The 57,671-nt window shown below is 47.4% G+C and carries 53 protein-coding genes and 1 pseudogene (2 of these 54 running past the window's edge); 19 read left to right on the top strand and 35 right to left on the bottom strand.

Going from position 1 to position 57,671, the window contains the following annotated elements; translation table 11 throughout:
• Positions 1-2,569, top strand: the 3' portion of a protein-coding gene (locus LG272_RS07600) for a M14 family metallopeptidase (protein ID WP_404407728.1). It extends 89 nt beyond the left edge of the window; 2,569 of the gene's 2,658 nt are visible here — the last part of the coding sequence; its start codon lies beyond the left edge, outside the window; the stop codon is at positions 2,567-2,569.
• Here the strand turns inward: LG272_RS07600 and dcd are convergent, their stop codons facing one another.
• Positions 2,570-3,160, bottom strand: a complete 591-nt coding sequence (dcd, locus tag LG272_RS07595; protein WP_126758749.1) for a dCTP deaminase — start codon at positions 3,158-3,160, stop codon at positions 2,570-2,572. It abuts the gene before it with no gap.
• Positions 3,161-3,182: 22 nt separating this feature from the next.
• The gene (gene apbC / locus LG272_RS07590) at positions 3,183-4,247 is read right to left on the bottom strand and encodes an iron-sulfur cluster carrier protein ApbC (RefSeq protein WP_404407725.1); all 1,065 of its coding nucleotides are present in this window, start codon (positions 4,245-4,247) and stop codon (positions 3,183-3,185) included.
• A gap of 116 nt (positions 4,248-4,363) precedes the next feature.
• On the opposite strand from apbC, the gene metG reads away from it, so the two are divergent.
• The 4 genes and pseudogenes from metG to msrB form a co-directional block, all read left to right on the top strand.
• Entirely contained in the window at positions 4,364-6,397 is a 2,034-nt protein-coding gene (gene metG, locus LG272_RS07585) for a methionine--tRNA ligase (protein ID WP_404407723.1), read from the top strand.
• Entirely contained in the window at positions 6,397-7,587 is a 1,191-nt protein-coding gene (locus tag LG272_RS07580; protein WP_404407721.1) for a class I SAM-dependent rRNA methyltransferase, read from the top strand. The genes metG and LG272_RS07580 overlap by 1 nt, the downstream gene beginning before the upstream one ends.
• Before the next feature lie 44 nt (positions 7,588-7,631).
• The gene (locus LG272_RS07575) at positions 7,632-8,003 is read left to right on the top strand and encodes a histidine triad nucleotide-binding protein (RefSeq protein ID WP_156266254.1); all 372 of its coding nucleotides are present in this window, start codon (positions 7,632-7,634) and stop codon (positions 8,001-8,003) included.
• Positions 8,004-8,021: 18 nt separating this feature from the next.
• Positions 8,022-8,453, top strand: a pseudogene (gene msrB, locus LG272_RS07570) (peptide-methionine (R)-S-oxide reductase MsrB); the annotation flags it as partial.
• A 46-nt stretch (positions 8,454-8,499) separates the two neighbouring features.
• On the opposite strand, the gene ggt reads toward msrB, so the two are convergent.
• The gene (gene ggt, locus LG272_RS07565; protein ID WP_404407718.1) at positions 8,500-10,251 is read right to left on the bottom strand and encodes a gamma-glutamyltransferase; all 1,752 of its coding nucleotides are present in this window, start codon (positions 10,249-10,251) and stop codon (positions 8,500-8,502) included.
• Between the two features lie 111 nt (positions 10,252-10,362).
• On the opposite strand from ggt, the gene LG272_RS07560 reads away from it, so the two are divergent.
• Entirely contained in the window at positions 10,363-10,986 is a 624-nt protein-coding gene (locus tag LG272_RS07560) for a rhomboid family intramembrane serine protease (protein WP_404407716.1), read from the top strand.
• Positions 10,987-11,032: 46 nt separating this feature from the next.
• On the opposite strand, the gene LG272_RS07555 is transcribed toward LG272_RS07560, so the two are convergent.
• The 11 genes from LG272_RS07555 to gyrA all read right to left on the bottom strand — a co-directional run bounded on the left by LG272_RS07555 (position 11,033) and on the right by gyrA (position 22,848).
• The gene (locus LG272_RS07555; RefSeq protein ID WP_126758742.1) at positions 11,033-11,335 is read right to left on the bottom strand and encodes a helix-hairpin-helix domain-containing protein; all 303 of its coding nucleotides are present in this window, start codon (positions 11,333-11,335) and stop codon (positions 11,033-11,035) included.
• A 124-nt stretch (positions 11,336-11,459) separates the two neighbouring features.
• Positions 11,460-12,158 carry an orotidine-5'-phosphate decarboxylase gene (gene pyrF, locus LG272_RS07550; protein ID WP_404407713.1) on the bottom strand — a complete coding sequence of 233 codons (699 nt, stop codon included), beginning with the start codon at positions 12,156-12,158 and terminating at the stop codon, positions 11,460-11,462.
• Positions 12,159-13,316: a lipopolysaccharide assembly protein LapB gene (lapB, locus tag LG272_RS07545; RefSeq protein WP_404407711.1), complete on the bottom strand. Its 1,158-nt coding sequence runs from the start codon at positions 13,314-13,316 to the stop codon at positions 12,159-12,161.
• Positions 13,316-13,576: a lipopolysaccharide assembly protein LapA domain-containing protein gene (locus LG272_RS07540; RefSeq protein WP_157980796.1), complete on the bottom strand. Its 261-nt coding sequence runs from the start codon at positions 13,574-13,576 to the stop codon at positions 13,316-13,318. The genes lapB and LG272_RS07540 overlap by 1 nt, the downstream gene beginning before the upstream one ends.
• Before the next feature lie 76 nt (positions 13,577-13,652).
• Positions 13,653-13,937 carry an integration host factor subunit beta gene (locus tag LG272_RS07535; protein WP_126758738.1) on the bottom strand — a complete coding sequence of 95 codons (285 nt, stop codon included), beginning with the start codon at positions 13,935-13,937 and terminating at the stop codon, positions 13,653-13,655.
• A 52-nt stretch (positions 13,938-13,989) separates the two neighbouring features.
• Entirely contained in the window at positions 13,990-15,666 is a 1,677-nt protein-coding gene (gene rpsA / locus LG272_RS07530) for a 30S ribosomal protein S1 (protein ID WP_126758737.1), read from the bottom strand.
• 112 nt (positions 15,667-15,778) lie between these two features.
• Positions 15,779-16,480: a (d)CMP kinase gene (gene cmk, locus LG272_RS07525; RefSeq protein WP_092854813.1), complete on the bottom strand. Its 702-nt coding sequence runs from the start codon at positions 16,478-16,480 to the stop codon at positions 15,779-15,781.
• Positions 16,481-16,566: 86 nt separating this feature from the next.
• Complete coding sequence (gene aroA / locus LG272_RS07520; protein WP_126758736.1) at positions 16,567-17,874, bottom strand: 3-phosphoshikimate 1-carboxyvinyltransferase; 1,308 nt, start codon at positions 17,872-17,874, stop codon at positions 16,567-16,569.
• Between the two features lie 9 nt (positions 17,875-17,883).
• A complete protein-coding gene (gene hisC / locus LG272_RS07515; protein ID WP_404407707.1) occupies positions 17,884-18,984 on the bottom strand; it encodes a histidinol-phosphate transaminase in 1,101 nt (366 codons plus the stop codon).
• A gap of 122 nt (positions 18,985-19,106) precedes the next feature.
• Positions 19,107-20,189 carry a 3-phosphoserine/phosphohydroxythreonine transaminase gene (gene serC / locus LG272_RS07510; RefSeq protein WP_404407705.1) on the bottom strand — a complete coding sequence of 361 codons (1,083 nt, stop codon included), beginning with the start codon at positions 20,187-20,189 and terminating at the stop codon, positions 19,107-19,109.
• A 4-nt stretch (positions 20,190-20,193) separates the two neighbouring features.
• Complete coding sequence (gyrA, locus tag LG272_RS07505) at positions 20,194-22,848, bottom strand: DNA topoisomerase (ATP-hydrolyzing) subunit A (RefSeq protein WP_404407703.1); 2,655 nt, start codon at positions 22,846-22,848, stop codon at positions 20,194-20,196.
• A 142-nt stretch (positions 22,849-22,990) separates the two neighbouring features.
• On the opposite strand from gyrA, the gene ubiG reads away from it, so the two are divergent.
• The 6 genes from ubiG to LG272_RS07475 all read left to right on the top strand — a co-directional run bounded on the left by ubiG (position 22,991) and on the right by LG272_RS07475 (position 28,882).
• On the top strand, positions 22,991-23,701 hold the full coding sequence (gene ubiG, locus LG272_RS07500; RefSeq protein ID WP_404407701.1) for a bifunctional 2-polyprenyl-6-hydroxyphenol methylase/3-demethylubiquinol 3-O-methyltransferase UbiG: 711 nt from the start codon (positions 22,991-22,993) through the stop codon (positions 23,699-23,701).
• The gene (locus LG272_RS07495) at positions 23,680-24,354 is read left to right on the top strand and encodes an HAD family hydrolase (protein WP_404407699.1); all 675 of its coding nucleotides are present in this window, start codon (positions 23,680-23,682) and stop codon (positions 24,352-24,354) included. Before ubiG ends, LG272_RS07495 begins: the two co-directional genes overlap by 22 nt.
• Positions 24,355-24,732: 378 nt before the next feature.
• Positions 24,733-27,072, top strand: a complete 2,340-nt coding sequence (gene nrdA / locus LG272_RS07490) for a class 1a ribonucleoside-diphosphate reductase subunit alpha (protein WP_126758730.1) — start codon at positions 24,733-24,735, stop codon at positions 27,070-27,072.
• A 37-nt stretch (positions 27,073-27,109) separates the two neighbouring features.
• A complete protein-coding gene (gene nrdB / locus LG272_RS07485) occupies positions 27,110-28,240 on the top strand; it encodes a class Ia ribonucleoside-diphosphate reductase subunit beta (RefSeq protein WP_126758729.1) in 1,131 nt (376 codons plus the stop codon).
• Between the two features lie 7 nt (positions 28,241-28,247).
• Complete coding sequence (gene yfaE / locus LG272_RS07480; RefSeq protein ID WP_126758728.1) at positions 28,248-28,511, top strand: class I ribonucleotide reductase maintenance protein YfaE; 264 nt, start codon at positions 28,248-28,250, stop codon at positions 28,509-28,511.
• 104 nt (positions 28,512-28,615) lie between these two features.
• The gene (locus LG272_RS07475; RefSeq protein ID WP_404407696.1) at positions 28,616-28,882 is read left to right on the top strand and encodes a GrxA family glutaredoxin; all 267 of its coding nucleotides are present in this window, start codon (positions 28,616-28,618) and stop codon (positions 28,880-28,882) included.
• Here LG272_RS07475 and hrpA read toward each other — a convergent pair.
• From hrpA to LG272_RS07460, 3 genes are read right to left on the bottom strand one after another with little or no spacing between them, the layout of a single operon-like run.
• Entirely contained in the window at positions 28,868-32,608 is a 3,741-nt protein-coding gene (hrpA, locus tag LG272_RS07470) for an ATP-dependent RNA helicase HrpA (protein ID WP_404407693.1), read from the bottom strand. The genes LG272_RS07475 and hrpA overlap by 15 nt on opposite strands.
• Positions 32,609-32,664: 56 nt before the next feature.
• Positions 32,665-33,084: a CBS domain-containing protein gene (locus tag LG272_RS07465; RefSeq protein ID WP_126758725.1), complete on the bottom strand. Its 420-nt coding sequence runs from the start codon at positions 33,082-33,084 to the stop codon at positions 32,665-32,667.
• 54 nt (positions 33,085-33,138) lie between these two features.
• A complete protein-coding gene (locus LG272_RS07460; RefSeq protein ID WP_126758724.1) occupies positions 33,139-34,173 on the bottom strand; it encodes an isoaspartyl peptidase/L-asparaginase family protein in 1,035 nt (344 codons plus the stop codon).
• Positions 34,174-34,439: 266 nt separating this feature from the next.
• On the opposite strand from LG272_RS07460, the gene sbcB reads away from it, so the two are divergent.
• Both sbcB and LG272_RS07450 read left to right on the top strand, forming a co-directional pair.
• Positions 34,440-35,873, top strand: a complete 1,434-nt coding sequence (gene sbcB / locus LG272_RS07455) for an exodeoxyribonuclease I (protein ID WP_404407690.1) — start codon at positions 34,440-34,442, stop codon at positions 35,871-35,873.
• Positions 35,874-35,899: 26 nt separating this feature from the next.
• On the top strand, positions 35,900-37,537 hold the full coding sequence (locus LG272_RS07450; RefSeq protein WP_404407688.1) for a GMC family oxidoreductase: 1,638 nt from the start codon (positions 35,900-35,902) through the stop codon (positions 37,535-37,537).
• A gap of 5 nt (positions 37,538-37,542) precedes the next feature.
• Here LG272_RS07450 and LG272_RS07445 read toward each other — a convergent pair whose 3' ends face one another.
• Positions 37,543-39,876: an RND family transporter gene (locus LG272_RS07445; RefSeq protein ID WP_126758721.1), complete on the bottom strand. Its 2,334-nt coding sequence runs from the start codon at positions 39,874-39,876 to the stop codon at positions 37,543-37,545.
• A gap of 18 nt (positions 39,877-39,894) precedes the next feature.
• Entirely contained in the window at positions 39,895-41,055 is a 1,161-nt protein-coding gene (locus LG272_RS07440) for a YCF48-related protein (RefSeq protein WP_198678547.1), read from the bottom strand.
• A 222-nt stretch (positions 41,056-41,277) separates the two neighbouring features.
• On the opposite strand from LG272_RS07440, the gene LG272_RS07435 reads away from it, so the two are divergent.
• Positions 41,278-42,633, top strand: a complete 1,356-nt coding sequence (locus tag LG272_RS07435; RefSeq protein ID WP_404407685.1) for a DUF1329 domain-containing protein — start codon at positions 41,278-41,280, stop codon at positions 42,631-42,633.
• Positions 42,634-42,717: 84 nt separating this feature from the next.
• Here the strand turns inward: LG272_RS07435 and LG272_RS07430 are convergent, their stop codons facing one another.
• From LG272_RS07430 to LG272_RS07415, 4 genes are read right to left on the bottom strand one after another with little or no spacing between them, the layout of a single operon-like run.
• Positions 42,718-43,587 carry an NAD(P)-dependent oxidoreductase gene (locus tag LG272_RS07430; protein WP_404407683.1) on the bottom strand — a complete coding sequence of 290 codons (870 nt, stop codon included), beginning with the start codon at positions 43,585-43,587 and terminating at the stop codon, positions 42,718-42,720.
• A complete protein-coding gene (locus LG272_RS07425; protein ID WP_404407681.1) occupies positions 43,584-44,519 on the bottom strand; it encodes a diacylglycerol/lipid kinase family protein in 936 nt (311 codons plus the stop codon). The genes LG272_RS07430 and LG272_RS07425 overlap by 4 nt, the downstream gene beginning before the upstream one ends.
• Complete coding sequence (locus LG272_RS07420; protein WP_404407679.1) at positions 44,512-45,285, bottom strand: methyltransferase domain-containing protein; 774 nt, start codon at positions 45,283-45,285, stop codon at positions 44,512-44,514. Before LG272_RS07420 ends, LG272_RS07425 begins: the two co-directional genes overlap by 8 nt.
• Positions 45,285-46,040: a Nif3-like dinuclear metal center hexameric protein gene (locus LG272_RS07415; protein WP_126758715.1), complete on the bottom strand. Its 756-nt coding sequence runs from the start codon at positions 46,038-46,040 to the stop codon at positions 45,285-45,287. The genes LG272_RS07420 and LG272_RS07415 overlap by 1 nt, the downstream gene beginning before the upstream one ends.
• A gap of 146 nt (positions 46,041-46,186) precedes the next feature.
• Here LG272_RS07415 and LG272_RS07410 point away from each other — a divergent pair, with 146 nt between their 5' ends.
• The gene (locus LG272_RS07410) at positions 46,187-46,600 is read left to right on the top strand and encodes a hypothetical protein (protein WP_404407676.1); all 414 of its coding nucleotides are present in this window, start codon (positions 46,187-46,189) and stop codon (positions 46,598-46,600) included.
• A gap of 51 nt (positions 46,601-46,651) precedes the next feature.
• Here the strand turns inward: LG272_RS07410 and LG272_RS07405 are convergent, their stop codons facing one another.
• The 10 genes from LG272_RS07405 to LG272_RS07360 are packed head-to-tail and all read right to left on the bottom strand — an operon-like array spanning position 46,652 to position 55,097.
• Complete coding sequence (locus LG272_RS07405; RefSeq protein ID WP_404407674.1) at positions 46,652-47,182, bottom strand: DUF3833 domain-containing protein; 531 nt, start codon at positions 47,180-47,182, stop codon at positions 46,652-46,654.
• Complete coding sequence (locus LG272_RS07400; protein WP_404407672.1) at positions 47,179-47,721, bottom strand: chalcone isomerase family protein; 543 nt, start codon at positions 47,719-47,721, stop codon at positions 47,179-47,181. The genes LG272_RS07405 and LG272_RS07400 overlap by 4 nt, the downstream gene beginning before the upstream one ends.
• Positions 47,722-47,739: 18 nt before the next feature.
• Positions 47,740-48,273, bottom strand: coding sequence for a DUF2878 domain-containing protein (locus LG272_RS07395; RefSeq protein WP_404407670.1), 534 nt, complete (start codon positions 48,271-48,273; stop codon positions 47,740-47,742).
• Positions 48,264-49,502, bottom strand: a complete 1,239-nt coding sequence (locus LG272_RS07390) for a class I SAM-dependent methyltransferase (RefSeq protein ID WP_404407668.1) — start codon at positions 49,500-49,502, stop codon at positions 48,264-48,266. Before LG272_RS07390 ends, LG272_RS07395 begins: the two co-directional genes overlap by 10 nt.
• A gap of 12 nt (positions 49,503-49,514) precedes the next feature.
• A complete protein-coding gene (locus LG272_RS07385; protein ID WP_404407666.1) occupies positions 49,515-50,264 on the bottom strand; it encodes a DUF1365 domain-containing protein in 750 nt (249 codons plus the stop codon).
• Entirely contained in the window at positions 50,254-51,534 is a 1,281-nt protein-coding gene (locus LG272_RS07380; protein WP_126758710.1) for an NAD(P)/FAD-dependent oxidoreductase, read from the bottom strand. Before LG272_RS07380 ends, LG272_RS07385 begins: the two co-directional genes overlap by 11 nt.
• A 52-nt stretch (positions 51,535-51,586) precedes the next feature.
• Entirely contained in the window at positions 51,587-52,303 is a 717-nt protein-coding gene (locus tag LG272_RS07375) for an SDR family NAD(P)-dependent oxidoreductase (protein ID WP_126758709.1), read from the bottom strand.
• Positions 52,300-52,737, bottom strand: coding sequence for a nuclear transport factor 2 family protein (locus LG272_RS07370; protein WP_126758708.1), 438 nt, complete (start codon positions 52,735-52,737; stop codon positions 52,300-52,302). Before LG272_RS07370 ends, LG272_RS07375 begins: the two co-directional genes overlap by 4 nt.
• 21 nt (positions 52,738-52,758) lie before the next feature.
• A complete protein-coding gene (gene phrB / locus LG272_RS07365) occupies positions 52,759-54,165 on the bottom strand; it encodes a deoxyribodipyrimidine photo-lyase (protein ID WP_404407663.1) in 1,407 nt (468 codons plus the stop codon).
• Positions 54,162-55,097 (bottom strand): DUF523 and DUF1722 domain-containing protein, encoded by a 936-nt coding sequence (locus tag LG272_RS07360; protein WP_126758706.1) that lies wholly within the window; start codon positions 55,095-55,097, stop codon positions 54,162-54,164. Before LG272_RS07360 ends, phrB begins: the two co-directional genes overlap by 4 nt.
• Positions 55,098-55,234: 137 nt before the next feature.
• Between LG272_RS07360 and LG272_RS07355 the strand changes: the two genes are divergently transcribed.
• The 3 genes from LG272_RS07355 to LG272_RS07345 all read left to right on the top strand — a co-directional run bounded on the left by LG272_RS07355 (position 55,235) and on the right by LG272_RS07345 (position 57,229).
• Positions 55,235-55,858: an LON peptidase substrate-binding domain-containing protein gene (locus LG272_RS07355; RefSeq protein WP_126758705.1), complete on the top strand. Its 624-nt coding sequence runs from the start codon at positions 55,235-55,237 to the stop codon at positions 55,856-55,858.
• Positions 55,859-55,983: 125 nt separating this feature from the next.
• The gene (locus LG272_RS07350; protein ID WP_241967930.1) at positions 55,984-56,565 is read left to right on the top strand and encodes a sigma-70 family RNA polymerase sigma factor; all 582 of its coding nucleotides are present in this window, start codon (positions 55,984-55,986) and stop codon (positions 56,563-56,565) included.
• Positions 56,558-57,229 carry a ChrR family anti-sigma-E factor gene (locus LG272_RS07345; protein ID WP_404407660.1) on the top strand — a complete coding sequence of 224 codons (672 nt, stop codon included), beginning with the start codon at positions 56,558-56,560 and terminating at the stop codon, positions 57,227-57,229. Before LG272_RS07350 ends, LG272_RS07345 begins: the two co-directional genes overlap by 8 nt.
• A 55-nt stretch (positions 57,230-57,284) precedes the next feature.
• On the opposite strand, the gene LG272_RS07340 is transcribed toward LG272_RS07345, so the two are convergent.
• Complete coding sequence (locus LG272_RS07340) at positions 57,285-57,575, bottom strand: integration host factor subunit alpha (protein WP_126758702.1); 291 nt, start codon at positions 57,573-57,575, stop codon at positions 57,285-57,287.
• A gap of 3 nt (positions 57,576-57,578) precedes the next feature.
• A protein-coding gene (gene pheT / locus LG272_RS07335) for a phenylalanine--tRNA ligase subunit beta (RefSeq protein WP_404407658.1) crosses the window boundary here: on the bottom strand, positions 57,579-57,671 show its 3' end. It continues 2,295 nt past the right edge of the window; the window shows 93 of its 2,388 coding nt (coding positions 2,296-2,388); its start codon lies off the right edge, out of view — the gene reads right to left on this strand; its stop codon occupies positions 57,579-57,581.

Below are 57,671 nucleotides of genomic sequence, written 5' to 3'. Positions count from 1 at the left end.
TGTAAATTATGATCCGGCGGTACCAACTCTTGACGAATTGCTCGGCTATCCGGCTGGATCTCGCATCAGTAGCCCTGATGCTATTCAAAGTTATTTTGAACAAATCGCCGAGAAATACCCAAGTCAGGTCAAACTGATTAATTACGGCAAAACGTGGGAAGGTCGCGATTTATTTTTCGTCGTGCTTTCAAGTGCCAAGAACATGCAAGGCTTTGAACAGTACCAACAAGGTATTCAGAAACTCAGCAATGCAAATAAAACAAGTGCTTCAGAAGCACAGCAATTGATTAAGTCACTACCAGCCAGTGTTTGGCTCTCTTATGGCGTACACGGAAATGAAATTTCTTCGCCTGAAGCGGCCATGCTAACGGCGTATCATTTATTGGCAGCTACCGATACCAAGACCAAAAGCTACCTTGATAACACCTTGGTGTTTATTGACCCAATGCAAAACCCTGATGGTCGCGCACGCTTTGTTGCGCGCTATTACATGACCACCGGTATTCAACATAGTGCCGACCGTAACTCTGCTGAGCATAATGAGCCTTGGCCAAGCGGTCGTTCAAACCACTATCTATTCGACTTGAACCGCGATTGGTTAGCTTTAACGCAACCGGAAATTGCTGGTCAGGTTGATGCCCTGCTCGAAAATATGCCATTGGTATTTGTTGACTTGCACGAAATGGGCGGTGATACCAGTTATTACTTCACACCAGAAGCTGATCCATATAATCCGCTAATCACCCCAAAACAGCGTGAAACGCTTTGGGCAATTGGCGAAAACAATGGTCGTTGGTTCGATGAGCGCGGCTATGATTACTTTACCCGCGAAATTTTTGATGCGTTCTATCCAGGTTACGGCGCCAGTTGGCCGCTTTACCATGGTTCTATTTCGATGACCTATGAAATGGCATCAGCCCGTGGTCACGTATTCCGTACCAAAGATGGCGAGATTCTTACCTACGGTGACGGTGTTCAACGTCACTTCGTAGCCTCAATGTCGACGATTGAAAGTGTTTCACAACAGCGTGAGAAACTACTTGCTAACTTCTGGAACTACCGCAAACAAGGCATTGAAATTGGTAAGGACAGCAAACAACGTACCTACCTGTTCTCCGGCAAAGATGATGCTGCTGCAGCGCAAAAGTTAGCGGGCTTATTAACCCGTCACGGCGTGGAAGTACAGCAAGCACAAGAAAGTTTTAGTGTATGTGGCGTCAACTATCCAGCTGGCAGTTTCTGGGTCGATTCATCGCAGCCCGCACATTACATGGTGCGTACCATGCTGGATAAAAGCATCGCTATGGACGACGACTTTTTAGAAGAACAAGAACGTCGTCGTGCCAATAACTTACCGGACGAAATCTACGACGTCACCGCATGGTCATTACCATTGATGTTCAACGTGGATTATCAAACCTGTAACCGCGTACCAAATGCGGATAGCCAAGTTGCCTCACGTGACTTAATTAAGCCTGGTAAAGTCGTCAATAAAGACGCTAAAGTTGCATTCATTGTGCCTTGGGGTGACATGAACGCAGGTCGCTTCCTCACCACTGCGGTGCAAGCTGGTTATACGGTTAAGCGTGCAGATATGGCATTTAAGCACAAGAATGGCACCACCTATCCAGCGGGTAGTTTAATTTTGACAACCGCGGAGAACCCAGATATTCACGCCGCAGTAGAACACCTCGCTGAAGCAACTGGTGCAACCGTTTATGGTGTTGATAGCAGTTGGGTAACCGAAGGACCAAGCTTCGGTTCAAATAACACCAAACGTATCCATGCACCGAACGTTTTAATGCTATGGGATGAACCAGTATCGAGCCTAAACGCTGGCCATACACGTTTTGTTCTTGAGCAACAGTTTGGCTATCCAGTAACGGCAATGCGTGCAGAAAACATGGCGCGTGCCGACTTATCACATTATCAAGTGCTGATTATTCCTGCGGTATACGGCAATCTTGCCAACAGCTTAGGCGATGCTGGCAAAGCCAATCTTACCAATTGGGTCGAGCGCGGCGGCGTGTTGATTACCTTAGGTAATTCAACTCAGTGGGCGGTTGATTCCGAATTACTAAGTAGCGCGTTAGAACGAGTTATTACTGACGATCCAAAAGGTCACGGTAAAGAAAAGCGCGTTGACGGCATGGTTCTTGAATCAAAAGCGCAATTGATGCACTACATTACGCCTGATTCGGCCGATCCTTACTGGACCTCAGGTGTTCTAACGAACCTCGATGTCGATCAAGAGCATTGGTTAAGCGCTGGCGTCAAACCAAACTTAGTCAGCATCACCGTCGGTAACCAAATTTACCGTCCGCTGAGTATTGAAAATGGTCGCAACATTGTCAGTTATTCTGAAGATGTATTAGCAAGCGGTTACTTGTGGGCTGAGAACCAAAAGCAATTGCAATATAAGCCGTATTTGATGTGGCAACCGCGTCAGAAAGGTATGGTGATTAGCTTTACCCAAGAGCCGACTTACCGTGCTTATCTTGATGGTTTGAATGTGTTGTTATTAAACGCGATTTTCGGTGGTGCCGCGCACGCGACACCACTACGTTAATTAAGCGTTTTTATCGGCGCCAATGCGCGATGCAACGGCGCCGCGTTGATCTTTATATTTTGCGTCTTTACGACTACTGTAAGGGCGCAAACAATCTTCCTCGAGCAACTCAAAACTTAGCGCACCAATTTTCATCAATGGTCTTAGCGCTAGCGGTAACTTTCCGCTATTAAAGAATTCAAGCACCACCTGCCCTGACCAACCTGGGTCAATTCGATGTGCAGTTACGTGTACCATTAAACCCAAGCGCGCTAATGACGAGCGACCGTCGAGCCAACCCACCATATTCGCCGGCAGCGTTACCGATTCGTGAGTTACCGCTAATGCAAATTCGCCTGGATGAATAAAGAATGCTTGATCGGGCGTTAACACAATCGCCTCACTCATCACTGACTTGATTGCTCGGTCTATTTCGTCGCGCGGTCCACTAATATCAATAAATGGTGCGGCATGGTCTTGTAACACTCGAAATTCGTTACCTAAATGAATATCAACCGTCACGCCGCTGATATCTTCAGGCACTGGGCGCGGATCAAGCACAATGCGGCCATCATCTAGATATTGCTCAATTTGTCCATCAGTTAAACGCATCCGAAGAAAGTCCTCATCATTATTATTGTGTGCGACCTGGCTTGGTCTGGGCTTGCTGATAAAGCTCTGCAGCGAGCTGCGCAGCACTGTCCTTCATCATTAAGCTAAGTTCGTGCTCAGGTTGTTCGGCAACTAACGGCTTGCCTTCGTCCAATCCCGAGCGTATCCGAGCATCAAGCGGCCACTGGCCCAACAGCGGTACTTGCTCGCGTTGCGCCACTTTTGCGCCACCTTCGGTTCCAAAGATAGCATCGCGATGACCGCATTGGCTACACTGGTAATAACTCATATTTTCAATCAAACCGGTAATCGGCACGCCAACTTTGCGAAACATTGTAATGCCCTTTTCGGCATCTGCTAATGCCACGGTTTGCGGCGTTGTCACAATCACGGCACCGGTGATTGGTAATTTCTGCGCAAAGGTGAGCTGGATATCGCCGGTACCCGGCGGCATATCCACAATCAAGTAGTCTAATCTTGGCCACTTGGTATCGCGAAATAACTGCTGTAACGCGGCACTAGCCATTGGACCACGCCAAATTGCGGCATCTTTAGTATCGGTTAAATAACCAAGTGAACTCACCCAAATACCATGCCGCTGATGCGGGATCATTTTTTGTTGGGCGTTAATCTCGAGTTTTTCTTCTTGGCCACCGAGCATGGTTGGTAACGATGGACCATACACATCAGCATCTAAGATACCAACGTTTGCACCAAGTTGGTGCAATGCCAGCGCCAATTGAACACTAACAGAGGATTTACCAACACCGCCTTTACCTGATGATACGACAATCACATTGCCAAAAGTCATCGGTAATTCTGGTTGTGAATTCGGTAACTTGGCAATATTCCGTTTTAACGTCCACTTGAACTGCCCTAATTCTGAATGCTGTTTGAGCGGCTCGAGAATTCGCTCATCCGCGGCAAATGGTACGGTTAACAGTGCATTTTGTCCGTCAATTGTCACCCAGTTTTCGGGAATGGTACGCGACCAATGAGGAAGGTTGACTTGTGCGAGCATCTGACTAAGTTGCGGTTGGGATGATGCGGTTCCATGACTCTTTGATTTTTTAAAACGACCAAACATTTAGTTCTCCCACAACTGGCATGAACCCGCATGATACGGTGAGTTCGGCTGGATTGCCAGCGCTGATTCAGGTACACTTCTAGCCTTTCAGTAACGCAGAATTAATGGAAACATTCATGCCGACAGCTACTCGCAAAATTCTGGTCACCAACGCATTGCCTTATGCTAATGGGCCTATCCACATTGGGCACATGTTGGGCTACATCCAAGCCGACATTTGGGTTCGTTTTCAAAAACTCCGTGGTCACGAATGCCACTATGTTTGTGCTGATGACGCACACGGTACCCCGATTATGCTAAAAGCTCAGCAACTTGGTATTGAGCCAGAGCAGATGATTGCGGAAATGAACGCGGCACACCAAGCAGATTTTGCAGACTTTCATGTGGCGTTTGATCATTATCATTCAACGCACAGTGACGAGAACCGTGAACTTGCCGAACTAATTTACACGCGTTTACGTGACAATGGTTACATTAAAACAAAAACCATTGAGCAACTTTATGATCCGCAGAAGCAAATGTTTTTGCCCGATCGTTTTGTTAAAGGTGACTGTCCAAAATGTGGTGCCACCGATCAATACGGTGATAACTGCGACGTTTGTGGCGCAACCTACGCGCCAACAGAGTTAAAAAATCCGAAGTCGGCAGTATCAGGCGCAACACCTGAGTTACGTCAGTCTGAACACTACTTCTTCGATTTACCTGCCTTTGAGAACATGCTCAAAGAATGGACCCGCTCAGGTTCACTCCAAGACGAAATGGCAAATAAGCTCAACGAGTGGTTCGAGTCAGGCCTACAGATGTGGGACATCAGTCGCGATGCGCCCTACTTTGGTTTTGAGATTCCAGATGCGCCGGGCAAGTATTTTTACGTTTGGCTTGACGCACCAATTGGCTACATGGGTAGTTTCAAACATTATTGTAATACCACAGGCAAAGCTGATTTTCACACGTACTGGCAAGTTGGCAGCGATGCTGAGCTTTATCACTTTATTGGTAAAGATATTATCTATTTCCACAGCCTGTTTTGGCCATCCATGCTCAAAGGTGCAAATTTCCGTCAACCAACGAACGTCTGGGCGCACGGTTTTATTACCGTAAACGGCACGAAAATGTCGAAGTCCAAGGGCACCTTCGTCATGGCGCGTACCTATTTAGATCATTTAGATCCGGATTACCTGCGTTATTACTTCGCGGCGAAGCTGACTAATCGGATTGACGATTTAGATTTGAATCTCACCGACTTTGCCCAACGCGTGAACGCTGACTTAGTTGGTAAAGTCGTCAACATCGCGAGCCGTTGTGCTGGTTTTATTAGTAAAAAATTCGACGGTAAACTGGCCGCAACCATCAGCGATACTAGCCTGCTGGATGAATTCCAAGCAGCGGCTGAAAGCATCGCTCAAGCGTATGAGAAACGCGAATTTTCTAAAGCAATGCGCGATATTATGACGCTGGCTGATAAAGCAAACTTCTACATTGCTGAAAAAGAGCCATGGCAATTAATTAAAGACCCAGCCAAAGCAGACGAAGTACACGAAATTTGCTCTATCGGAATTAATTTGTTCCGCTTATTAATGATTTACTTAACACCGGTGGTGCCAGCGCTGGCGGAGCGAGTTCAAGCATTCTTAAACGACGAATTTAACTGGGACAGCCATCAGGTGATTTTAAAAGATCACGCAATTAGCCCTTTCAAAGCCCTATTACAACGTATTGAAATGGAAAAAGTTGAAGCCATGATTGAAGATTCAAAAGCACAAAACGAAGCGGCTGCCGCTGCGCCAACTAGCAATGGCGAGTTAGAACGCGATCCGATTAGTGCAGAAATTAACTACGATGATTTCGCTAAGGTTGATTTGCGTGTTGCCCTTATCGCCAACGCAGAACACGTGGAAGGCGCTGATAAACTGCTGAAGTTAACGCTCGATTTAGGTGGCGAAACACGCCAAGTATTTGCGGGTATTAAGTCGGCTTATGCACCTGAAAAGCTCATCGGTCAGCACACCGTTATGGTAGCTAACTTAGCGCCACGCAAAATGCGCTTTGGTATGTCAGAGGGCATGGTATTAGCTGCGGGCCCTGGTGGCGAAGAGTTGTTTATTCTTAACCCGCATGATGGTGCGAAACCTGGGATGCGTGTGAAATAATGGTGGCGACTATTCACCTGCTTGCAGGCAAAGAAAAATCATTGCGTCGTTTACACCCTTGGGTATTCAGCGGCGCCATCGCCCGAGTGAAGGGCAACCCTGCGGCAGGTGAAACTGTCTCGATACACAGCGCCGACGGCGACTGGCTGGGTTATGCAGCATGGTCACCCCAGTCACAAATCCGAGCTCGAGTTTGGAGTTTTCAACAAAACGACACCATTAATGCGGACTTTTTCAAACAACGCATTGCTGCGGCTAAAGCCCTTCGCGACGGCCTCAACATTCAAAGTAATGCGTACCGATTAGTTGCCGCCGAAGCAGACCAATTGCCGGGCATTACCATTGATAAATACGACAACTGGTTGGTATGTCAATTACTCAGCACCGGAGCTGACTACTGGCGTGACGCGATTGTCGCGGCGTTACGTGACCTTTTTCCAGTGTGCAGTATCTTTGAGCGTTCGGATGTTGATGTGCGCCAAAAGGAAGGTTTGCAACCGCTCGTGCAACTCTTGCATAGCGACAACGGCGAGCTACCACCGGCCACCTTATGGATTGAGGAACACGGCTTGCAACTCGGTGTCGATATTCAAGGTGGTCATAAAACCGGTTACTACCTCGACCAGCGTGATAGTCGCGCGGCCATTCAAAAGTATGCTGCCGGCAAACGCGTTCTTAATGCTTTTAGTTACACTGGTGGTTTTGGTCTCTACGCTGCAGCGGCTGGTGCCGCAGAAGTCGTCAACCTTGATGTATCAGCGCCGGCACTTGAACAAGCCGTACAAAATCATACGCGCAACCAGCTTTCAAATGACACGCTGACGAATTTGCAAGAAGATGTATTTGAAGCACTCCGTAAGTTTCATCAAAGTGGCGAACGATTCGATGTGATCGTTCTTGACCCGCCGAAATTCGTTGATAGCAAGGCTAACCTCATGCGTGCTTGTCGTGGCTATAAAGATATTAACCGTCTCGCCTGTATGATTTTGAAGCCCGGTGGCACCCTGTTCACATTCTCGTGCTCAGGATTGCTCTCTGGTGAGTTATTCCAGAAAGTTGTTGCCGATGCGGCGCTTGATGCGAAGCGCCCGATGCATATTATTGAACGACTGTTTCAGGGCGCCGATCACCCAGTACGAACCAACTTCCCTGAGTCATTGTACTTGAAGGGATTGGTACTTCGCGGTTGATTTCGCTAGAGTATGGTTAATTAAAAAATCAAAAGGTGAATGGCATGAGTACAACTATTTTTGACAAAATTATTGCCAAAGAAATACCCGCAGAAATTGTCTATGAGGACGAGCTGAGTCTTGCCTTTAAAGATATCAATCCGCAGGCACCGGTACACCTTTTGATCATTCCAAAGCGACGTATTGCTACAATCAACGATATTGAAGAAAACGATCGGGAATTAGTCGGCCACTTGTACATCGTTGCAGCCCGATTAGCGCAGCAATTTGGCTTTGCGAAAGACGGTTACCGCGTTGTCATGAACTGCAATGAGGATGGTGGTCAATCGGTTTACCACATTCACTTGCACTTACTTGCCGGTGTTACCATGGGCTGGCCGCCGTTTGCCAACAATCGTCCTAAGCAAGTTGGTTAATTGCGTATGGCGACTTTTAAAAAGCCAAGTGCTGAAGAGTTGAAACAACGTCTTACTGACATGCAGTATTACGTCACCCAAGAAGATGGTACTGAACCACCTTTTCAAAACGCCTATTGGAATGAAAAACGTCGTGGTATCTACGTTGATGTTGTCAGTGGTGAGCCACTCTATTCGTCAGCGGATAAATTTGATTCCAGTTGCGGTTGGCCAAGTTTTACAAAAACCATCGACGAGCAGGCTGTTACCGAGCACCAAGATTTGAAATTCGGTATGGTTCGTACTGAAATCCGCAGTGCTCATGCAGATTCTCACCTCGGCCATGTATTTGACGATGGTCCCTTGCCTCTCGGAACTCGCCATTGCGTCAATTCAGCAGCGGTTGAGTTTATTCCCCTTGAAGAAATGGAAGCGCGTGGTTACGGCGACTGGATTAAGTACGTTACCTGAGTACAGTACCTCGCTAGGTCATCTAGCCGCCGATTTAATCGCTGTTCTATCGGTTACCTGCTGCAATACCTTCACGACGCGGATCAGCACCGCCATATAAGGTGCCATCGCTAAGCAAGCTAATACCGTGCAAGCCGCTATTTAAATCTTGCACCGTCACTTCGTGACCACGCTGGCGCAATTCGTCAGCAAGTGTTTCAAGGGCGGTTCCTTTCTCTAAACTTGTTGCGCCATTTAAGTTTGTTACATGCGGCAAATCGATAGCAGCTTGCATATCAAGATTCCAATCTAATAAGGCAACCAACGTTTGTGCTACGTAATTTATGATACGTGCGCCACCAGGTGAGCCAACGGCATGTAATGGTGCACCGTCAGCATCAAATACCATCATCGGCGACATCGAGCTACGCGGCCGCTTGCCTGGTTCAACACGGTTAGCGACCGCCTCACCGTTAACCTCTGGCATGATTGAAAAGTCCGTTAATTGATTATTGAGCAAAAAGCCTGCGGCCATAACACCGGAGCCAAAGCCCATTTCAATGCTTGATGTCATCGAAAGTACGTTACCTTCGGCATCAACAATGCTGACATGAGTGGTATTCGGAAATTCGGGCGATTGATCGTCGGCATAACTATATTGCGTAAAAACACCCGCTTGTGCGCGTCCCATATCACTGTCTTGAATAAGACGTGCACGTTCGCTCAAATAACTTTTATTCAAGAGTTCAGTCACCGGTACATCCACGAAATCACTATCGGCGATATAACGATTACGATCAGCAAACGCTAAACGTGATGCCTGAGTAAAATGATGAATCGCTGTTTCAGAATTTACCGCCCACTCACTGACAGGGAAATTCTCCAAAATACCAAGTAGTTGCAATACAGTAATGCCACCCGAACTCGGCGGCCCCATGCCACAAACTTCGTAAACACGGTATTCGGCACACACCGGCTCACGGATAAGCGCCTGATAACTAGCTAAATCTTTTTGCTGTAACACGCCCGGATTTATCGGCGCGTGTTGTACTGCCGCGACAATGGCATCTGCAATTTCGCCATGATAAAAAGCATCCGCGCCTTGCTCAGCAATGAGACGCAGGGTACGAGCGTATTCTGGATTCTTTTTGATTGTTCCAGCCTGCAAAGCTTCACCATTTGGATAAAAATACTCTTTGCCAGGTGACATCCGCAGTAATCCTGGACTTAGTTCTAATTCAAGCAATTTTTCCAAACGCTCGCCAACTTCAAAGCCCTGCTCGGCTTTGTCGATCGTTTCAGAAAATAATTCAGACCACGCCAACTTGCCCCAACGCTGGTGCGCCAATTCGAGCCCTCGAAGAATGCCAGGTGTCCCTACTGAACGACCACCGGTTACTGCATCCATAAATTGCTTTGGCGGTTGCCCTTGAGCATCAAGGAACAGCTCTGGTGTCGCGGTCATCGGTGCCGTTTCGCGGGCATCAATGGTGTACAGTTGCTGTTCCTCTGCATCCCAATACAATATAAAACCACCGCCACCTAACCCTGACGATTGCGGCTCGGTGAGCGTTAGCATGGATTGCACTGCCACCGCCGCATCGACCGCAGTGCCGCCAGCAGAAAGAATAGCCTCACCCGCACGGGCAGCCGCTGGGGTAGCAGCCGCAACCATATGTTGCGTAGCCTGAACCCCCGACTTCTCAACAAAACCGGTCGTAGCTTCAGGATCTAAAGCCGTCGTTTTATCTGCTTTGGATGGTGAGACATCACTGCACGCTGAAATGACTAACGCAGCGAACAACATCAAATAGCGCATTGTTATTATCCTTGTTAAGCGAATTCTTGGCTGTTGAAGGTTTACAGCCACGCGAATAACCACTTATCATACGGGCTCAAGCAGATCAGAACAATCATAAAAAGGTCGCGTATGTCAGAGCGTATTCAGGTTATCATTGCCTCAGCAATTATTGCCGTAATTGCAATTTGGTTGCCGTTCTATCAAGCCGAAACAGGCTCATTACTCGACCAGTATGACTACTACGCTAATGTTATTTGGCAAGAGCCATGGCGTATTTTTACCGCCCACATCTTCCATCTTGACGCAACACACGCCGTCACAAACGCAATAGCTCTGGTACTCGTAACGCTCTTTTTTGCACACCACTTTAGCGTTCGCACTTGGTTCAACGCGGTAATTGTCATTACCGTCATTTGCATCGTAGTTGTGTGGCTAATTGGCACACCAGAGCGCTTTGTCGGCTTATCAGCGCTGATTCATGGTTTGCTGTTGACCAGCCTATTACTAGAATGGTCACAACAGAACTACGCTCGAACCGACTGGTTATCGCCACTAGCAATCGGCTTATTGGTATTGAAGGTTTTACTTGAAATTATCGGGGTTATGCACAGCGCTATCTTGCTTAGTGCTGGCGCAGACTATGGCTATATCCATTTAGCCGGACTGGTTGGCGGCGTAATCGCATGGCGTTTGCACCGAAAGCGTTTGGCCTCGATCACCTCAAAACCGAGACCACCCGCTAACAACGAATAACCAATAGCTAATATCTAATAGCTAATATCGCTTTTGCTTTTGCTGTTTAAAGCACTATCCGATCTTTATTCAGCTCAAGCATTCGCGGGCCAATACCCTTCACCTGCATCAACTGATTAATATCCGTGAACTGCCCAAGTTCCTCACGAAGCTTAACAATATCCTTTGCACGCTTAATCCCGACACCCGTTAGCGCATATGCCAACTGTTCTGCATCGGCGGTATTAATATTAATGCCTGCACTTTGGCTCGCAGCTTGGATAGGGGCAGCAATCGCAGTCGCCTGTAACGGCGAAAGCATCACCAAAGGTGCAACCATCGAAGTGAAAATCAGTGTTTTCCGTAACATAAACTCTCCTCAGTAACGTAGATTAAAAGCATCAATAGAGGCTTTAGCACGTGCACAATCATTTCATTGTGCACGTGAGAGAGTTTAAGAGGAATTTAAAGGCGGTGCTAAAAATTAAAACGGATTACGCTGTCAGAGAAGCCTGTATTTCAGTTAACGCAGCTAGCGGATCGGGTGCCTGGGTAATCGGACGACCAATAACTAACACTTCGATACCCAAGGCCGCAGCCTCTGGTGGCGTCATCACACGACGCTGATCACCCTGCTCGGAGCCGACAGGACGTATTCCTGGCGTTACTCGTATGAAGCCAGCACCACAAATTGATGCAATAGCCTCAGCTTCCCAGGCAGAGCAAACAACACCATCTAGCCCTGCAGCCTTAGTGAGCTTAGCGAGCTTCAATACGTGTTCAGCCGGAGGAACATTAATACCAACTTCCTGCAAGTCTTCAGCACTCATGCTGGTTAATACCGTTACCGCAATCACGTAGGGTCGGTTTGGCATATCTGCAACCGCATCGCGCGCGGCCTCTAGCATCCGCCGCCCACCACTCGCGTGCACATTCACCATCCACACGCCGAGTTCAGCTGCCGCGCGCACGGCTTTATTGACCGTATTGGGAATATCATGAAATTTCAAATCAAGAAAAACTTTAAATCCACGCTGAACAAGTTCTCTCACAAACTCCGGTCCAGCGCTAGTGAATAGCTCTTTGCCAACTTTCAATCCACATTGCTGCGGCGAAAGCTTATCAATCAATGGCCTCGCCGCTTCGGCATTGGCATAATCTAAGGCGACAAAAATTAACGATTGTTGACTCATTTATTCTCCATCTAGCCCAATAATGGGCTTAATTTCGCCCCATGTACGGCATGACGGACAATGCCAATACAGAGTACTTCCCGAAAAACCACAATGCCGACAGCGATACTTAGGCCGCTGTTGCATCTGTTGTTGCACCATACGTTGCAACATCTTTAAACTGTCGCGCGCTTTACCTACATCGGCAGCTCGAATATGAAAATCCATAAGCTTGTGAAAGCCTTTCATCGTTGGATTCTCTAACAGCGTGTTCTGCACAAACTGTTCAGCGGCTTCAATGCCATTCTCGCGCGCTATCATTTCCGACAGCATCACCGCAGCCGAAGTTGAATGGGCTGATTTGACACATTGATGTAAAAACTGGATAAGCCCGCCGAGGTCTTGCAGTTCGTCATAACAGGCTCTAATCAGTGGCAACGCCTCGCTAATAAATTCAGCGTCCTCATCAAGAATACCAACTAGCATTTTTTGCGCTTTACGATACAAGCCTTGGTTGTACCACATGCGCCCCAACGCCAACGCGGCACGAACACAATCCGGATCATGCTGACGCGCTTTTAAATAATATTTTTCGGCATGCTCGGTATCGTTTTGCCGCTCGGCAAGTTCACAATATAGTTGCGCGACAAGCAACTCAGCACTGCGATCATAACGCATCAATTTCAACGCAACTTTAATTGCCTTGTCCCACTCGTGCGTTGATTCATATAGCTCTAATAGATGGCGTTGGCAGGCCTCACGGAACTGCTTATCGCTTTGCAACGCCAATAGCATTTCTTCGGCACGATCATAAATACCAGCAGCTAAATAATCTAAACCAAGTTCGAACATTGCTTGGCGGCGATCTTGCTCACTGATAGTCGGCCGTGAGGTCAGGTTCTGATGAATTTTTATCGCTCGGTCGAGCTCACCACGACGTCGAAATAACTTACCTAAAGCCCAGTGAGTCTCTAAGGTATCGGAATCGACATCTAATAACTCGATAAACAAATCAACCGCTTTATCGGGTTGATCGGAGAGTAATAAATGAAGGCCGGTGACATATTGGCGTGAAAACTGCTCTTGTTCTTGCCGGTTCTCATTACGAACGCTATTACGCCCCATGAACCAACCATAGGCAGCAGCAACCGGAAGTAACAGAAACAGTAATTCTAACATTAAGCAGTGCTCTTAGAATTCACCAATTGTTTTTTGAGTTTACGAATGTCGCGTCGCAGCATCCATTGCGCACCTAGCATACTTAAAAGGCCAATAATAAAGCCTACGGCTAAGAATAACGCCGTTAACGTTGCCACACTAATTTGTTGTTGCGCGACGATAAAATCAACCGCAATAACCTGCTTATTCAACGCGCCAAAGGCGACGGCTATTAGGAACAAAACTATCAAAGGAAGGCTAACAAAAATGAATCGAATCATATTCTTTCCTGTCTCGCGCATATAAAAAAACGGCATGCTTACTATAGCATGCCGTTTTCGTTAACTCGACGTTAAATTATCCGATGTTATCGACCCGCTCTCGCAGTTCTTTACCCGGTTTAAAGTGCGGAACGTATTTCGCGTCTAATTGCACTTTTTCACCGGTTTTCGGATTTCGCCCTTCACGTGGGGCTCGATAATGCAGTGAAAAACTACCGAATCCACGTATCTCGATACGCCCACCAGAGGCCATATACTGTGCCATCTGCTCGATAAGTTCTTTAACCGCATCTTCAACCTGACGCGGAGATAGCTCTGGGTACAACTTCGTTAACTGGGAAATCAGTTCCGATTTTGTCATCACATGCTCCTCTACTAATGCGTCAATGCATCAAGCCCACGTTCAGCTAATTTTAGTCGTCGCTCTTAGCCGCTTTGAAGGCTTCAGCCATTGCGTTTGTGAAATCAGCTTCGTCTTGCTGTTTGTTCACAGACTCAAGAGCTTCTTTCTCTTCAACTTCGTCTTTCGCGCGAATTGACAGGCTCAAGGTACGGTTTTTACGGTCTACGCCCATGAAACGAGCTTCAACTTCGTCGCCTACTTTCAATTCAGTGGTCGCATCTTCAACGCGGTCACGTGAAATGTCAGCTACGCGAACGTAACCTTCAACGCTGTCAGCTAGCTCAACTTTAGCGCCTTTGGCATCAACTTCGATGACCTTACCTTTAACAATAGCACCTTTTTTGTTAGCTGCTAGGTAATTGTTAAACGGATCTTCTTCAAGTTGCTTAATACCCAAAGAAATGCGCTCACGCTCAGCGTCAACTTGTAATACAACAGCAGTAACTTCTTCGCCTTTCTTGAAGTCGCGAACCGCTTCTTCACCAGTTGCGTTCCAGCTAATGTCTGACAAGTGAACCAAACCGTCGATGCCGCCATCAAGACCGATGAAGATACCGAAGTCAGTGATTGACTTGATCTTACCAGACACTTTGTCGCCCTTGTTGAAGTTCTTCGCGAACTCTTCCCACGGGTTAGCTTTACACTGTTTCAGGCCAAGTGAAATACGACGACGTTCTTCGTCGATTTCAAGAACCATAACTTCAACAACGTCATCCAAGTTAACAACTTTAGATGGATGTACGTTCTTGTTGGTCCAATCCATTTCTGAAACGTGAACCAAACCTTCAACGCCTTCTTCGATTTCAACGAAGCAACCGTAGTCAGTTAAGTTGGTTACGCGACCAGTCAAACGGTGACCTTCTGGGTAACGTGCTGCGATATCAGCCCATGGATCAGCACCTAACTGCTTCAGACCCAATGATACGCGAGTACGGTCACGGTCAAACTTCAATACTTTCACGTTGATTTCGTCGCCAACGTTCACAACTTCGCTTGGGTGCTTAACGCGTTTCCAAGCCATGTCGGTGATGTGCAACAAGCCGTCAACGCCGCCCAAGTCTACGAATGCACCGTAATCAGTAAGGTTCTTAACGATACCTTTAACTTCTTGGCCTTCTTGTAGGTTCTCAAGCAACTCATCGCGCTCTGCACTGTTCTCAGTTTCAATCACTGCACGACGTGAAACAACAACGTTGTTGCGCTTCTGGTCAAGCTTGATAACTTTGAACTCTAATTCTTTGTTTTCGAGGTGCGTGGTTTCACGAACCGGACGAACGTCTACCAATGAACCTGGCAAGAACGCGCGTACGCCACCCAAATCAACTGTGAAGCCGCCTTTAACTTTACCGCTGATTAAGCCAGTAACAGTTTCTTGGTCTTCGTATGCTTTCTCAAGCTGCAACCAAGCTTCGTAGCGCTTCGCTTTCTCGCGAGACAGGATAGTTTCACCAAATCCGTCTTCAACGGCGTCCAGGGCAACGTCGATTTCGTCGCCAACTTGAACTTCAACAACGCCTTCAGCGTTACGGAATTGTTCAACTGGGATAGCACTTTCAGATTTCAGACCGGCGTCAACAAGAACAACGTCACGGTTGATAGCTACGATGGTGCCTTTAACGATAGAACCTGGGCGAGTTTCGACCTCTTTGAGGCTTTCTTCAAACAGTTGTGCAAAATTTTCTGACATATGTGTTAACTACTTTTAGTTAAGTACTTCCACCAAGCACTCCCGAATGGCGGGGTTGTTAAAATTGATCTGATGGCTTTCCTTGCTACAGACCCCTAAGCTGATAGCTCGATTAGCTACCCGTCTCAGATTGAGTCAATTTGCCATGAGCAAACTGCAGAATTTGATCAACCACTTCAGTGATGCTCAAATTCGTTGAATCTATAAATAACGAACCCTCAGCAGCACGTAGTGGCGCAACCGAGCGGTTCGTGTCCCGATCATCACGTTCGCGAATTTCGGTGATTAATTGGTCGATTTTAGCATCGATTCCCTTTTCCTGCAATTGCTCAAAGCGACGACGTGCGCGCTCTTCGGGGCTTGCAGTCAAAAATATCTTCGCCGCAGCGTCAGGGAATACAACTGTACCCATATCACGCCCATCAGCAACCAAGCCTGGCAGCTCTTTAAAGGCACGTTGGCGGCGCAATAACGCTTCGCGAACTCGTGGTAATGCGGCAACCTTAGAAGCCATATTCGCCACGTCTTGAGTGCGAATGGTCATGGTGACATCTTCGCCCTCTAAAATAATATGGGTGAGTTCCGGATCTTCTTCGACATCAAACTTCACATCCAAAGAACCAGCTAGCGCCACCAAGCTCTCTTCGTCGTCAGCTGCAAATCCATGATGCAATGCTGCGAGCGCGAGTACGCGATAAATTGCGCCGCTGTCGAGTAAGTGCCAACCGAGTTGATCAGCTAGAATTCGACTGACGGTTCCTTTACCTGATCCGCTTGGGCCATCAATAGTGATAACAGGTGTGTTTTTGGTCATGCGATCCTCTACCAAATAAAAGCGCGGCAATTATACGGATCTGGCAGAAAATTGCACCCTAAATTGGTGAACGTTCCGTGATATCTCTATGAAGATTGCGTGATCGCACGAAATTCATCGAAGAATTTTGGGTAGGTTTTTGAACAGCATTGCGGGTCAGAAATTGTCACACCTGCTTCGCTAAATCCTAATAATGCAAAACACATTGCCATGCGATGATCGTTGTAAGTCGCAATGTCAGCATGCTTGATGGCGTCAGGTGGTGTGACCGAAATAGCGTCTTCGGTTTCCACGACGTGGGCACCCACTTTACGTAATTCGGTGGCCATCGCTTCGAGCCGGTCAGTTTCTTTTATACGCCAGTTAGCTATATTCCGAATGTGAGTTGTGCCTTTAGCGAACAGTGCCAATGTGGCAAACGTCATCGCAGCATCTGGAATCGCATTTAAATCGGCATCCAATGCGCGTAATTCGCCACGCGACACGGTAATTGAATGCGGCGCAACCTGCACATCTGCACCCATTTCCGCTAAATAATCGGCAAATTTTACATCGCCTTGAATGCTCTCGCTACCCACGCCATGCACCGTTAACGGGCCACCACCAATTGCTGCAGCAGCGAGCCAGTAAGACGCAGCGCTCGCATCCCCCTCAACCCAATATTTGCCCGGGCTTTGGTAAGTTTGTTGCCCTGGTATCAAGAATTCTTGACGACAAATACGATGTACCTCAATACCAAAACGCTTGAGCATAGCCAGCGTCAGTTCAATATAAGGCCAAGATACGACCGTTCCGGTAAGCTGGAGTACGCTATCTTGTTGGAGTAACGGTAATGCCATGAGCATGGCTGAAATGTATTGGCTTGAGGCGCTGCCATCAATAGTCAGCAGGCCGCCTTGAAGACCGCCTTTCACCTCAATTGGTGGATACCCTTCATGCTGCAAACAAGTGAGTTCAGCACCACCGGCGCGCAAGGCGTCGACTAACGCTTGTACTGGGCGTTCTTGCATCCGCGCATCGCCGGTTAAAATGCAGTCATGCTTGTGTAACGTCGCACTTAACACAGCCAATAATGGCCGCATCGCCGTGCCAGCATTCCCTAAATCGAGTGCTTTCGGTTGCTTTGGCCAGCGGCCACCACAACCGGTTACTTTAATTGTTGTGCTGGCCTCGTCCGCAACGTCAATTTCAACGCCAAGTTCGATTAGAGCTTCGAGCATGCGTTCGGTGTCGTCGCTTCGCAGCACATTGGTCAAGTTAGTCTCTTGCCCATTGGCACACAGTGCCGCCATCAATAACGCACGATTAGCGATACTTTTCGAGCCGGGCAGTGTCACATCGCCATGACACTGCTGGAGGTTCTTAAGTGTTATTGATGGGGAGCCTGAGGTCATATGACTGCGCTATAAAATGGTTTTCATTGCATCAATGAAGGCTTGGTTTTCACTCGGCAAGCCAATACTAACACGCAAATGATTCGGCAACTGATAGCCGGCCACCGGACGCACAATAACACCAGCTCGAAGTAACTTTTGATACATGTCACCAGCTTCCGAGCCAACTTCAATGGTCAAGAAGTTGCCGTGCGAAGGAATATAGTTCAAACCATTTTCCTCGCAAAACGCTACGAGCTGCTGCATGCCTTCTTTGTTCACGCGAATGGATTCCGCTAGGTACTTGTCATCATCGAGCACCACTTCTGCCGCGCGTAAACTTAAGCTATTCATATTAAAAGGCTGGCGAATACGGTTCATCAAGTCGGCAATGTCCGGATGCGAAATCGCATATCCTGCGCGCAAACCAGCTAAACCGTAAGCTTTTGAGAAAGTACGACTAACAATCAAATTCGGATATTTTGCGACCCACTCGACCGACGGCGCGCGTTCGGCTTCGTCCACGTACTCGTAGTAGGCTTCATCGAGAACCACCAAAACATTACTTGGTACTTGAGCAATAAACTCCGCCAATGACTCGGTGCTTAAAAACGTGCCAGTTGGGTTATTCGGGTTAGCAATAAAAATCATCCGCGTCTTTGGTGTAATCGCCTTCAGCATCGCTGGCAAATCATGCCCATAATCTTTCGCTGGAACGGCTACGCCTGTTGCACCAATGGCCTGTGTTACCAGCGGATACACCACAAACGCGTGCTGCGCAAAAATCACCTCATGGCTGGCATTTACAAACGTGCGAGCTAATAACTCAAGCACATCATTCGATCCATTACCCAAGGTAATTTGATTGGCATTAACGCCAAACTTGGTCGCTAATTTACTTTTCAAGTAAAAGCCGTTGGCATCGGGATAACGCGCCAATCCATTCAAAGTATCTTGCAACGCCGCTTTTACCTTCGCGCTCAGCCCCAGCGGGTTCTCGTTCGAAGCTAACTTCACAATATTCTTAATTCCAAGCTCGCGCTCCACTTCTTCAATGGGCTTGCCCGCCTGATAAGGGCTTAAGTTACGAACCCCAGGATTCGCTAATTCTTTGGCATTAAATTCAGTCATGATTAAGTTCAAATTCGATATTAGTTATTAGATATTGGATATTAGCTAAATGACATCGTTGATATCGAACATCGAAGTTCCAATATCGAATATCTAATAGCTAATATCGCCCTTGTTGTTTTTTAGGCTTTGCGCTCGAATTCGCGCATAAACTCAACTAACGCATCCACCCCAGCCATCGGCATCGCATTGTAAATACTTGCACGCATGCCACCGACAAAACGGTGCCCTTTTAGCCCCAACAGCCCAGCTTGTTCCGCTTGCTTTAAGAAATCACCGTCGAGGCGTTCGTCAGCCAGCAAGAATGGTACGTTCATAATGGAGCGATAGTTAGGGTGAACTGGATTACTATAGAAGTCAGAGCTGTCAATATATTGATACAGTTTATTCGCTTTCGCGTGGTTTAACTGCCCCATGGCCTCGACACCGCCTTGGCGTTTGAGCCATTGGAAAACCAGCGCAGACAAATACCAAGCAAAGGTATTCGGGGTGTTATACATCGAGCGTTCTTTGGCCTGAACGGTGTAATCCATAATCGTCGATGTATTGCCTTGGGCGTGGCCAAGCAAATCATCACGGACTATCGCAATGGCGAATCCAGACGGACCAATATTCTTTTGTGCGCCAGCGTAAATGACACCAAAACGGCTAACGTCGAGTGGCTCAGACAGAATGTTAGATGACATATCGGCGACGATTGGTGCATTCACATCAGGAATGTCATGTAGCGCAATGCCATCCACCGTTTCATTTGGGCAATAATGGAAGTAAGCCGCATTGTCTGACAGTTGCCAGCTTTCGCGCGGTGCTAATGCTTTGCCCTGCTCCGTTTGCACGGAAGCGCCGACAACATTCACATGTTGTACGTATTTTTGCGCTTCGCGAATAGCAAAGTCAGACCAAATACCGCAATTCAGGTAATCGACAGTAGCATTTGGTCCCGCAATATTTTGCGGCACCGCGCTAAACTGACCACGGCCACCACCGTGCATAAACAGCACCTGATAGTTATTCGGAATTGCCATCAAATCGCGCAAGTCTTGCTCAGCTTGCTCGGCCATCCGAATAAAAATCGGATCGCGATGACTAATCTCCATCACTGAAATACCCAGGTTGTTCCAATCTAGGAACTCTTCCTGGGCTTGTTTCATGACCTCTGCCGGCAGCATTGCCGGCCCCGCAGAAAAGTTAAACGGGGCACTCATGCAATTAATCCTCACTTACATCGTCAACCGCTGCGTCATCATCCGCATCGTCATCTAACGGCTCGCTGGTGTCCTCACCTTCTACCGGCTCGTTCAACAGCGCATCAGTTTCGTCATCTTCGTCAACTTCATCAATACGCTGCATGCCAACAACTTGTTCATCGGCACCGGTACGAATCAAGCGCACACCTTGGGTGTTACGCCCAACAATCGACACTTCGCTAACGCGGGTACGTACCAGTGTACCTTTGTTACTAATCAGCATGATTTGGTTCGCTTCAACCACTTCCATGGCGCCAACCACTTGACCGTTGCGCTCACTGACTTTAATTGAAACCACACCTTTGGTTGCGCGACTCTTCGCTGGGTAATCAGTAATTGGTGTGCGTTTACCGTAACCATTTTCGGTTACTGTAAGAATACACGGCACTTCTTCTTCGATGGTTCTCGGCACAATGAGTGATACGACACTCTGACCTTCACCAAGGCGAATTCCGCGCACACCGGTAGCGGTACGTCCCATTGAACGCACTTGATCTTCGCTAAAGCGCACCACTTTGCCGCCGTCAGAGAACAACATGATCTCATCGCCAGCCGTGGTCACGTCAACACCAATCAATTCATCACCATCATTGAGGTTCAGAGCAATGATCCCGCCGCTACGCGGACGTGAGTAGGCTTCCATTGGCGTTTTCTTCACGGTGCCCTTACGGGTTGCCATGACAATATATTTATCTTCTGGGTAGTCGCGGGTTGGCAAGATTGCAGTGATTCGCTCACCCTCTTCCAGTGGCAACAGATTCACAATCGGTCGACCACGTGCAGTGCGTGTGGCCAGCGGTAAATTGTAAACCTTCATCCAATAAATTCGGCCGCGAGTCGAGAAGCACAAAATTGTATCGTGCGTATTGGCTACCCATAATCGTTCAATGAAGTCTTCATCTTTCATCTTGGTAGCTGATTTACCTTTGCCACCACGACGCTGTGCTTCATATTCCGTTAACGGCTGATACTTCACATAACCATGGTGCGACAACGTCACCACCACGTCTTCTTCATTTATCAAATCTTCCATGCTGATATCGTGCGCCGCCGCAGTGATTTCGGTACGACGTGCATCGCCGTATTCCGCCTTCACTTTTTCTAGCTCTTCACGAATCACTTCCATCAAACGCTCAGCGCTATTCAAGATGTGCAGCAATTCTTCAATTTGTTGTAACAGGTTCTTGTATTCTTCAAGAATCTTTTCGTGTTCAAGACCAGTTAACTTGTGCAAACGCAAATCAAGAATGGCTTGGGCCTGTTCTTCAGTCAGATAGTACTGACCGTCACGAATACCAAATTCAGCGCTCAAATGATCAGGACGCGCCGCATCAACACCAGCGCGCTCTAGCATGGCCGCTACATCGCCCAATTGCCATGCACGGCTGGTTAAGCCAGCTTTCGCATCAGCTGCGGTTTGCGAGCGACGAATCAATTCAATCACTTCATCGATATTGGCAAGCGCAATCGCTAAACCTTCTAAGATATGAGCACGTTCACGCGCTTTGCGTAATTCATACACCGAGCGACGTGTCACCACTTCACGACGGTGTAGAATAAAGCATTCCAACATATCGCGAAGGTTAAACAAGCGCGGCTGGTTTTTATCCAGTGCCACCATGTTAATACCGAACACCACTTGCATTTGCGTGTTGGCATATAAGTGGTTCAAGATAACTTCAGAAACTTCACCACGTTTCAGTTCAATAACAATGCGCATGCCGTCTTTATCTGACTCATCGCGCAAACCACTGATACCTTCAAGGCGCTTTTCTTTCACCAGCTCAGCGATTTTCTCAATCAGCTTCGCTTTGTTCACCTGATATGGAATTTCCGTAACAATAATCGCTTCGCGACCATTACTATCGGTTTCAATTTCCGCTTTTGCGCGCAAGTGAATACGACCACGACCGGTTTTATAAGCTTCAATAATACCGGCACGGCCAGAAATACTTGCCGCAGTTGGAAAGTCTGGTCCTGGGATATATTCCATCAATTCATCAATTTGAATATCCGGATTATCAATCATTGCCAAGCAACCATTCACAACTTCAGTTAAGTTGTGTGGCGGAATATTGGTTGCCATACCCACCGCAATACCTGATGAGCCGTTAACCAGAAGGTTCGGTACGCGAGTTGGTAATACTTCAGGAATTTGTTCCGTGCCATCGTAGTTCGGCACAAAGTCGACGGTTTCTTTGTCGAGATCGGAGAGTAATTCGCTGGCTATTTTTGCCATTCTGATTTCGGTATAACGCATGGCTGCTGCGGAGTCACCGTCAACCGAACCAAAGTTACCCTGGCCATCAACCAGCATATACCGCAGCGAGAATGGCTGCGCCATACGAACAATGGTGTCATATACGGCACTATCACCATGCGGGTGATATTTACCAATCACGTCACCAACAATACGGGCTGACTTTTTGTATGGCTTGTTGAAATCATTGCGTAGTTCATTCATCGCGAATAACACGCGACGGTGAACTGGCTTGAGACCATCACGTACATCCGGCAATGCCCGACCTACAATTACACTCATCGCGTAATCGAGGTATGAACTTTTCAGTTCATCTTCAATATTGACCGGAACGACTTCTCTGGCGAGATCACTCATAGTAGTTATATCCCTAAACGCTCTGTCTTTCTTATAATTCGTACGATAGCGCATTGTACCCGTAGCGAGCTGCTATCGCATCTTTTTTTATCCCTGTAGGTTGAGTACACTGTACCGACTTTTAAGCCGTAGCAGAAGCCCTATGACCGCAAATTCGAACGTAGATCCAGCAGAAATTGAAAAATTTAGTGCCATCGCCTCCCGTTGGTGGGACCCAGAAGGCGAATTCAAACCATTACACCTGATTAACCCGTTGCGCCTTGATTATATTTTGCGCCACTGTGATGGTGTTTTTGGTCAACGCGTTCTTGATATTGGCTGCGGTGGAGGCTTATTAGCTGAAGGGTTAGCGAAAGCTGGGGCAACCGTCACCGGTATTGATATGGCGGAGCAGTCGTTACAAGTTGCGCGTTTGCATGCCCTCGAAAGTCAGTTGCAGATTGACTACCAATGTGTTCCTGCCGAGCACTTTGCCAGCGAACACGCCGAACAATTTGACGTGGTTACCTGTTTAGAAATGCTCGAACACGTACCCGACCCGAGTGCTATCGTGAAGGCAGCGGCTGATGCGGTGAAGCCAGGCGGTTACGTATTTTTTTCAACGTTGAACCGAAACGTGAAATCTTGGTTATTAGGTATTGTTGCGGCGGAATATGTATTGGGTTGGGTGCCAAAAGGCACGCATCAACACCAAAAATTTATTCAGCCCGCTGAATTGCTCCGTATGACCGATGCCGCCGGATTGGAAGCGCAAGCCATGACTGGTATGCATTATTTACCTTGGCGCGGTTTTTTCCTTGATGATTCGAATGTGGATGTGAATTACATCGTATGTCTACACAAACCAAAGTAGTACCGCCAAAAGCGGTGTTGTTTGACCTCGATGGTACATTGTTAGATACCGCACCCGATTTGGGCGCTGCATTAAACACCGTGCTAGCCGCCGAGCAGCGTCCATTAATTAGTGCTGCAGAATATACGCCGCTGGCGTCGCATGGTTCTGCTGGACTATTGCGCTATGCCTATGGCGATGAGTTTGACCAACGTCGCGATGAACTGCGCCAAGCGTTTCTAGCCGCCTATGCCGAGCAAATTGCCGTGCACACGCAGTTATTTGATGGTGTAGCTAACTTACTGGAACAGCTAAGCCAGCAACAAATTGCCGTAGCTATTGTCACCAACAAGCCGCAGGCTCTCACGCAGCAATTAGTGCCACACTATCCGCAACTGGCGGGAATTAAAGTGGTGGTGAGTGGTGATACACTGCCAGTGGCTAAGCCCGATCCCGCACCATTACTACATGCGGCAACTCATCTTGGTATTGAAGCGCAACATTGTTGGTACGTTGGTGACGCCGAGCGTGATATTGAAGCCGGGCTGCGCGCCAATATGTTCACCGTGTTAGCAGAATATGGCTATATCAGTGTGACTGACGACACACAGGCTTGGGGCGCACATGCAAAAATTTCCCACCCGCTTGATCTTCCTCAATTGTGGTCGAATTAATTAAATAACACTATATCTTGTGGGTGAATCGATTCACCCATCAAGATCTTGTAAGAGCCTTGTTATACGTGCCTTATAAATTTGTTATCTGAACATCTCATTTAAAAGACAAAAATATAATAAGAAAAATTTTTTTCCTGCTTGATTTTTCTAAGTCGCTTTATTGGCAAGCGTTTTAGCGAAAGCCCCTACTTCACCCACTCATTTACACTGGTTTTTAACGGTAATTTCACTTGATCAGCGTACGATAAGTGCTAGGATACAGGTCATTCAGCCAACCCAAGATGTTGTGTAAAAAACGCACGAGCGACGTCCTGTCGCACCATATCTTGTGGCTACATAAAAAACACATAACAACAACGACTATGGATGCGCCTCATGAATCAACAGCTCTTCGTAACTAAGCGTAGCGGCGAACGTGAACCTCTGAATTTGGACAAAATCCACCGCGTTATTAGCTGGGCCGCGGAAGGCCTCAACGACGTGTCAGTGTCACAAGTTGAAATCAAATCACATATTCAGTTTTACGATGGCATTAAAACTGAAGACATTCATGAAACCATTATCAAAGCGGCCGCCGACTTAATTTCTGAGGAAGCACCAGATTATCAATATATGGCTGCACGCTTAGCTATTTTCCATTTGCGCAAGTTGGCGTACGGCAAATTCGAACCGCCTCATTTGTATGATCAAGTGACGAAAATGGTTGAGTCAGGTCGCTATGATAAGCACCTGCTAACCGACTATAGCAAAGAAGAATTCGAGCAAATGAATGATTTCATTGATCATTCGCGCGATTTGAATTTCTCTTATGCGGCGGTGAAACAGTTGGAAGGTAAATACCTTGTTCAGAACCGCGTCACTGGCGATATCTACGAAAGCGCGCAATTCTTGTATGTATTGGTTGCCGCGTGCTTGTTTGCTAACTATCCAAAAGAAACACGCTTAGATTACGTAAAACGATTTTACGACGCGACATCGCAGTTCAAAATCTCATTACCAACCCCAATTATGGCGGGTGTGCGCACACCGACTCGTCAATTTAGCTCGTGCGTATTAATTGAAGCCGGCGATAGCCTCGATTCCATTAACGCCACCGCAAGCGCCATCGTGAAATATGTGTCGCAACGTGCAGGTATCGGTATTAACGCCGGTCGCATTCGTGCACTCGGTAGCCCAATTCGTGGTGGCGAAGCGTTCCATACTGGTTGTATTCCATTCTATAAATACTTCCAAACAGCGGTAAAAAGCTGTTCTCAAGGTGGTGTCCGTGGTGGCGCAGCTACCCTTTTCTATCCGCTGTGGCATTTGGAAGTTGAAAGTCTTTTGGTACTCAAGAACAACCGTGGTGTTGAAGAAAACCGCGTTCGTCACCTCGATTACGGCGTGCAATTTAACCGAGTGATGTATCAACGCTTAATTAAAGACGATTACATCACCCTGTTTAGCCCGTCGGACGTGCCGGGCTTATACGATGCCTTCTTCGCTGACCAAGATGAATTTGAGCGCTTGTACAAACAGTACGAAGCCGACGAGTCAATTCGTAAGAAGCGCATTAAAGCCATTGAATTATTCAGTCTGTTCATGCAAGAGCGTGCGAGCACGGGCCGCATCTACTTGCAAAACGTCGACCATTGCAATACTCACAGCCCATTTGATCCGAAAGTGGCGCCGATTCGCCAGAGCAACTTGTGTCTGGAAATCGCCCTGCCAACCAAGCCGTTGGCACACGTGAACGATGAAGAAGGTGAAATTGCCCTATGCACGCTGTCCGCCTTTAACCTAGGCGCGATCAAATCACTGGATGACTTGGAAGAGATGGCTGAATTAGCCGTGCGCGCGCTCGACAGCCTCCTCGACTATCAAGAATACCCAGTGCCGGCAGCGCGTAATGCCACCATGGGGCGTCGTACCTTAGGTATCGGTGTAATCAACTACGCCTATTATTTAGCGAAAAATGGCGTGCGTTATTCTGACGGGTCAGCTAATGGCCTCACCCACCGTACTTTCGAGGCTATTCAGTACTATCTGATGAAAGCGTCGATGAACTTGGCGAAAGAAATGGGTGCGTGTCCGAAGTTTAATGAAACAACCTACTCAAAAGGCATTATGCCAATTGATACCTACAAGAAAGATCTCGATGCCGTGTGCAGCGAGCCATTGCATTACGATTGGGATAGTTTACGCGAAGACGTTAAGAAATACGGCATGCGTAACTCAACCTTATCAGCGTTGATGCCATCAGAAACGTCGTCGCAAATATCGAATGCGACCAATGGTATTGAGCCGCCACGCGGACATATCAGCGTAAAAGCATCAAAAGACGGTATCACCAAGCAAGTTGTACCTGAGTACGAAACGTTGAAGCACGCGTATGAATTACTATGGCAAATTCCAAGTAACAAAGGTTATTTAGAGCTTGTCGGTATTATGCAGAAGTTTGTCGATCAAACCATTTCAGCCAATACAAACTACGACCCGAACAAGTTTGAAGCGGGCAAAGTGCCAATGAAGCAGTTGCTACAAGACTTGCTTTATGCGTACAAACTTGGCGTGAAAACATTGTATTACCACAACACGCGTGACGGTGCGTCTGACAATCAGGTTGACCTACGCGATAAAGTTGAAGCCAAAACACGTGAAGTAGAAAACCAACAAGCAACCGTAGCCGTAGTCGAAGAAGACGACGATTGCGCCGGCGGTGCTTGCAAAATTTAACAACGTGGAACGGCCAACAATTAAGGTGCGCTAAATTATGAGTTATTCAACGTTTAATCAAAATCAGAGTAACCCGCTACACGAACCGATGTTTTTTGGTAATTCGGTGAACGTGGCGCGTTATGACCAACAAAAACACAGTATTTTTGAAAAGCTCATCGAGAAACAAATCAGCTTCTTCTGGCGTCCAGAAGAAGTTGACGTGAGCCGCGACCGCGTTGATTTTCAGGCACTTACCGAAAGTGAAAAGCACATTTTTATTTCGAACCTGAAATATCAAACGTTGCTCGATTCGGTACAAGGCCGTAGCCCGAACATTGCGTTGCTACCAATTGTATCCATTCCAGAGCTCGAAACTTGGATTGAGACCTGGTCGTTTTTTGAAACGATTCACTCGCGCTCGTACACGCATATTTTGCGTAATCTCTTTACTGACCCGAGTGAAGTTTTCGAAGACATCGTGATCAACGAAGAAATTCAAAAACGCGCTATCGACATATCGCAATATTACGACGATTTAATTTTCTACACCCAACTTTGGCAAACCCACGGTGAAGGTGAATGGGAAGTTGATGGCGAAATGCATACGGTGAACATGCGTGAGCTCAAGAAAAAGTTATTCTTGTGCATCAATTCAGTCAATGCGCTTGAAGCAATTCGCTTCTACGTGAGCTTTGCCTGTACGTTTGCCTTTGCCGAGCGTGATCTAATGGAAGGTAACTCCAAGATCATTCGTTTAATTGCTCGTGACGAAAACCTCCACTTGGTTTCAACCCAGCAAATCCTAAACCTCTGGCAATACGGCAAAGACGACCCTGAAATGAAAGAAATTGCCGAAGAGCTTCGTGACGAAGCACTCGCAATTTTTATGAAGGCCGTTGAGCAAGAAAAGCAGTGGGCACACTACCTGTTCCGCAACGGTTCAATGATTGGTTTGAACGAAGAAATGCTCTGCCAATATGTTGAATATATTGCCAATATGCGAATGGAAGCGATTGGCTTTGACGCACCATTCAAACAGCGCAGTAACCCATTACCATGGATGAATAAATATCTTGTCTCTGACAACGTTCAAGTTGCACCACAAGAAGCTGAAATCACATCTTACTTAGTGGGCCAAATCGATAGCGAAGTGAGTGCCGCCGATTTGGGAGACTTCGAACTTTAATTCTCCCATGAGCCAGCTTTTTAAAGTTAAAGTCAACGGTCAGCACGAGCTGACCGTTGATGCTTCACAAGGTACAACTCTGCTTGAAGCAATGGAACAAGCCGGCTTAGAACCGCATTACCATTGCCGTAATGGCTTTTGCGGTGCTTGCCGAGTGCAACTTGTTAGCGGTGAAGTCGATTATTTGAACGACCCACTCGCGTTTATCCGACCTGGCGACTGCCTCGCCTGCTGCTGTACCGCAAAAACCGACCTCGAAATTAATCAATAAATCGACAAAATCGATAATCCATATCAACGAAACCCATTGGCATCTCATCGTTGTTTATAGGAAAATACGCGGTAATTATTGCTTTTTAAAAATAGGAGTAGCGAATGTTCACTGTGATCTTTGGTCGTCCTGGCTGTCCATACTGCGTACGCGCTGTAAAAATTGCTGAGAAATTAGCAGAAGACCGTGACGACTTTGAGTTCCGTTACATCGACATGCACGCCGAAGGCATCAGCAAGGCGGACTTAGAAAAAACTGTCGGCAAGCCGGTGTTAACCGTGCCACAGATCTTTGTAGACGAGCAGCACATTGGCGGTTGCGATGATTTTGAAGCTTACTCGCGCGCTAACCTTGGCTTATACGCTAGTTAAGGCTTGTCGCACCCGTTTTTCAGAGATTGGGAAACGGGTGCCTAAGGTTTGAGCAAACAAACTCACTCGAAGTTCTTCAATCATCCAACGAATGTCTTTCACTGCCTTAGGTATCTCCTGACCCTTTTGATATTTCGCCAACAACGCTTGGTAATCTTGTTGCAGACCAGTCACTGTCAGCGTGTGTAGTCGGTCTTTATTCGGATCAACCGGTAGTTTTTCAAGACGACGTTCAATAGCTTGCAAATACCTCACAATATCCGCTAGGCGGGCTGCACCAACATCGCTTACAAAGCCACGATAAACAAGATGGTCCAGCTGTTCTTTAATATCGCCATGAGCCTGAATTTGATCCAGACTCACCTTGCCTTTTAAACGTTTTCGAATGGTTTGGCTTTGTATTAAACACGGCTCGACCAAGTTCGCAATGGCCGTGACGCGCTCATTTAATTCCGCACGAGCAACCTCATAAAGCTGCTGAAATGTTTCAGCATCGCGCGCATTATTAGCCTCGATCATTTCATCCAAGGCAGCAACAATGCAGTCATTGATTAAATCATCAACCTTCCCCCAAGGATTGTAATACATCGCCAATTTCGCTTTATTTGACAGCGATTGCTGTAAATAACGAACCGGCGACGGTAGCTGCGCAAGAAGTAGTTGGCGTAAGCCCTGCCGATGCGCTTGCTGCGCTTGTGCTGACGTATCAAATAACTCTTGACGCACCCCTTCACCATCGGGAACGAGGGCTGGGTAAGCTTTAATCGCATAACCTTGTTGTTGTCTCTCAAGGGTATCTGGCAATGCACCGAAAACCCATTCGGTTGCAGCGGTCTGTGTCGGTTCGGTTCGTTGCACAGCACGTTTCAGCGCATGCTTCACTTGCCCCTGCATGGCTTGTTGCAAACTCTCTAAGTCACGGCTCATTCGCAAGGTTTCACCGCGCTCATCTAACACCGCATAATTCATCCGCAAGTGCTGTGGCAGTTGCGTCGCATCCCACGCCTCTGCCGGAACAGTGACCCCGGTCATACGCCGTAACTTAGCCGCTAAAGCATCTAACAATGGCGTAGTTGCAATAACTTCGGCACTGCAGTCAGCCAAGAATGCTTGCGCATAGTTCGGTGCTGGCACAAAGTTTCGTCGTAAAGTTTTAGGCAGCGATTTAATCCACGCCACGACTAAATCATGTCGCAACGCTGGAATTAACCAATCAAATCCATGCGTTGTCAGCTGATTCAGCAGTGCCAGAGGCACTTCAACCGTCACACCATCATCCGCGGCATTCGGATCAAAGACGTAACGCAACTTTAGGCGCAGGTTCCCTTGTTGCCACGTCTCGGGATAATCCAACTCGGTAACATGAGAGGCATCCTGCGCCATCAAATCATCGCGCTCAAAACGTAATAACTGCGGTTGTCGTTTTACTGCCTTATGCCACCACCCGCTGAGTAGCTGCTCGTTATAAATACCAGCAGGGATCTCGCGGTCATAGGCGTCAAACAACGCTGCGTCATCAACCAGAATATCGCGACGCCGCGATTTCTCCTCCAGCATCCGCACATCATCAATTAACGCCCGATTATGTGCGATAAACGGTAAGTCACGATTCAACTGGCCTTGCACTAGGCCTTCGCGAATAAAAATTTCACGCGCTTCAGCGGCATTCACCGGACCGTATTGAACCTTTCGACGCGGCACGATAATCAGGCCAAATAGCGTGACCTGCTCGTCGGCGATAACCGAGCCCTGCTTCTTTGAAAAATGTGGCTCAAAATAATTACGCTTCACCAGGTGCATGGCCGCCGGCTCAATCCATTCCGGTTCGATACGTGCGTTCATTCGGGCATACAGCCTTGATGTCTCTACCAGCTCAGCAGCCATCACCCACTTGGGCGATTTCTTGAACAAGCCAGAACCAGGAAAAATATAAAATTTACGGTTACGCGCACCAAGATACTCGTGGCCTTCTTGCTTCTGCCCTAATTGCGACAACATACCGGTTAACAGTGCACGATGAACGGCTTCGTAAGAAGCTGGTTCTTGGTTAATTCGAAACCCTAAACCGCGCACCGTTTGCCGTACTTGCGTATAAACATCTTGCCATTCACGTACGCGCAGAAAGTGCAGGAACTCCTGTTTCAAACGTTTTCTGAATTGCGTTTTAGACAACTCATGTTGCAATTCGGTTAAGTAACCCCAGAGCTTTAGGAAGCCCATAAAGTCAGAATCTTTATCGTGAAAACGTTGATGTAACTCATCCGCCTTTTGCGAACCTTGCTGCGGACGCTCACGCGGATCTTGAATACTCAGTGCGGCTACAATCACCATTACTTCTTGCATGCAGCCATAATCGTTAGCCGCCAACACCATGCGGGCTAATCGAGGATCCAGCGGTAATTGCGCCAGCTGACGTCCAACCGCGGTTAATCGCGGACCTTGATAACCACCGCGTGATTTTTGACGATTTTGCCGACGACCACTCGAGGCAATGGCATGCAGTTCTTGGAGTAAGTTAACCCCATCGTTAATGTAGCGTTCGTCAGGTCGTTCAATGAATGGAAACTTTCGAATATCCCCTAACTTCGCCGAGGTCATTTGAAGAATAACCGCCGCAAGATTGGTGCGAAGTATTTCAGGGTCAGTGTATTCAGGGCGAGCGAGAAAATCCTCCTCACTATACAGTCGAATACAGACGCCAGGCGCGACACGGCCGCATCGCCCTGCCCGCTGATTAGCGCTAGCTTGCGAGATTTTCTCAATGGGTAGTCGTTGTACTTTGGTGCGATAACTGTAGCGACTAATTCGTGCGGTACCCGGATCAATGACATAACGAATACCCGGCACGGTTAGAGAGGTTTCGGCAACGTTTGTTGCAATGACCACACGGCGCATTGTGTGGGGTTGAAATATACGATTTTGCTCAGCCGCTGATAAGCGCGCAAATAACGGTAAAACTTCAGTATTTGCCAACTTTAGTTCACCAATGGCTTCGGCAAAATCGCGAATTTCACGTTCACCACTAGCAAAAATGAGTACATCGCCCGCTGCTTCACGCTGTAATTCTTGTACCGCATCACAAACACCCTGAACAACATCCAAGTCATCATCATCCGTATCGGCATCCTGTAGCGGACGATAACGAATTTCTACAGGGTAAGTGCGTCCGCTGACAGTAATGATTGGTGCCGCATTGAAATGTTTCGAGAAACGTTCAGTTTCAATGGTAGCCGAGGTAATGATCAGTTTTAACTCAGGTCGTTTCGGCAATAAAGTCGATAAGACGCCTAACAGAAAATCGATATTCAGACTGCGCTCATGCGCTTCATCAATAATAATGGCATCGTACTTAGACAATAGACGATCGGTTTGTAACTCGGCCAGCAACATCCCATCAGTCACTAGCTTAATCCGCGTTCCCGCTGCTGTTTCATCCTGAAATCGTACTTTGTAGCCAACCACTGAACCTAATTCGGTTTGCAGTTCTTGTGCAATGCGCGCGGCAACGCTGCGAGCGGCTAATCGACGCGGCTGCGTATGACCGATCATGCGCCCTTCTTCGGCATTGCCGTAGCCCATCTCAAGTAGCATTTTCGGTAATTGAGTCGTTTTACCAGACCCCGTTTCACCGGCAATAATCACCACTTGGTGTTTCGCAATGGCGCTTTGGATGGTCTGTTTTTCTTGTACGACAGGTAAGTCAGCTGGAAATTGAATGGCGCGCACGTCAGTCCTAAGTCATAAAAAAGCTGACGCTAGTTTACCAGCGTCAGCCCTTGATGTTAACGGCGAGAGTACCCATCACGTAAATGTAAATCGATTGCCCGCAATACATCCGTTCTTGTGATCACGCCTATTAACTGGCGTTCAGTATCAACCACTGGGTACATCTTTGGTTTATTGGCTGTCATTTGCTGCGCCAAATCGGTGATAGATGAATCCGCATCCACCGTCACCACATCGCCACGATACATACAGTCACCGACCGTGGCACTTTGTTCATTGTGATAGGTATCGCGCAACATCGTCGCCAAGCAGTCTTGTTCAGACAAAAAGCCCACTAACTTATGTTGCGCATCGACCACCGGACCGCCACGCTGATTACTTTGTAGCAACACTGATACGGCGGCTTCAATTGACATCTCGGGTGAAAAACTCACGGGATGACGATTCATATAATCAACGACCTTTAATGAATGCATGGCGTACCTCTCTTGTTGAACCTAAAAAGTTAAACAACCATGCATTCAGTATAGTCAATCGTTATAAATGGCAACCTCAGCTGGCGCATTACCTATACGTTGCGCGCGGTACATACCCTCGGTATTAAATGGCATATGCACATTGCCATCTTTATCGACAATAATGACACCACCCGTACCACCTTGCGGTAGCAACACATCATGAATCACGGCATCGCCCGCGGTCACAACATCAACTTGCTGATATTTCATGCGCGAACAAATGTCAGCTGCGACATGGTAACGAATAAAGTATTCGCCATGCCCTGTTGCAGAAACCGCGCAACTTTCGTTATCAGCCCACGTGCCTGCGCCAATAATCGGTGAATCACCTACACGACCATAGCGCTTACCAGTCATACCGCCGGTTGAGGTGGCTGCCGCTAGGTTTCCATGCTTGTCACGAGCCACAGCACCAACCGTACCGTATTTAAAGTTATCGTCCATGGTAACCCAAGCTTGTTTATCGCGCGGGTTGCCCACTTGCTCTTTCATGCGCTGCAACGCTTGGTAACGGGCTTCGGTGTTAAAGTAACTATTGTCGACTTGTTCAAGGCCTTGCTCTCGCGAAAACTGCTCGGCACCTGCACCACTTAGCATGACATGCACCGATTCTTCCATGACCTTGCGTGCCAGTGCAATCGGGCTTTTGACTGTTTTAACGCTCGCAACCGCTCCCGCTTCGCGCGTTTTACCATCCATGATTGAGGCATCAAGTTCATGTTCACCGTCCCAGTTGTAGACAGCCCCAACGCCAGCGTTAAATAATGGTGACGCTTCCATAATCTGAACCGCAGCAATCACAGCATCCATACTAGTACCACCATTCGCTAATACGGCATGCCCAGCGTTAATCGCCTCATTTAATTTTGCTTTATAAGCACGCTCACGCTCTGGCGTCATGCTTTCACGAGTAATCGTGCCAGCTCCACCATGAATAGCGATTGCAAAGGTTTCATCGGCGGCTTTTTTACCATGGTCGTCAGCAAAAGCATTGTTGGCTGTAATGCCAAACAAACCCATTGCGGCAATTAGTGCGATACGTTTCATAAAAACCTCGTTGTTCGTTAATCGATAATCGTTATTCGTTATTCGTTATTCGTTATTGGTTACTCGATACTAGCAGAGTTCGGTTCTTTGAATACAGTTGTTCTAACGCTCGTGTATTTCGTTTTACCGCTTTTAGCTTTCCCGAATAACGAATAACCAATAACGAATAACGCCTTTTCTCTTGTTTCCGAATAACGCCTTTGTTTTATTACTTCATTCAGTTAATCTGAAAGTAAGAATTTCAACAAAAACATCACGGATCTTAAATGACTCAGCCGACCTTCTATTGGCACGACTACGAAACTTGGGGTGCGAATCCACAAATCGATCGACCAGCACAATTTGCTGGTTTGCGAACCACCCTAGATTTTGAACCCGTTGGTCGACCGTTAACGATTTATTGCCAACCCACACCTGATTTTCTGCCGCATCCACAAGCCGTTATGATTACCGGTATTACGCCGCAACATGCATTGGCGCAAGGGATGAATGAATCGGCCTTTGCTGAGAAAATTGCGGCACAGATGAGCGAGCCGAATACAACGATTATTGGCTACAACAATATTGCTTTTGATGACGAAGTTACGCGGCATTTGTTTTATCGTAATTTTATCGACCCCTATGCGCACACTTGGCAGGATAATAATTCACGTTGGGATCTCATTGATCTGATGCGTGCGTGTTACGCATTGCGCCCTGAAGGCATTGAGTGGCCTTATCATGACGACGGACGGGTAAGCATGCGCCTTGAGGATCTTACTCGCGTAAATAACATTGAGCACGGTCAAGCCCACGATGCCATGGCCGATGTGTATGCCACCATTGAAATGGCAAAAAAAGTGAAGCAAACACAACCGCGATTATTTGACTATGCCTACAGCATGCGTCGTAAGCAAGCGGTGAAAGACTTAGTACAACTCACCACCTTTGCACCTCTTGCGCATGTCAGCGGTTTTTATGGCGCTCAAAATGGCTATCTTAGTGTGATTATGCCCCTTGCCTACCATCCTGAACAACCCAACACGGTGGTGTATTGGGATCTTCGTTGTGATCCACGCGAACTGATGTCACTTTCTGAAGATGACATGATTGAACGGCGATTTACACGGCGTTCGACGCTTCTAGAACACAATCTGATGCCGTTTGGCGGTGGTCAATTCGCACTCAATAAATGTCCGTTCATTGCACCGCTGAAAGTGATCGATGAATCCGCACAGTCGCGCTGGCAACTCAACTTAGCGCAGCTCGAACAAAATCGGCAGTATTTGATGACTCAGCCTGAATTACGTGAACGTATTGTGGCTGCGTGCACTTATGCCCGAGAGTTTGAAGCCGTTACCGACCCTGATTTGATGTTGTATAGCGGTGACTTCTTCAGCGATCAAGATCGCTCAAACATGGCTATCATTCGGGCAACCGAACCCGACCAACTCGCTGGTCTTGAGCTTAATTTTGCCGATGCACGCCTCAGTGAAATGTTCTTCAGATACCGTGCTCGTAATTTCCCAAGCACTTTAAATGATAGCGAGTTACATCGTTGGCGGGCATTTTGCCAACAGCGCTTGCTTGAACCACCTGGGCGGGCCCTAAGTGCCGAACAATTCATGCAAGAACTTGAGCAAGCAAGTAGTCAATATGCTGACTCTGCCAAACATATGCGATTACTCAACGACTTGTATCGCTACGTACAAAGTCTTTAATTATCAACAAATCACGAGATAGCGTCATGAACCAAACGGCGTTGCATTTTGATTATATTATTGTCGGTGGTGGCACGGCTGGCTGCGTTCTTGCCGAGCGCTTATCAGCTTGTGGCAACTACCGCGTTGCTCTATTTGAAGCGGGTGGCGAAGGTCAATCGCCGTTTAGCGACATGCCCGGCGGCGTTATTCGGTTTATGCATAGCAAAGCCTTTAATTGGCTATATCGTAGCGTTGACAAGGCGCCGCTGCGTAATGGCAAGGGTCTCTATACCCCGCGCGGCAAGGGTCTCGGCGGTAGTAGCTTAATTAATGCCATGATTTATACCCGTGGTGTTGCGAGTGATTACGACCATTGGGCCGCGGTCAGTTCAGCTGACTGGCGCTGGCAAAACGTTCTTGAACGCTTTCGTAAACTTGAATGCAATCAACGTGGCGCCAATGAATACCATGGTGCTGATGGTCCGCTAAAAGTCAGTGATGTTCCGGTTTATTTTAACGCCGCACAAAAGTTTGTCGAAGCTGGCGTTGCTGCAGGTATTCCATTTAATTCAGACTTTAATGGTGAACAGCTCTACGGTGTGGGGTCATTTCAATTCACTATTTTTGAAAACGCTCGTTTCAGTGCACGAAAAGCCTTCCTCGACCCTGCGCGCCAGCGCTCAAATTTAACGGTATTCACGCACAGTTTGGTGGAGCGCATTACAGTGGAAGGTTCGGGTGGAAATAAACGCGCCAATGGCATTCAATTTAGCCGACGAGGAAAATCCTACGTTGCCACCGCGCACCGCGAGGTTATTATTGCTGGCGGCGCAATCAATTCACCGCAATTACTATTACTCTCAGGTATAGGACCCAAGGCGCAGTTGGATAAGCATGGCATACCCGTGGTCGCCAATAGCCCTGAGGTTGGTAAAAACCTGCAAGATCATGTAGACGTGATGATTCATTATCGGAATCAGCTTAAAGATGGCATCAGTATTACGCCTCGCGGTGCACTGAAGATGGCAGCCGCTTGGTGGCAGTATAAACGTCACAAAACGGGCCCCCTCGCAGTTTCGCCAGCGGAAGTTGGTGGCTTTATAAAAAGCCACCCTAAGCTTTCTGATCCTGACCTTCAATTACACTTTGTTTCAACACGATTTAACGATAGCGGCTGGGATTTATGGCCAGCATTCACGTACGGCTACGCTTGCCATGTTTGCGTATTACGACCAAAAGCTCGTGGTGAGTTACGTCTCGCAAGTCGCGACCCGGCTCAACCGCCACATTTTGAATATAACTTCCTCGACAATGAGGCCGACAAAGCGGCTCTACTCTCCGGGGTTAAACAGGTTCGAGAAATCATGCGACAAGCGCCGTTGCAGTCACACAATGGCGGTGAGGTTTGGCCAGGCGAAACGAACTCTGATGAAGAGCTACTTGAACGAATTACGGCGAATATCGGCTTGATCTACCATCCCACCAGCACCTGTCGCATGGGCAACGATGCCAATGCAGTGGTTGATCCGCAGTTACGCGTCAATGGCGTGAGTAACTTACGCGTCATCGACGCGTCGATAATGCCGACTGTGGTGAGTGGAAACACCAACGCACCAACCATGGTGATTGCAGATATTGGCGCCGATTTTGTTCTCGCCGACGCCAAATCTGTGGTGAACTAAATCAATTAGTGAATTTGTTTGCCGAAGCGCGCAAAGAAGCGCGCTAAGGCTGGTATAAGAATTAACGCACCCAACATGTTCCAGAGGAACATAAAGGTCAGCAAAATTCCCATATCGGCTTGGAATTTAATCGGCGAGAAAATCCAAGTTGCAACACCAATCGCTAGGGTCAAACCCGTGAAGCCGACAGCTTTACCGGTGCTATCCAACGCATACTTGTAACTGTCGTTCAGGTGCATGCCTTGTGCCAAGCCTTCACGAATTTTGGTGTAAATATAAATACCGTAATCCACACCAATACCAACACCCAGTGCAATCACCGGCAAGGTGGCGACTTTCACACCAATGCCCAGCACCGCCATTAAGCCTTGACTCATGATAGTGGTTAACATGAGCGGCAGAACAATACAGGTGACTGTTCGAATGCTACGGAAGGTTATCAAACAAAGCACAATAACCACCCCGTAAACCCACAGCAGCATTTTCGTTTGCGCCGATTCAATCACCGAGTTGGTCGCAGCCTCAATCCCTGAATTACCTGCCGCCATCAGCAATTCTAATCCTTCTTGCTGATACTGTTGATTGAAGGCATTCACCGAGGCGACAACGGTTTGTAGGGTTTCAGCTTTGTGGTCGTTTAAATAAATAATAATGGGTGCCATGGAGCAATCAGGGTTGATTAATCCTGGTGGTGTACGACCGGTATTCGCATTCAATACATATTGATTGCGGTTCAGGCTAAACCATTTCAGGTTACCCTCATTTAATCCAAATGACCCCATTTTCGCGACATAAACAACTGATTTCACGTCTTGTACGCCCGGCGTATTTTCCATATGCCAGCTAAAACGATCCATCAGTTCTAGGTTGTCATAGGCAATACACTGACTGGGCGCAGTTTCAGCCATAACCACAAAAATGTCGGTACTCGAGCTGTAATTATCAACAATGAATTGATTATCTAAGTTGTAGCGACTATCAGGACGTAACTCTGGCGCACCAGCATCTAAATCGCCAATCTTCATTTGTTGACTGTAAACCAGCCCCCATGTCAGACCAACTAATGCGACTATTAGCGCGCTGTAAGCCCACTTTGGTTGCGAGAAACGACCAAAGAAAGCCAGCATTGGATGTTGTTCTTCGCGGGTGGCACGCACGTAATCCACGCCTTTTACCGACACGCCAGTGTACGACATGATGATTGGCAACAGACCTAAGTTGGTCAATACCACAACCGCAACACCAATACTTGCGGCAATTGCTAGTTCTTGAATTACTTCGATGTCAATAACCATCAATGTGGTGAAACCAATTGCGTCAGAAATCAGTGCAGTTAAACCAGCGATATATAGTGAACGGAAAGCTAATCGACTTGCAGCGAATTTATCGTGGCCATCAACACGGTTGTTGCTAATCGCATTAATAATTTGCACGCCGTGGCTCACACCAATGGCGAATACTAAGAACGGTACAAGCATGGAGTACGGGTTAATTCCCGAACCAATCAATTTGATAATACCGAGCTGCCACACAACGGCGATAATCGAACACGACAGCACCGCGAAAGCGCTTCGCCAGCAACGGCTATACCAGAACAGCATTAATAAGGTGATCACAATCGCAATCACAAAGAACAAGCCGACCTGATATGCACCTTCAATGAGATCACCAATAACTTTGGCGAAACCCGTAATATGAATTTTAACGTTCTCAGTTTGATACTTATCGCGAATGCGTTCTTCGAGCTGCTGCGAAAACTGTTGGTAATCTAAAGCTTCACCAGTATCTGGATTCACCTCATTCAGCGGTACCAAAATCAAAGCTGATTGAAAGTTGTTCGCAACTAAGTTGCCCACTTCGCCCGAACGCAACACGTTAGTGCGCAGTTGATCTAAAGAATTCTCGGAGGCATCCCAGTTATCAGGAATAACCGGCCCACCCACAAAACCTTCTTCGGTTACTTCGCTCCAGCGAACATTGGGCGTCCAAATACTTTTTAAGCCACTGCGGTTTACACCCGGAATAAAAAATACTTCATCGGTAATTTCTTGAAGTGTTTTTTGAAAGTCTGCGGTAAAGATACTGCCCTCAGTGGTTTCAACGGCGATACGTACCACATTACCTAAGCTAGCGAGATCTTCTTGGTGCTTAAAATAGTTTTGTATAAATTCATGTTTGGTCGGGATCATTTTGGTGAAGCTAGCTTCAGGACGAACCTGACTAGCATGCCACGCTAAAAACGCAGTTAAGACTGCGAAAATCACAAACCACAATGGACGAAAATTGAAGAGCGCGCGCTCTAGCCACACACTTTTTGACTCAATAGACTGTTCAGACATGCTGCTATTGTTCCTTTATTATTCTTGGGTTTGTGCTGAAGATTCGAAATCTGTAATTTCGAGAACGCCGCGCTGACCAACCACCGTCAATCGACCGTCGCCATGCGCAACGAGATCGGTAAGCGCCGCGCCAGAACTATGCGTCATCTGCTTAATGTTCCCCGCGGCATCAACCCAACCGATAACGCCAGCATTTCCTACCAAGTAAACACCGCCACTTGGTGCATCTACTACAGAATTAATGTTCACGTTGTCAGGCAATTTGATTTGATTAAAGCTGTCACCTTGATCATCGCTGACAAAAATATTGCCGCGCAATCCAGCTACCCATAGACGGTTCTGGGTATCGATGTGTAAACCAAAAAACGACCCGTAATAAGGTGAATCAAGTAAATCCCATGAATCACCCATATCTGCGCTACGGAAAATCTGACCACCCTCGCCTGCAATATAAACATATTGCTCATCTGAGGTGAGCGCATTCAAATGAAAACCATCAAGATTAGCTAAACGCTCATCAAGAATCTCCCAGTTTTCACCACCATCGCGGGACCGTACCAAGGTACCGTAGGCACCCACAGCAAAAATCACATCACGATTAACCGCCCGAATATCGAGAAAAGGTTTTGTAGGACCTTCCTCTTCAGCAACGAAAGCCATATCTAATAAGTAGGTTGCATTGTCTAATTCAAACGCAAGCTCATCTTCACGCTCAACGTTTGAGCCATCGAGTTGTTCAAGTTCTTCAGTAAGTTCATCAACAACGATTTGGAAGTGTGCTTTTTGTAATTCAGTAAACTCAAAACCATCGAGTTGAAGTTGCCATGTTTTACCACCATCGTTTGTGGCAGCAATCACGCCATGATGACCAGCGGCCCAACCGTGATCGGCATCAACAAAATCGACCGACGTAAATAATACACTGGTTGGCATATCTGCTTGTTGCCAGTCACTCTGGCCTGGCTCACGGTACAGAACTACCCCGTAATCGCCAACGGCAACCGTATAATTCGAAGTTTGGGTGATTTCGGTAAGCACCGCTCGTGGTGCTTTTGCGGCCTTCATTGCTGGTGCATTAATTACTTCATAATCAGTAATCGTGTCTGCATTAGCAAACCCAGGCGCGCCATATAAGGCTGCGATTACTGCTGCACCAGCATAAGCTGTCGCTTTTATCATGGAACCCTCGTAAAAATTTTGAGTCTTATATCTTGTTAAATAGTTGCAAATTTCCCATTCGCGATACATGCTATGGAAAAATAACTAGAGGTCAAACCAGCTGATACCTTACAACGAACGCTGTTTTAACGCTAGTATCAGTTGGCCATTTAAATTTGTTAAGTTTTGATGTAGCTTTATTGCGGTAAAGCAAGCATATCAAGAACAACAAGGAAAAGCACAATGAATAAAATGATGCTAAAAGCCGGTATTTTTGCGCTATCTGTTGTGTCCGCTACGGTCATGGCAAAAGTTAGCCCAGAAGAAGCGGCGCGTTTGGGGAATGAACTAACGCCAGTAGGTGCTGTGAAAGCAGGCAATGCTGACGGCTCTATCCCTGAGTGGACAGGTGGTTACAGCAAGCAAGCAGATGGTGAAGCGCCAGAGCGACCAGCTGATCCGTTCGCTGATGAACAACCACTATATACCATCACCGCTGAAAACGTTGACGAGTACAAAGACCTGCTGTCAGCTGGTCAAATGGCAATGTTCAAAAAATATCCTGATTACAAAATGCATGTGTACCCAACGCACCGCACTGCTGCCTATCCGCAAGACGTGTATGACGTCATCGCGAAAAATGCGGCAAATGCTGAACTGGTTTCTGGCGGTAACGGCTTAGCCAACTTTGAAAAACACGTACCTTTCCCAATACCGGCCAATGGTCTTGAGATAATCTGGAACCACATTACTCGCTATCGAGGCGGTGCTGTTCAACGCTTGGTGAACCAGTTCCCAGTTCTTGAAAACGGTGATTTTGTTCCGGTATTACTGCGCGAATCACTGGTATTCCCTGAATATTTGAAAACCGGTCGCGAATCTGCTGATGACAACGTGTTGTTCTACTTCTTGCAAGAAGTATTAGCACCAGCACGTATGACCGGTACCGTGTTGCTTGTGCATGAAACGATTGACCAAGTAAAAGAATCACGCCGTGCGTGGTTATATAACGCCGGTCAGCGTCGTGTTCGTAAAGCGCCATCGGTTGCTTATGACGGTCCAGGTACTGCATCTGACGGCTTACGTACTTCTGACGGCCTTGATATGTTCAACGGTGCACCAGATAAGTACAACTGGGAACTTGTTGGCAAGAAAGAAATGTTGATTCCATACAACAACTACAAGTTGATGGATACCAGCTTGTCATATGACGACATCATCGGCCCAGGTCACATGAACCAAGACTACGTGCGTTATGAAAAGCACCGTGTTTGGGAAGTGAAAGGGACTTTGAAAGACGGCGAGCGTCACATTTACGCAACACGTCACATGTTTATCGATGAGGATACCTGGACAGCGTCTGTAATTGACCATTATGACGGCCGTGGCGAGCTATGGCGTGTTGCTGAAGCTTACAACACTCAGTTCTACTATCACGATACCCCGTGGATGGCAGCTGAAGCATTGTATGACTTGAACTCAGGTCGTTACATTCTGCTTGGTCTGGCGAACGAAGAAAGTGAATACATGAACTTCGATATCGAGCCAGTACGTGGCGACTTCTCTACCGGCGCACTCCGTCGTATGGGTATTCGCTAAATCCAGCATGGCCTCAGGCTTAAAGAAAACCCCAGCTTTTGGCTGGGGTTTTTTATTGGCTGATATCAATTGGGTTAATAGCAATTATTTTTCGAGGCGCGCCAATAAACTCGATGTATCCCAACGAGAGCCACCCATTTTCTGTACTTCAGCGTAAAATTGATCAACTAATGCCGTCAATGGCATGCTTAAGCCCTGACGTTCCGCTTCACTGAGCGCAATTTTCAAATCTTTACGCATCCAATCAACCGCAAAACCATGCTCATAATGTTGTTCCCACATGGTTTTATAACGATTCTTCATTTGCCATGAGCCAGCCGCACCTTGGCTGATCGCATTGATTAAAGTGTCAGGGTCTAAACCAACTTTGCGCGCTAGCTGCAGGCCTTCTGATAAACCTTGAACTACCCCAGCAATACAAATCTGATTCACCATTTTGGCCAACTGACCGTGACCTGCTGGGCCCATATATTCCCGAGTTTTGGCGTAGCAGGTGAGCGCTTGATTAACTCGGTCAAACGCTTCTTTGTCGCCACCAATCATAGCTGTTAACACGCCGTTTTCGGCGCCCTGCTGCCCACCCGAAACGGGGGCATCTAAAAAGCCAATACCGCGTTCATGACACGCTTGAGCAAGCTCTTTGGCAAGTTCAGCCGAGGCTGTGGTGTGATCAATGAGAACACTTCCTTGCTTCATCGTAGCCAAAACACCGTTGTCACCATAAACCACACTACGAACATCGTCGTCGTTGCCAACGCATAACATCACAAATTCAGCACCTTCAGCGGCTGCTGCGGGTGTCTCGGCAAATTCACCGTGATAGGTTTGTGCCCATTTTTGCGCCTTCGCTGTGGTTCGATTATACACCTTGGTGGTAAAGCCACCTTGTTGCAGGTGTCCCGCCATCGGATAGCCCATCACGCCTAAACCAATAAATGCACAGCTGCTACTCATGAATTATCCCCTTTCGTTATCTCAAAAAATGGTACTGACACTAAAATAGTTACGGTTGCGATAGACACCGTTGCAGGTCCTTGAAAGTAAATATCACCATCGAGTTCAAGAACATGCTCCGTATCGCCAAGTTGAAATTTATTGCCACGTTCAAAGTCGATACTCGCCGTGGTTTCAATACGCCCTCTAAGAACGTTCAGTAAGGCTTTGACTTGTCGCCAGCGCGGCATTTTCGGCACCCGAATGCGTGCTAGCATGGCACTGCGTCTATCGGCCTGTGGATGGACTAAAAAGCCACCGCCAATATAGCGACCTAACGCCACAAATTGACCGTCATCCCAATAATTGCCGCGGCGTACGCGCGAACGGCTTGTCATTGAGCCGAACAGATAACGGGCCAGCGCAATCAGGTAACTTAAATGCCCTGCACTTTGCTTTAACCAATGCGGCTGTAGGCGCATGAGGTCAACGCTTAAGCCTGTTCCGACGTGGTTAACGAAATAGCGACTTTGGTCATTCGATTGCACATAGCCAACCGCTTCAACTTGCGTTGCGAACTCCGCCTTCATGCGCCAGTTCCAGCGCTTCAAGTTGTGATCTCGAGCAAAGTCATTGCCAGTGCCAACTGGTATCACCGTCAGAGCTACCTGCCGGTGCCGCTCAGCTTGAACCAGCGCATTCACCACAATATTAATGCTACCATCACCGCCTATCACCACGCATTCTTGAGCGCGCTCGCTCACCTGCATCAATTGTGTTTGATCGCGTACTGAACTAGCTGAGCTTGGTAATAAGGTCACGTCACATGCACCACTCACAAAAAATGTCTGATAGCGATTAGCCAATCGCCGCGCACGTTGGCTCAGTTGATTGTAGTAAATGACAACCTTGCGTTTAGCTTCCGTTCGTTCAGAGTTCGGGCGTTCAGGCATGTTCAATTTGCCAATGTAAATAACGACCGATATCAACGAACGGTGATTGTTGGTTATACCGAAGTTCGAGGGCGAGCAATTCTTCAAAACGTTTCTGATCATCGCGGTTTCGCAAGTAATCATGAAAACAGCGCACGCCAGTGCGTTGCGTCACTTTTAACTGCAATGCCTCGAGCCATTGGCGCATTTCATTCGGATTAATTGGCTGTTGCGGGCTCATTCGTACGGTCTTTTTCACGGATAAATCAGCTTGCACATAATCGAAGTTGCCAAAAATTATATTCGCAAGAATCTTGGCGTCGCGGTTGTAAAACATCAACGATAAACGCCCGTTGGCATGCATTAATTGCTTTAATGTGACAAGCGCTTGTTGTGGGTCAACCAACCACTCTAATACAGCATGACAGAGCACAATGTCATAGCGCTGCTGTAGAAGCTCAGGCAAGCCCTGTAACGGCGCTACATGATAGGTGTAATGCTGTGCCAACCCATGCTGCTCGTGCAGTGCCTGTGCTTCACCGACTATCTCGGCGGAAATATCTGTGTGCGTCACCTCACAGCCCGCTTGCGCAAACAACATCGACAGTTGACCTAACCCACCGCCAACATCCAACACCCGTAATTTCGCGGCGTTGCCTGGTTGCGGTAACCAGGCTTGCAAATCACGTTCGAGCACTGCAAGACGCAACCTACCTTTGTTGGTGGCATAGATATTGCGCGAAAATTTTTGCGTGATGCCCTCAAAGCTTTGATCACGTTTGGCCATTACGCAGGGTTCTCAATATCAATGAACACATGAACTAAGCCAAATTTCTCGGCTAAATGCTCGCCCAACGCGCGAATACCATAACGCTCAGTAGCGTGGTGCCCCGCGGCAAAATACGCTAGGCCCTGCTCTTGCGCACTGTGTGTGGTTTGCTCAGATATTTCGCCACTTAAAAAAGCATCAAAACCGGCCGCAGCGGCATGATCGATATATCCCTGTCCACCGCCGGTACACCACGCAATTCGAGAAATCGGCTGGTCACAGTCGATCCGTACAGTTAACGGACGCTGTAAACAACGACCGATATGCTCGCCAAGCTCTTCAGAAGTTATCGGCTGCGGTAAAGTGCAGCCCATCACGACGCCTTCTGGATCCACACTCAACAGTGGTTGAGGTTGCGGCCAGCCAAATAATTCTGCCAACTGTGCGTTATTACCAAACTCTGGGTGCACATCCAGCGGCAAATGATAACCAAACAGATTGATATCTGCTTGCAACAACGCCTGAATACGACGCTTCTTCATTCCGGTAATCACCGCGGGCTCACTTTTCCAAAAATAGCCATGGTGCACCAAAATGGTATCCGCGCCCTGTTCTATGGCGGCATCAATCAATGCTTGGCTAGCGGTCACACCAGTGACAATTTTGCGGATGTCTTGGCGACCTTCAATTTGCAACCCATTCGGACAATAATCACGAATGCGATCGATTTGTAATAATTCACTGAGATAATTCTGAAGCTCGGAACGTTGCACAATGTCCTCGTTTCTGCTGAAAATTTGATGATACGGTGTGTTTTTAGCATATATTTTGGACAATTAAGTCAGACATTAGACAATATGCTTAAAAAACGGTATAAAAATGAAACACACACACATGATAACGCTATAGGATAGTCTCCATGAGCAAACTTGATAAAGACCAAGTGCTTGCTGATTTTACTGCAGCATACCAGCAAGCTCACGGTAAAAAACCAAAAATTGAAGCAAAAGGCGGCTGGTACAGCGTTGATGGCGGTAAAAATGTGCGTCTTGCACAACTTGCCGAAGAAGCTGAAAACTTAGCCGGTGGCGCCGCGAAAAAACCAGCGGCAAAAGCTGAGAAAAAGACTGAGAAAAAAGCGGAACCAGCGAAGAAAGCCGCACCCGCTAAAAAAGCAACAACGAAAGCAGCACCGAAAGCAGCTGCCAAGTCTGATACAAAGGGTGCTAAAGTTGCGAAATCTGCGAAAGGCGGTTTGACAGCGAAGGAATTATGGCGCCAACGACTTGAGCAAGACAGCACGTTATCACGCCTTCCTCGTGGCTACGATTAATTGTTAACGCACACAAAAAAAAGGGACGATATCGTCCCTTTTTTATTGCATTTATTTCTTACCGATGTACAGCGTAATTTCGCCAACGGGCAGGCCGAACTTATACATTTGCGTACGATTGATCATATTATCTTCATCAACCAAGTACAGCCAATCATCAAGTTTTACTGAAAATGGCTCGCCATCGCGCTCAATAATCAGTGTATAGCTCCAATTTAAGACGTTACCTGCGGTTGTGCCCTCAGCAACACCTTCAACGTCACTAGCCCGTCCTTCGTAGCTGTTTTCACCAATTTTTGTAATGTACCAAATGCGCTCTTGCTCACTACCATCGGCATAATAGAATTGCTCGTCTAGCACCCCTTCGTTGCCATCCCAAGTGCCCTTTAAGTCAGCGCGAAAACGCTGAATAACTTTACCGCTATAATCTTGCACCATTCCGTAAGCAACTAATTCGCCATCAAAGAACTCTTCAAGTTTTAACTGCGGTTCTTCGCCTTGGTAATCTTCAATATTCGCGGAGCAACCAACCAAAAAGCTGAGTGCACTCGCCGCCGCCAGCATCTTTAGAAATTTCATCATTGCACTCCTATTAATTCGTCACGCTCTTTTTTAAAGCGAGAGTTTTTATCAAGCCAGATAGCGAGGAAGTCGTCAGTGAACTGCGCTGAATTAATTTCTCCGAGTTCGCCTGAAGGTCCGAAAAATTTGGCATGCCCCTGCTCAGTTTCAAGCAAAGTAATACAATCGCCCTCTTTCACATTTGGCCACATCTCACGCAGGTCATCGAGCCACTGCTGGTGTTCATCACTCATCGTGATACCCAGACGCTCCCATTCTTCGGCCGTCGTATCAACTAAGTCGCTTGCTTTGATATCGCGCAGGTAGCTCAACTGCAAGGCGCGCTGTTCGGCGCTGTCTAGTGAGCCCGTGTCGGTACGCAACTCGGCATCATAAACATCCCAGAACCAAACACTGAGACGGGTTTCGCCTACTTTTTGTAACGTCTCAAAAGCATCAACTGAGCATTGCGATGCGAGTGCGGGCGAACTAAATCCACCCATAACGAATGCCGAAGAAACAAATAGCCCGTTTCGTAAATAAGCAAATAACTTGGTCATGATGTACCTCCTCGTTGGTTAGCTCGCGGTTTTCACAAAACGCGGCATTAACCAAGCAAATAACACCATATATACGGCCCACAGCGCCGCATAGATTACCCACAGCTGCCACTCAGGTGAATTAAGTTCAGCAGCACCCAAGCGTATACCAATCGCGTAGGTTAAAGGTCCGGAGGCGATGCCGAGTAAAGCCCCCCATAACGGCCGCCCGGCTAAGCCGCTAAGCGTATTCATAAGCATGCCGACAAAGCCAAGCCAGAGTAAGATAAGCCAAACGGGTAAAAAACCGCCACTGAAAGTAAGAATACCAACAGCAACCACGGTCGCCTCGAGCGCTAAACCTAACAGCACAAGAATAATATAGAGTGTCCAATTAAACTCGCTACTCCGGATGGCTAAAACCACTTGAAGTGCCACTAAGATGACGGTTGTGATCAACCAATCGGCGCGACCTGCAACAGCGCTGAGCCAGACTAAATCAAATAGAAACAGTCCGGCCAGTTTAGGCAGCCAGGTACGAGCAACCTGGCGCGATTTCTCATTTAACGACACTGTGGTTTGGTTGCCACAAGTTGCACCGCCGATACGGTGCGCTCACGGAAACCACCTTCGCAATAGCACAAATAATAGTTCCACATTCGACCAAAACGCTCATCGTAACCATGTTGCATCAATTGTGGATGGGCATGGTTAAATTGCACACGCCAATCAGCCAAGGTTTGCGCGTAGTCATAACCAATATCATCTATGTGACGAATGACCATGTCGGTTTGCTCGGTAAACATTTCCGCCATCATCGTTAATGACGGCAAAAAGCCACCCGGGAAGATATATTTTTGAATAAAATCAACAGAGTTGGCGTAACTCTTCATGCGCTGATCGGCAATGGTAATCGCCTGCAACGCCATCTTGCCATTTGGCTTTAGTAATCGATTACAGGTTTTAAAGAAAGTTGGCATATATTTACGACCAACCGCTTCAATCATCTCCACCGATACCAATTTGTCGTAAGTACCGGTTAGATCGCGGTAATCTTCTTTGAGTAGCGTTATCAAATGGCCAAGGCCCTCGCGCTCAATGAGTTCCTTTGTATAACTAAACTGCTCTTCTGAAATCGTCGTAGTCGTTACTTTGCAGCCATAATTTTTCGCTGCAAATACCGCAAGACCACCCCAACCGGTTCCAATTTCAAGCAAATGATCAGCGGCCGTTAACTCAAGACTGTCGCACAAGCGCTTCAGTTTATGCTGCTGCGCTTCGGCAAGGGTTGCATCTTTATCTGGATACACCGCACTTGAATACTGTAACGCTGGGTCTAAAAACGCCTGATATAAATCATTCCCTAAATCATAGTGCGCTGAAATATTCTCTTTCGCTTGGCGTTTGCTATTGTTGCGACGCCAGTGCTGAAATTTTTGAATTGGCAATAAAATCCAACTGAGTTTGGCTTCAGCCGCATCGAGAGCCGGCAAATTGCGCGCAAACACCTGAATAACATGGGTTAAATTAGGGGTCGTCCAACTTTCATCCATAAACAATTCGGCCGCGCCAATGCTGCCACCGAATAAAAAGCGACGATAGAAGTCAGGTTTCTGAATATCAATTTCGGCTTTTAGTGTGTTTTTTTCAGAGCCGAAACGGCCAACGACTTGACCACGCTCTTTCACCACTAAATAGCCTTCGGTTAACCGGCCAAGCAAGCTCAACACGGTCTTTCGTAATACTTTATCGATACTACCTAAATCGTTCTGCATAACCGTCAATGCATTCTCTTTGTACATTAGAACAAACCCTTATTTAGACTTATCGGTGTTGGGATGTGTGTACACTGGTGTGCCCTTCAACCACAACCGTAACGCCTGCCAATAAATGGCACTCACTGTGCCCAACGTATTAATTGGATACCTTAGTAATACGTTACGAATGGATTTCGAGTTCAATTCAACACGCGTTAATTTTACTGTGGCACTAAAGTCGCGCTTTTTCGCATGCACATCGAGATGCACCATAGCGTGGTGCCCCGGCGTAGGCTGTGGCGGAATCAGTTGCCAGTGGTAGCGCATATCGATTGGATTAAACGGCGATACATGGAAAGCTTTGTCATGCACTAAAGCCTGCGATAAATCCAGCGCATAATAGTGACGTTCGTTCCATGGTGTATTACTGACTTCAGCTAGCATGTAGCTGTAATCGGTTTGGCCTTCAGGTTGCACGAAGTAACAATTCAAGGGGCTAAAATATAAACCAAACGTGCGTACGGCGCCGAGAAAAAACACCCGGCCTTTTATTTCATGCCCAGTTAGCTGGGCAAGCTTATCGCGCACAGCTTGCGCTAAATCGCCTTGGCTGCCACGTAGGTAATCCTTGCGCCGAAACCATAACGGCGCAAAGCCCCGAGTAGAAAACCACCGACTTTGTGCGGCAACTTGGTCGAGTTCATCAAGGGCAAGCCACCACTGCGCAATGCTATAACTAAATGCATGTTGTGTGGGGCGGTACCGTGCGTGATGCACGTGCCCTTTTAAAATCGCGCTAGTTAACATCCCAGTCAATTCCTAAGCGTCTAGCCACATCAACTGCACTGCGCACGCCATCTTCGTGAAAACCGTTATACCAGTAAGCGCCCGTGAAGTGGCAATGATGATGCCCGCAAATACGCTCGCGTTGTGCCCGCGCTTGCATCGATGCCACGCTATATACTGGATGGGCGTAATGGTAAGTTCCCAAGATTTTCGCTGGTTGAATAGCCGACGTGTTATTTAGGGTCACGCAGAATACCTCCGGCGCTTCAATGCGCTGCAAGATATTCATATTATAGCTCACCGAGCTTGGTCGAGTGCGTGCATCGTCATCGTTGTGTAATAAGTAATTCCAACTCGCCCAAGCACGTTTACTGCGCGGCAACAAACGTACATCGGTATGCAACACCACCTCGTTCATTTGGTATGGAATATTGCCGAGAACGTGTTGTTCAGCCTCAGTTGGTTGCGCCAACAAAGCAAGAGCTTCATCACTATGGCACGCGAACACCACTTCATCGAAATCTTGCATGCTGCCATCGGCAAATTCGAGGGTAATAGCACTTGCGCGTTCAGGTAATTCACGATGTACCGCAACAATCGTCGCGTTAAGCGTGATGTTATCGGCAAAACCAGCCGTGAGCGGCTTAATGTAGGCACTTGAGCCTCCAATAATGGTGTGCCATTGCGGTCTATCCGCGACATTTAACAAACCGTGATTGGAGAAAAACCGTAAGAAAAAACCGAGTGGAAAAGCTTCAGCTTCTTTTAAGCTGGCGCTCCATATCGCGGCAACCATTGGTAACAAGTAAAGTTCACTTACTTCGTGCGAAATGTTCTGTTGCTGTAAAAACTCACCAAGCGTTAGTTCATCAAGGTTCTCGCCACGTTCGTATGCTGCTTTGGCTGCTTTGTTAAAGCGTAAAATACCGTTAATGAGTCGATAAAATTTTGGTGAAAATAGGTTTTTACGTTGCGCAAACAAGGTATTGAGGTTGTGGCCGTTGTACTCTAATCCAGTGTCTGGATCGCGCACACTAAAACTCATTTCGGTATCTTGCCAAGCCACATTAAGTTCGCGCATGAGCGCACGAAAATAAGGATAAGTACGATCATTAAAAACGATAAACCCAGTGTCGACCGCGTAATTTTCGCCATGAACGTTGACCGATACCGTATGGGTGTGCCCACCAATATAATCATTTTTTTCAAATACTTGAACATCATGTTGCTTGTGCAACAAATAGGCCGAGGTGAGGCCCGCAATACCTGAGCCGATAATGGCAATCTTCATGCAACTACTTCTCCGTGAGAAAACGTCGTTGGGCGTTCTCGCTGGTTTCTGGTTAAGCCATTCGCTTAGACAACGCCACCTGCCAAGATTGCGGTAAGCGCGACATTAATTTCAAAAACCAACCAAACACCGTTGGAAAGGTTATATCCGTGGTTCCTTTACGAATTCCTTTACGGATTCGATCAGAGGCAAATTCAACTGACACGCGCATCGGCATCTCAAAATCATTAGCATCAGTCATTGGCGTTTCAACAAAGCCAGGCGATACGGTAAGCACTTGAATGCCTTTCGGTTCGAGATCGACTTGCAAGCTGCGCGCAATGTATTGAATAGCGGCCTTTGAACCACCATAGGCTTCAGCACGAGTAAATGGCAGTAGACGCGCCGTGCTGCCAACGAACACTAACTTGCTACCGGCTTTCAAATTCGGCAACAACGCCTCAACACAACGCATCATGCCAAACACGTTGACTTCAAACACACGCTCGAACATCGCTGCCTCGAAGCGGTCAATATCAACATATTCACACACCCCGGCAGACAGAATGACCAAGTCAACGTCAGTGTAAACAGCAAGTGCTTGCTGAGTTTGATCGGCATCGCTTACATCTAAGCGTTGCGCCGCAATATTGTTTGGGAAACGTTGTTCTAATTCAGCCAGTACGTCGGTGTTTCGGCCGCAGGCAATAACGGTATGTCCTTCGCTAGCGTAATCCATGGCCACTTGTTTGCCGATGCCTGAGGTAGCACCTGTGATCAAAATATTCATGATGATTTCACCCGCGTTTTAATCTTATCAATCACATAGCCAATCACTGGAATGTGTTCATACAACATCGCGCCGGCGTCGTAATAGTCGGTTTGCGATAAAATCTTATCGTTCTCAAGTTTCAAATGACTGGTACCAGGAACGACAATCTCGCGCCCTTGAGCCAACTTAGGATGCTTCAAGCGCATCTGCCAACTCACAAACACGTCATCGCCCTGCCTTGCTCGCTCCGCAAAAGCAAAGTGGCAGTATTCGATGCCCTTGATGGTGTTACGGAAGTAGGTTTTAAGGTTATCTAAACCCTGCACATGATGAATTGGGTCGACAAAGGTCACGTCGTTGCAATACAACGTATCAAGTGCAGCAATACTATCTTCATTTAAGTCGTCATAAAGCCGTTCAAGCTGTTCAACGATATCTGCCACACTAGTCATGATTCCCCCGTTGTTCCGTGTTCATAAAGCCTTAAAAGCTGATAGAAAACGCTCCCTTGCTTGTTTGTGATTCACAATAGGAGCCGGATAATCATCTCGACCACGTTGTTTTAACCATGCAGCCGGCGCATGGATCTGTTTGGCCGGACAATCGTTTAATTGTTTGACCCATTTACGAATATAGCTACCGTCGGGATCAACTTTTTCGCTTTGTAAGGTTGGATTAAATACCCGAAAGTAAGGCGCTGCATCTGTACCTGTTGAAGCACTCCACTGCCAGCCACCATTGTTCGCAGCAAAACTGCCATCGATAAGATGTTGCATAAAAAATCGTTCACCCCAGCGCCAATCTATCATGAGGTCTTTCACTAAAAAATGCGCCACTATCATGCGTACGCGATTATGCATCCAACCTTCAGAAGCGAGTTGACGCATACCAGCATCAACAATCGGATACCCTGTTTCACCGCGACACCACGCATCAAATTCGGCTTCATTATTGCGCCATTGCATGGCATCGGTATGCTTCAAAAACGCCTTGCCATAACTTAAGCGTGGCACATGCTGTATTAAGTGCAAATAAAACTCGCGCCATATCAGCTCGTTTAACCAAGTATCAGCGCCCTTGTCTAACCCAGCGGGAAAGTTCGGGCTTTGTTGTGCCAGCAAATGAATCGCTTGCCATGGCGATAAAATACCAAGCTCCCAATACGGCGACAGTCTCGAGGTTGTATCTAAGCCTGGCATGTCGCGCTCAGCGGCATAACTATCAACGTTCTCGTCGAGATAACGATGCAACGCTTCGCGAGCGGCAGTCTCGCCTACTTCCCAGGCGCTCGAATCGCGCTGCGGATAATCGATTTCCGGAATGGCTGCCACCGGAACAGACTGGCGCTTCGGTAAGGTAGTTAGGGGTGGAAGCCCTTTATCAGTCAGGTACTCTCGCCACGCTTTCGCAAATGGCGTGAATTTCTGATACATGCTCCCTGCTTGCGTGGCAATAACTGGCGGCACCACCAAGCTACCGTGGTGTTGGTGCACGGCCACGTTATGGTCTTCTAACACAGCTTTCACCGCTCGATCACGGCGCTGCTCATGCACAGGATATTCGGCATTAAAATGTAGTTCAGTCAGCTCATGTTCTTGTGCAAAACGCTTGACCGCTTTTGCCGCTTTCGCCCACGAATCAATCACCTCGATCGACAAGGCAATACCATGTTCCGCCGCATCCTTCACAAACTCCTGTAAGTGTCGACGCAATAAATCCCACTTTATCGGCGCCCAATCATGCTCACGCATTTGTTCTGGGCTCAGCAGTAACAGCGCAGGAACGGCACGTTCGGCGCCATTAACCTTACTTGCTGCCGCCACCGCTGGGTTGGCAGCTAAGCGTACATCGCCACGAAACCACACCCCAGCGTAACTCACAACGCGTACCTCAACTTTAAATCTGCCGGGTACGGATTTAAATACCGCTGTCCCTGCAAATAGTCATTCGGATATTCACGCAGATAATGACGTAACAACGTCAGCGGCGCTAATAGCGGCTGCACGCCGTCGTGATAATCCATAATCAAGGCACTGAGCTCAGCCTTTTGTTCTTTGCTGAGGTATTGACCAAAATAGCCCTGAATATGCTGCAATACGTTGGTGTGATTGGCGCGTGTCGCCGGCTTACCTAACGCCGTCATAATGGCTTCAATATACTGCTTCGCAAAACTCGCATCGATATTTTGTTGATCAGCCACTAATCGGCCTAAGCGACGATACTCCGCTTGGTTGTGCGCCAGTAACAATAACTTCAATTCGGTGTGGAAATTCAGCAAATCAGCTTTGCGCAGCGGCTGTGGTAATTGTTGCCACGCATGATAAACAAACACGCGCATGACAAAATTCTCACGCAATGGCGCATCGTTTAATCGGCCGTCTTCTTCCAACGGTAATGCGGGATGTAATTCGCGTAGGCGTTTCACGAAAATACCTTCCGCTTCTTTGCGCGCATAGCCCGTGTCCGGATCATAAAGCTTCACCCGCTCCATGCCACAACTTGGCGATTTGGCACACAGAACATAGCCACTGAGCTGTTTTAAATGCGGTTGCGCTTTATCCGCAAAGTGACTCAGTTTTTCGGTAACATCCTCACCTGTTTTCGGAACAACCGCACGCACTCCGTGGTCGTGTTGCTCTAAACGAATGGTAGGACGCGGCACTGGCATGCCTATACCAACTTCCGGACATAACTTAACGAACTCAACATGCCGCTGTAGCTCGTTAGCACAAAAATCAGATCGCTTATGGCCACCATCAAATCGCACTTGGTCGCCCAATAAGCAGGCACTGATACCAACTTTTATTGTCACCGTGACACTCCTTGGTTGTGACTTTCATTCTAGCCTGACGAAAATTACGAAAAATAGCTACAAAAGTTCACCCGAATTAATCCAAAACAAAAAATCGTGCGTAATTGCGTTAACTGTCATCTAAGAGGTTAGCAATAATGACTCAAGCGCAACAAACAATGCCTTTATTTCCGTTGTCGGGGCACGTGTTACCTGGCGGTACCATGCGATTGCGCATTTTTGAGCCTCGTTACATTCGGATGGTCAAAGAAGCCTGTAACGGCACGTCATGCCGCCCCATTGGAATGTGCATGTTAAATGAAAATGGTGATCGCGATTTGAATACGCACATTCATCCGATTGGCACTGCCGCAACCATTATCGATTTTGAACAACTGCCCGACGGGTTACTCGGAATTACGGTAGCTGGCCAATATTTATTTAGAATTGCGGATATCCAGGTTCAAGACGATGGCCTTCGTGTTGGTCATACCGATGATGTCAGCGCATGGCCATCCCAGGCTTTGAGCGCGGCCGATAAATTTTTAGCTGAGCAACTCGTGGAAATTTACAATACCTATCCTGAGTTGGCCGTAGCGTATAACAACGAGCAACTGCAACGGGCTGATTGGGTGTGCTTACGTTGGCTCGAGTTAGTGCCAGTAAGCGCGCAAACCAAACAAGAATTGCTGCAAGCGCCGACCGCTGATGCGGCATTGACCTTTTTACGTGATCTGGTCATCGAGAGTAAGCAAGACAACGAACAACAAGCCGCAGGATAAATTTTGAACACGATTGTGATCCAGTCGCAAAATAACTGCGTAAAACTCAGACAATATGTTGAATATCCTGGTGGGTATAAACTACTATGCAGACAGCAACTCATAGAATAACTAAACGGAACACTATGTCTTCTGCGCAGCCGGATAATCCCGAGCACGCTGCCGAATTACTTGCGAAGATAGCTGCTGAACAATCACGAGCTGCATTTAGCGAATTATTTCGTTATTTTGCGCCGCGTTTGCAGGCCTACGCTACCCGCCAATTTGGTAACGAGCAAACCGCCATGGACTTGGTTCAGGAAACCATGACCAATGTTTGGCACAAAGCCCACTTGTTCAAACCTGACCGAGGCTCAGCCGCTACTTGGATATTTACCATTGCGCGTAACATTCGTTTTGATTTGTTACGTAAAAATAAGTATCGCCAAAATGATTTGAGTGCAGACGATTTGTGGCCGGTATTAGCCGAAACAAACGACTCACTCGATGATGATTACGCACTCGATAATGATTTACTTATGCAGCAGTTGGCTGTGTATTGTGAGCAATTACCGAAAGCACAACGGACCGTGATTGAACTTATTTACATCGAAGGCAAGTCGCAGCAAGAAGTTGCCGACGCCCTTGAAATTCCGTTGGGTACGGTTAAATCACGCACCCGTTTAGCATTACAGAAATTGAAAGAGTTGATACAGCACGATGATTAAATTCCACCCTTCAGAACAGCACTTAGTGCTTTATGCCGCTGGCGAACTCAGCCCTGCCATGTTGATGATGGTTGGAACCCACGTGGATATGTGTCCGAAGTGCCAAGCTCATGTGCAAGATATTGAGCAACATATGGCCACGAAGTTATTTGGTGAAACTGAAACGGCTAGTATTGTTCACGGGTTCGATGAGCAAGCCATGTTACAGGCAATTTTCAATTCACAATCGCCTGCGGGCTCTGCCGCGCCGGCTGCAAATGACAGCCTCTATCTCGAGGGACAACGCTTTGCACTGCCGCCGACGTTAGCACGCAACTCGCACCGCATTGGCGAGTGGAGCCGCTTACCAGGTAAACTTTGGCGCGCACCAGTACGCGTGGGTGGCGAAGAGATGCTGAACTTCATCTATATGGGTGAACAAGCTTCTTTGCCAGAGCATACACACAAAGGCAACGAAGCAACCTTAGTGGTCAATGGCGTGTTTAACGATGAACACAATGAATATCGTGATGGCGACTTTATGTTGCTTGATGATCATCATAAGCATTCACCAGCCACGCAAGATCATGACTGCTTGACGATAGCGGCACTTGAAGGCCCGTTGCATTTCACAACAGGTTTAAGCCGACTGTTGAATCCGTTCAGTAGTTTGTTCTTTAAATAGAACCAGTAGATACAAAAAGGCCGCTTTATTAGCGGCCTTTTTTATTGTGTTGCGTTTACTTTTTCGCAGTGCTAACGCGTTGCTTCAGCTTCTGACCAGGACGGAATGTCACCACCCGTCTTGCAGAAATAGGAATATCTTCACCGGTTTTCGGGTTCCGTCCCGGTCGTTGATTTTTAGTGCGTAGCTCGAAATTACCAAAACCTGATAATTTCACCTCTTCCCCACTTTCCAACGCTCGTCTAATTTCCTCAAAGAAGTTCTCGACCAGATCTTTAGCATCACGTTTGTTTAAACCAAATTTTTCAAACAAATGCTCGGCCATTTCTGCTTTGGTCAGCGCCATAGCTTACTCCCTTAGGGTTGCCCCGAATTCAGATGTTAGCATCTCAACAACCGCTTTCACGGCTGTATTGATTTCATTGTCTTCAAGAGTGCGCTC

Origin of the sequence: Pseudidiomarina marina (genome assembly GCF_044807045.1) — a bacterium.
Lineage (GTDB): Bacteria > Pseudomonadota > Gammaproteobacteria > Enterobacterales > Alteromonadaceae > Pseudidiomarina > Pseudidiomarina marina.
This window is presented reverse-complemented; position numbering and strand designations above follow the sequence as displayed.

Excerpts from the sequence above, each read along its gene's own strand:
- apbC (WP_404407725.1), bottom strand. The coding sequence starts at position 4,247 with ATGTTTGGTCGTTTTAAAAAATCAAAGAGTCATGGAACCGCATCATCC.
- lapB (WP_404407711.1), bottom strand. The coding sequence starts at position 13,316 with ATGTTAGAATTACTGTTTCTGTTACTTCCGGTTGCTGCTGCCTATGGT.
- LG272_RS07440 (WP_198678547.1), bottom strand. The coding sequence starts at position 41,055 with ATGATAAAAGCGACAGCTTATGCTGGTGCAGCAGTAATCGCAGCCTTA.
- LG272_RS07575 (WP_156266254.1), top strand. The coding sequence starts at position 7,632 with ATGAGTACAACTATTTTTGACAAAATTATTGCCAAAGAAATACCCGCA.
- LG272_RS07535 (WP_126758738.1), bottom strand. The coding sequence starts at position 13,937 with ATGACAAAATCGGAACTGATTTCCCAGTTAACGAAGTTGTACCCAGAG.
- LG272_RS07580 (WP_404407721.1), top strand. The coding sequence starts at position 6,397 with ATGGTGGCGACTATTCACCTGCTTGCAGGCAAAGAAAAATCATTGCGT.
- LG272_RS07370 (WP_126758708.1), bottom strand. The coding sequence starts at position 52,737 with ATGACTAGTGTGGCAGATATCGTTGAACAGCTTGAACGGCTTTATGAC.
- LG272_RS07340 (WP_126758702.1), bottom strand. The coding sequence starts at position 57,575 with ATGGCGCTGACCAAAGCAGAAATGGCCGAGCATTTGTTTGAAAAATTT.
- LG272_RS07560 (WP_404407716.1), top strand. The coding sequence starts at position 10,363 with ATGTCAGAGCGTATTCAGGTTATCATTGCCTCAGCAATTATTGCCGTA.
- LG272_RS07390 (WP_404407668.1), bottom strand. The coding sequence starts at position 49,502 with ATGTACAAAGAGAATGCATTGACGGTTATGCAGAACGATTTAGGTAGT.
- LG272_RS07345 (WP_404407660.1), top strand. The coding sequence starts at position 56,558 with ATGATTAAATTCCACCCTTCAGAACAGCACTTAGTGCTTTATGCCGCT.
- LG272_RS07445 (WP_126758721.1), bottom strand. The coding sequence starts at position 39,876 with ATGTCTGAACAGTCTATTGAGTCAAAAAGTGTGTGGCTAGAGCGCGCG.
- LG272_RS07380 (WP_126758710.1), bottom strand. The coding sequence starts at position 51,534 with ATGAAGATTGCCATTATCGGCTCAGGTATTGCGGGCCTCACCTCGGCC.
- LG272_RS07495 (WP_404407699.1), top strand. The coding sequence starts at position 23,680 with ATGTCTACACAAACCAAAGTAGTACCGCCAAAAGCGGTGTTGTTTGAC.
- dcd (WP_126758749.1), bottom strand. The coding sequence starts at position 3,160 with ATGCGTTTAACTGATGGACAAATTGAGCAATATCTAGATGATGGCCGC.
- cmk (WP_092854813.1), bottom strand. The coding sequence starts at position 16,480 with ATGACCAAAAACACACCTGTTATCACTATTGATGGCCCAAGCGGATCA.
- LG272_RS07400 (WP_404407672.1), bottom strand. The coding sequence starts at position 47,721 with ATGACCAAGTTATTTGCTTATTTACGAAACGGGCTATTTGTTTCTTCG.
- LG272_RS07465 (WP_126758725.1), bottom strand. The coding sequence starts at position 33,084 with ATGCATTCATTAAAGGTCGTTGATTATATGAATCGTCATCCCGTGAGT.
- nrdA (WP_126758730.1), top strand. The coding sequence starts at position 24,733 with ATGAATCAACAGCTCTTCGTAACTAAGCGTAGCGGCGAACGTGAACCT.
- LG272_RS07555 (WP_126758742.1), bottom strand. The coding sequence starts at position 11,335 with ATGTTACGGAAAACACTGATTTTCACTTCGATGGTTGCACCTTTGGTG.
- LG272_RS07410 (WP_404407676.1), top strand. The coding sequence starts at position 46,187 with ATGAGCAAACTTGATAAAGACCAAGTGCTTGCTGATTTTACTGCAGCA.
- LG272_RS07385 (WP_404407666.1), bottom strand. The coding sequence starts at position 50,264 with ATGTTAACTAGCGCGATTTTAAAAGGGCACGTGCATCACGCACGGTAC.
- pyrF (WP_404407713.1), bottom strand. The coding sequence starts at position 12,158 with ATGAGTCAACAATCGTTAATTTTTGTCGCCTTAGATTATGCCAATGCC.
- LG272_RS07420 (WP_404407679.1), bottom strand. The coding sequence starts at position 45,285 with ATGGCCAAACGTGATCAAAGCTTTGAGGGCATCACGCAAAAATTTTCG.
- rpsA (WP_126758737.1), bottom strand. The coding sequence starts at position 15,666 with ATGTCAGAAAATTTTGCACAACTGTTTGAAGAAAGCCTCAAAGAGGTC.
- LG272_RS07355 (WP_126758705.1), top strand. The coding sequence starts at position 55,235 with ATGACTCAAGCGCAACAAACAATGCCTTTATTTCCGTTGTCGGGGCAC.
- nrdB (WP_126758729.1), top strand. The coding sequence starts at position 27,110 with ATGAGTTATTCAACGTTTAATCAAAATCAGAGTAACCCGCTACACGAA.
- hisC (WP_404407707.1), bottom strand. The coding sequence starts at position 18,984 with ATGACTGAATTTAATGCCAAAGAATTAGCGAATCCTGGGGTTCGTAAC.
- LG272_RS07475 (WP_404407696.1), top strand. The coding sequence starts at position 28,616 with ATGTTCACTGTGATCTTTGGTCGTCCTGGCTGTCCATACTGCGTACGC.
- LG272_RS07435 (WP_404407685.1), top strand. The coding sequence starts at position 41,278 with ATGAATAAAATGATGCTAAAAGCCGGTATTTTTGCGCTATCTGTTGTG.
- LG272_RS07460 (WP_126758724.1), bottom strand. The coding sequence starts at position 34,173 with ATGAAACGTATCGCACTAATTGCCGCAATGGGTTTGTTTGGCATTACA.
- sbcB (WP_404407690.1), top strand. The coding sequence starts at position 34,440 with ATGACTCAGCCGACCTTCTATTGGCACGACTACGAAACTTGGGGTGCG.
- metG (WP_404407723.1), top strand. The coding sequence starts at position 4,364 with ATGCCGACAGCTACTCGCAAAATTCTGGTCACCAACGCATTGCCTTAT.
- gyrA (WP_404407703.1), bottom strand. The coding sequence starts at position 22,848 with ATGAGTGATCTCGCCAGAGAAGTCGTTCCGGTCAATATTGAAGATGAA.
- LG272_RS07350 (WP_241967930.1), top strand. The coding sequence starts at position 55,984 with ATGTCTTCTGCGCAGCCGGATAATCCCGAGCACGCTGCCGAATTACTT.
- ubiG (WP_404407701.1), top strand. The coding sequence starts at position 22,991 with ATGACCGCAAATTCGAACGTAGATCCAGCAGAAATTGAAAAATTTAGT.
- LG272_RS07405 (WP_404407674.1), bottom strand. The coding sequence starts at position 47,182 with ATGATGAAATTTCTAAAGATGCTGGCGGCGGCGAGTGCACTCAGCTTT.
- ggt (WP_404407718.1), bottom strand. The coding sequence starts at position 10,251 with ATGCGCTATTTGATGTTGTTCGCTGCGTTAGTCATTTCAGCGTGCAGT.
- LG272_RS07450 (WP_404407688.1), top strand. The coding sequence starts at position 35,900 with ATGAACCAAACGGCGTTGCATTTTGATTATATTATTGTCGGTGGTGGC.
- LG272_RS07375 (WP_126758709.1), bottom strand. The coding sequence starts at position 52,303 with ATGAATATTTTGATCACAGGTGCTACCTCAGGCATCGGCAAACAAGTG.
- LG272_RS07540 (WP_157980796.1), bottom strand. The coding sequence starts at position 13,576 with ATGATTCGATTCATTTTTGTTAGCCTTCCTTTGATAGTTTTGTTCCTA.
- LG272_RS07425 (WP_404407681.1), bottom strand. The coding sequence starts at position 44,519 with ATGCCTGAACGCCCGAACTCTGAACGAACGGAAGCTAAACGCAAGGTT.
- aroA (WP_126758736.1), bottom strand. The coding sequence starts at position 17,874 with ATGACCTCAGGCTCCCCATCAATAACACTTAAGAACCTCCAGCAGTGT.
- LG272_RS07430 (WP_404407683.1), bottom strand. The coding sequence starts at position 43,587 with ATGAGTAGCAGCTGTGCATTTATTGGTTTAGGCGTGATGGGCTATCCG.
- yfaE (WP_126758728.1), top strand. The coding sequence starts at position 28,248 with ATGAGCCAGCTTTTTAAAGTTAAAGTCAACGGTCAGCACGAGCTGACC.
- serC (WP_404407705.1), bottom strand. The coding sequence starts at position 20,189 with ATGAGTGCCCCGTTTAACTTTTCTGCGGGGCCGGCAATGCTGCCGGCA.